The 56,453-nt window shown below is 71.7% G+C and carries 53 protein-coding genes and 1 pseudogene (1 of these 54 running past the window's edge); 34 read left to right on the top strand and 20 right to left on the bottom strand.

Annotated features, from left to right (window positions below; translation table 11 throughout):
* Positions 1–1,292, bottom strand: partial view of a phosphatidylglycerol lysyltransferase domain-containing protein gene (locus BT364_RS22740; protein ID WP_072487079.1) — the 5' portion only. The gene continues 550 nt to the left of window position 1, outside the view; the window shows 1,292 of its 1,842 coding nt (coding positions 1–1,292); the start codon lies at positions 1,290–1,292; its stop codon lies beyond the left edge, outside the window.
* 139 nt (positions 1,293–1,431) lie between these two features.
* Here BT364_RS22740 and BT364_RS22735 point away from each other — a divergent pair, with 139 nt between their 5' ends.
* Entirely contained in the window at positions 1,432–2,556 is a 1,125-nt protein-coding gene (locus BT364_RS22735; protein ID WP_072487078.1) for an alpha/beta hydrolase, read from the top strand.
* A gap of 72 nt (positions 2,557–2,628) precedes the next feature.
* Here the strand turns inward: BT364_RS22735 and BT364_RS22730 are convergent, their stop codons facing one another.
* Positions 2,629–3,828 (bottom strand): ABC transporter ATP-binding protein, encoded by a 1,200-nt coding sequence (locus tag BT364_RS22730; RefSeq protein ID WP_072487077.1) that lies wholly within the window; start codon positions 3,826–3,828, stop codon positions 2,629–2,631.
* A 129-nt stretch (positions 3,829–3,957) separates the two neighbouring features.
* Here BT364_RS22730 and BT364_RS22725 point away from each other — a divergent pair, with 129 nt between their 5' ends.
* The 4 genes from BT364_RS22725 (at position 3,958) to BT364_RS22710 (ending at position 7,553) form a co-directional block, all read left to right on the top strand.
* Positions 3,958–4,668, top strand: a complete 711-nt coding sequence (locus BT364_RS22725) for an ABC transporter permease (protein WP_072487076.1) — start codon at positions 3,958–3,960, stop codon at positions 4,666–4,668.
* 3 nt (positions 4,669–4,671) lie between these two features.
* A complete protein-coding gene (locus BT364_RS22720) occupies positions 4,672–5,346 on the top strand; it encodes an ABC transporter permease (protein WP_072487075.1) in 675 nt (224 codons plus the stop codon).
* 111 nt (positions 5,347–5,457) lie between these two features.
* On the top strand, positions 5,458–6,441 hold the full coding sequence (locus BT364_RS22715) for an ABC transporter substrate-binding protein (protein WP_072487074.1): 984 nt from the start codon (positions 5,458–5,460) through the stop codon (positions 6,439–6,441).
* A 95-nt stretch (positions 6,442–6,536) separates the two neighbouring features.
* On the top strand, positions 6,537–7,553 hold the full coding sequence (locus BT364_RS22710) for a hypothetical protein (protein WP_177328201.1): 1,017 nt from the start codon (positions 6,537–6,539) through the stop codon (positions 7,551–7,553).
* Between the two features lie 69 nt (positions 7,554–7,622).
* Here BT364_RS22710 and BT364_RS22705 read toward each other — a convergent pair whose 3' ends face one another.
* Both BT364_RS22705 and BT364_RS22700 read right to left on the bottom strand, forming a co-directional pair.
* Positions 7,623–8,765 carry an NADH-quinone oxidoreductase subunit D gene (locus tag BT364_RS22705; protein WP_072487073.1) on the bottom strand — a complete coding sequence of 381 codons (1,143 nt, stop codon included), beginning with the start codon at positions 8,763–8,765 and terminating at the stop codon, positions 7,623–7,625.
* Between the two features lie 52 nt (positions 8,766–8,817).
* A complete protein-coding gene (locus BT364_RS22700) occupies positions 8,818–9,798 on the bottom strand; it encodes an SAM-dependent methyltransferase (RefSeq protein ID WP_072487072.1) in 981 nt (326 codons plus the stop codon).
* 96 nt (positions 9,799–9,894) lie between these two features.
* Here BT364_RS22700 and BT364_RS22695 point away from each other — a divergent pair, with 96 nt between their 5' ends.
* Complete coding sequence (locus tag BT364_RS22695) at positions 9,895–11,097, top strand: sensor histidine kinase (protein ID WP_072487071.1); 1,203 nt, start codon at positions 9,895–9,897, stop codon at positions 11,095–11,097.
* Between the two features lie 43 nt (positions 11,098–11,140).
* Entirely contained in the window at positions 11,141–11,818 is a 678-nt protein-coding gene (locus BT364_RS22690; RefSeq protein WP_072487070.1) for a response regulator, read from the top strand.
* Between the two features lie 59 nt (positions 11,819–11,877).
* On the opposite strand, the gene BT364_RS22685 is transcribed toward BT364_RS22690, so the two are convergent.
* Positions 11,878–12,978, bottom strand: coding sequence for a DUF5937 family protein (locus BT364_RS22685; RefSeq protein WP_072487172.1), 1,101 nt, complete (start codon positions 12,976–12,978; stop codon positions 11,878–11,880).
* Between the two features lie 105 nt (positions 12,979–13,083).
* Between BT364_RS22685 and BT364_RS22680 the strand changes: the two genes are divergently transcribed.
* The gene (locus BT364_RS22680) at positions 13,084–13,344 is read left to right on the top strand and encodes a hypothetical protein (protein ID WP_072487171.1); all 261 of its coding nucleotides are present in this window, start codon (positions 13,084–13,086) and stop codon (positions 13,342–13,344) included.
* On the opposite strand, the gene BT364_RS22675 is transcribed toward BT364_RS22680, so the two are convergent.
* Positions 13,341–14,555 carry a threonine aldolase family protein gene (locus tag BT364_RS22675; protein WP_079179590.1) on the bottom strand — a complete coding sequence of 405 codons (1,215 nt, stop codon included), beginning with the start codon at positions 14,553–14,555 and terminating at the stop codon, positions 13,341–13,343. The genes BT364_RS22680 and BT364_RS22675 overlap by 4 nt on opposite strands.
* Positions 14,556–14,746: 191 nt before the next feature.
* Here BT364_RS22675 and BT364_RS22670 point away from each other — a divergent pair, with 191 nt between their 5' ends.
* From BT364_RS22670 to BT364_RS22625, 10 genes are all read left to right on the top strand, one after another.
* Positions 14,747–15,685, top strand: a complete 939-nt coding sequence (locus tag BT364_RS22670; protein WP_072487069.1) for a Rossmann-like and DUF2520 domain-containing protein — start codon at positions 14,747–14,749, stop codon at positions 15,683–15,685.
* Positions 15,682–16,728, top strand: coding sequence for a pantoate--beta-alanine ligase (gene panC / locus BT364_RS22665; RefSeq protein ID WP_072487068.1), 1,047 nt, complete (start codon positions 15,682–15,684; stop codon positions 16,726–16,728). Before BT364_RS22670 ends, panC begins: the two co-directional genes overlap by 4 nt.
* Positions 16,725–18,467, top strand: a complete 1,743-nt coding sequence (locus BT364_RS22660) for an L-aspartate oxidase (RefSeq protein WP_072487067.1) — start codon at positions 16,725–16,727, stop codon at positions 18,465–18,467. The genes panC and BT364_RS22660 overlap by 4 nt, the downstream gene beginning before the upstream one ends.
* A gap of 2 nt (positions 18,468–18,469) precedes the next feature.
* The gene (gene nadC, locus BT364_RS22655; protein WP_072487066.1) at positions 18,470–19,513 is read left to right on the top strand and encodes a carboxylating nicotinate-nucleotide diphosphorylase; all 1,044 of its coding nucleotides are present in this window, start codon (positions 18,470–18,472) and stop codon (positions 19,511–19,513) included.
* The gene (locus tag BT364_RS22650) at positions 19,513–20,310 is read left to right on the top strand and encodes a type III pantothenate kinase (protein WP_072487065.1); all 798 of its coding nucleotides are present in this window, start codon (positions 19,513–19,515) and stop codon (positions 20,308–20,310) included. The genes nadC and BT364_RS22650 overlap by 1 nt, the downstream gene beginning before the upstream one ends.
* A 138-nt stretch (positions 20,311–20,448) precedes the next feature.
* The gene (locus BT364_RS22645; RefSeq protein ID WP_072487064.1) at positions 20,449–21,030 is read left to right on the top strand and encodes a hypothetical protein; all 582 of its coding nucleotides are present in this window, start codon (positions 20,449–20,451) and stop codon (positions 21,028–21,030) included.
* A 102-nt stretch (positions 21,031–21,132) separates the two neighbouring features.
* Positions 21,133–21,312, top strand: a complete 180-nt coding sequence (locus BT364_RS22640; protein WP_072487063.1) for a hypothetical protein — start codon at positions 21,133–21,135, stop codon at positions 21,310–21,312.
* A gap of 117 nt (positions 21,313–21,429) precedes the next feature.
* On the top strand, positions 21,430–21,930 hold the full coding sequence (locus tag BT364_RS22635) for a BlaI/MecI/CopY family transcriptional regulator (RefSeq protein ID WP_072487062.1): 501 nt from the start codon (positions 21,430–21,432) through the stop codon (positions 21,928–21,930).
* 9 nt (positions 21,931–21,939) lie between these two features.
* A complete protein-coding gene (locus tag BT364_RS22630; protein ID WP_072487061.1) occupies positions 21,940–22,497 on the top strand; it encodes an amino-acid N-acetyltransferase in 558 nt (185 codons plus the stop codon).
* A gap of 158 nt (positions 22,498–22,655) precedes the next feature.
* On the top strand, positions 22,656–22,991 hold the full coding sequence (locus tag BT364_RS22625) for a histone-like nucleoid-structuring protein Lsr2 (protein WP_072487060.1): 336 nt from the start codon (positions 22,656–22,658) through the stop codon (positions 22,989–22,991).
* Here BT364_RS22625 and BT364_RS22620 read toward each other — a convergent pair.
* Positions 22,970–23,575, bottom strand: a complete 606-nt coding sequence (locus BT364_RS22620) for an SCO3374 family protein (protein WP_072487059.1) — start codon at positions 23,573–23,575, stop codon at positions 22,970–22,972. The two genes, BT364_RS22625 and BT364_RS22620, sit on opposite strands and share 22 nt — an antisense overlap.
* A gap of 428 nt (positions 23,576–24,003) precedes the next feature.
* Between BT364_RS22620 and BT364_RS22610 the strand changes: the two genes are divergently transcribed.
* The gene (locus BT364_RS22610) at positions 24,004–26,532 is read left to right on the top strand and encodes an ATP-dependent Clp protease ATP-binding subunit (protein ID WP_072487058.1); all 2,529 of its coding nucleotides are present in this window, start codon (positions 24,004–24,006) and stop codon (positions 26,530–26,532) included.
* 503 nt (positions 26,533–27,035) lie between these two features.
* Here the strand turns inward: BT364_RS22610 and BT364_RS43170 are convergent.
* Positions 27,036–27,307, bottom strand: a pseudogene (locus BT364_RS43170) (trypco2 family protein); the annotation flags it as partial.
* Positions 27,308–27,768: 461 nt separating this feature from the next.
* Between BT364_RS43170 and BT364_RS22600 the strand changes: the two are divergent.
* The gene (locus BT364_RS22600; RefSeq protein WP_072487057.1) at positions 27,769–28,479 is read left to right on the top strand and encodes a M23 family metallopeptidase; all 711 of its coding nucleotides are present in this window, start codon (positions 27,769–27,771) and stop codon (positions 28,477–28,479) included.
* A 34-nt stretch (positions 28,480–28,513) separates the two neighbouring features.
* Here the strand turns inward: BT364_RS22600 and BT364_RS22595 are convergent, their stop codons facing one another.
* Complete coding sequence (locus BT364_RS22595) at positions 28,514–29,098, bottom strand: TetR/AcrR family transcriptional regulator (RefSeq protein ID WP_072487056.1); 585 nt, start codon at positions 29,096–29,098, stop codon at positions 28,514–28,516.
* Positions 29,099–29,236: 138 nt separating this feature from the next.
* Here BT364_RS22595 and BT364_RS22590 point away from each other — a divergent pair, with 138 nt between their 5' ends.
* A complete protein-coding gene (locus tag BT364_RS22590) occupies positions 29,237–30,808 on the top strand; it encodes an MDR family MFS transporter (RefSeq protein ID WP_072487055.1) in 1,572 nt (523 codons plus the stop codon).
* A 91-nt stretch (positions 30,809–30,899) separates the two neighbouring features.
* Here the strand turns inward: BT364_RS22590 and cseC are convergent, their stop codons facing one another.
* The 6 genes from cseC to BT364_RS22560 form a co-directional block, all read right to left on the bottom strand.
* Positions 30,900–32,282: a two-component system sensor histidine kinase CseC gene (cseC, locus tag BT364_RS22585; RefSeq protein WP_072487054.1), complete on the bottom strand. Its 1,383-nt coding sequence runs from the start codon at positions 32,280–32,282 to the stop codon at positions 30,900–30,902.
* On the bottom strand, positions 32,279–32,983 hold the full coding sequence (gene cseB, locus BT364_RS22580; protein ID WP_072487053.1) for a two-component system response regulator CseB: 705 nt from the start codon (positions 32,981–32,983) through the stop codon (positions 32,279–32,281). Before cseB ends, cseC begins: the two co-directional genes overlap by 4 nt.
* Before the next feature lie 10 nt (positions 32,984–32,993).
* Entirely contained in the window at positions 32,994–33,734 is a 741-nt protein-coding gene (locus tag BT364_RS22575; RefSeq protein WP_371268635.1) for a hypothetical protein, read from the bottom strand.
* The gene (locus tag BT364_RS22570) at positions 33,722–34,336 is read right to left on the bottom strand and encodes a SigE family RNA polymerase sigma factor (RefSeq protein WP_072487052.1); all 615 of its coding nucleotides are present in this window, start codon (positions 34,334–34,336) and stop codon (positions 33,722–33,724) included. Before BT364_RS22570 ends, BT364_RS22575 begins: the two co-directional genes overlap by 13 nt.
* Positions 34,337–34,513: 177 nt before the next feature.
* On the bottom strand, positions 34,514–35,416 hold the full coding sequence (locus BT364_RS22565) for an HhH-GPD family protein (protein ID WP_072487051.1): 903 nt from the start codon (positions 35,414–35,416) through the stop codon (positions 34,514–34,516).
* A gap of 154 nt (positions 35,417–35,570) precedes the next feature.
* Positions 35,571–36,218: a phosphatase PAP2 family protein gene (locus tag BT364_RS22560; RefSeq protein WP_072487050.1), complete on the bottom strand. Its 648-nt coding sequence runs from the start codon at positions 36,216–36,218 to the stop codon at positions 35,571–35,573.
* 172 nt (positions 36,219–36,390) lie between these two features.
* Between BT364_RS22560 and BT364_RS22555 the strand changes: the two genes are divergently transcribed.
* Positions 36,391–37,188, top strand: coding sequence for a hypothetical protein (locus BT364_RS22555; protein ID WP_256260155.1), 798 nt, complete (start codon positions 36,391–36,393; stop codon positions 37,186–37,188).
* 110 nt (positions 37,189–37,298) lie between these two features.
* On the opposite strand, the gene disA is transcribed toward BT364_RS22555, so the two are convergent.
* Positions 37,299–38,423, bottom strand: coding sequence for a DNA integrity scanning diadenylate cyclase DisA (disA, locus tag BT364_RS22550; RefSeq protein ID WP_072487049.1), 1,125 nt, complete (start codon positions 38,421–38,423; stop codon positions 37,299–37,301).
* Between the two features lie 80 nt (positions 38,424–38,503).
* Positions 38,504–39,916, bottom strand: a complete 1,413-nt coding sequence (radA, locus tag BT364_RS22545) for a DNA repair protein RadA (RefSeq protein ID WP_072487048.1) — start codon at positions 39,914–39,916, stop codon at positions 38,504–38,506.
* A 267-nt stretch (positions 39,917–40,183) separates the two neighbouring features.
* Here radA and BT364_RS22540 point away from each other — a divergent pair, with 267 nt between their 5' ends.
* A complete protein-coding gene (locus BT364_RS22540) occupies positions 40,184–42,040 on the top strand; it encodes a BACON domain-containing protein (RefSeq protein WP_177328199.1) in 1,857 nt (618 codons plus the stop codon).
* A gap of 31 nt (positions 42,041–42,071) precedes the next feature.
* Here BT364_RS22540 and BT364_RS22535 read toward each other — a convergent pair whose 3' ends face one another.
* The gene (locus tag BT364_RS22535; RefSeq protein ID WP_072487047.1) at positions 42,072–42,923 is read right to left on the bottom strand and encodes a DUF3109 family protein; all 852 of its coding nucleotides are present in this window, start codon (positions 42,921–42,923) and stop codon (positions 42,072–42,074) included.
* A gap of 40 nt (positions 42,924–42,963) precedes the next feature.
* Here BT364_RS22535 and BT364_RS22530 point away from each other — a divergent pair, with 40 nt between their 5' ends.
* From BT364_RS22530 to ilvD, 4 genes are all read left to right on the top strand, one after another.
* The gene (locus BT364_RS22530; RefSeq protein ID WP_072487046.1) at positions 42,964–43,911 is read left to right on the top strand and encodes a Ppx/GppA family phosphatase; all 948 of its coding nucleotides are present in this window, start codon (positions 42,964–42,966) and stop codon (positions 43,909–43,911) included.
* Between the two features lie 106 nt (positions 43,912–44,017).
* Positions 44,018–44,845 (top strand): sugar phosphate isomerase/epimerase family protein, encoded by an 828-nt coding sequence (locus tag BT364_RS22525; protein ID WP_072487045.1) that lies wholly within the window; start codon positions 44,018–44,020, stop codon positions 44,843–44,845.
* Positions 44,842–45,486 carry a TetR/AcrR family transcriptional regulator gene (locus BT364_RS22520; protein ID WP_072487044.1) on the top strand — a complete coding sequence of 215 codons (645 nt, stop codon included), beginning with the start codon at positions 44,842–44,844 and terminating at the stop codon, positions 45,484–45,486. The genes BT364_RS22525 and BT364_RS22520 overlap by 4 nt, the downstream gene beginning before the upstream one ends.
* Positions 45,487–45,610: 124 nt before the next feature.
* Positions 45,611–47,461 carry a dihydroxy-acid dehydratase gene (gene ilvD, locus BT364_RS22515; RefSeq protein WP_072487043.1) on the top strand — a complete coding sequence of 617 codons (1,851 nt, stop codon included), beginning with the start codon at positions 45,611–45,613 and terminating at the stop codon, positions 47,459–47,461.
* A gap of 76 nt (positions 47,462–47,537) precedes the next feature.
* Here ilvD and BT364_RS22510 read toward each other — a convergent pair whose 3' ends face one another.
* Positions 47,538–49,733, bottom strand: coding sequence for a protein kinase domain-containing protein (locus BT364_RS22510; protein WP_072487042.1), 2,196 nt, complete (start codon positions 49,731–49,733; stop codon positions 47,538–47,540).
* Between the two features lie 132 nt (positions 49,734–49,865).
* Here BT364_RS22510 and BT364_RS22505 point away from each other — a divergent pair, with 132 nt between their 5' ends.
* The 6 genes from BT364_RS22505 to proC all read left to right on the top strand — a co-directional run bounded on the left by BT364_RS22505 (position 49,866) and on the right by proC (position 54,170).
* Positions 49,866–50,207 (top strand): SH3 domain-containing protein, encoded by a 342-nt coding sequence (locus BT364_RS22505; RefSeq protein ID WP_072487041.1) that lies wholly within the window; start codon positions 49,866–49,868, stop codon positions 50,205–50,207.
* A gap of 67 nt (positions 50,208–50,274) precedes the next feature.
* Positions 50,275–50,814 (top strand): hypothetical protein, encoded by a 540-nt coding sequence (locus BT364_RS22500; RefSeq protein WP_072487040.1) that lies wholly within the window; start codon positions 50,275–50,277, stop codon positions 50,812–50,814.
* 119 nt (positions 50,815–50,933) lie between these two features.
* On the top strand, positions 50,934–51,719 hold the full coding sequence (locus tag BT364_RS22495) for a class I SAM-dependent methyltransferase (RefSeq protein WP_072487039.1): 786 nt from the start codon (positions 50,934–50,936) through the stop codon (positions 51,717–51,719).
* A gap of 32 nt (positions 51,720–51,751) precedes the next feature.
* A complete protein-coding gene (locus BT364_RS22490) occupies positions 51,752–52,519 on the top strand; it encodes an ABC transporter ATP-binding protein (RefSeq protein ID WP_072487038.1) in 768 nt (255 codons plus the stop codon).
* Complete coding sequence (locus tag BT364_RS22485) at positions 52,516–53,286, top strand: ABC transporter permease (RefSeq protein ID WP_072487037.1); 771 nt, start codon at positions 52,516–52,518, stop codon at positions 53,284–53,286. The genes BT364_RS22490 and BT364_RS22485 overlap by 4 nt, the downstream gene beginning before the upstream one ends.
* A gap of 74 nt (positions 53,287–53,360) precedes the next feature.
* Complete coding sequence (proC, locus tag BT364_RS22480) at positions 53,361–54,170, top strand: pyrroline-5-carboxylate reductase (protein WP_072487036.1); 810 nt, start codon at positions 53,361–53,363, stop codon at positions 54,168–54,170.
* Position 54,171: 1 nt separating this feature from the next.
* Here the strand turns inward: proC and BT364_RS22475 are convergent, their stop codons facing one another.
* Positions 54,172–54,756 (bottom strand): cysteine hydrolase family protein, encoded by a 585-nt coding sequence (locus BT364_RS22475; RefSeq protein ID WP_072487035.1) that lies wholly within the window; start codon positions 54,754–54,756, stop codon positions 54,172–54,174.
* 74 nt (positions 54,757–54,830) lie between these two features.
* On the opposite strand from BT364_RS22475, the gene BT364_RS22470 reads away from it, so the two are divergent.
* On the top strand, positions 54,831–55,820 hold the full coding sequence (locus tag BT364_RS22470; RefSeq protein WP_072487034.1) for a GlxA family transcriptional regulator: 990 nt from the start codon (positions 54,831–54,833) through the stop codon (positions 55,818–55,820).
* Positions 55,821–56,453 lie beyond the last annotated feature (633 nt).

Raw genomic sequence — 56,453 nt, 5'->3', positions numbered from 1 at the left:
ATGACGCAGTCGCCGTCGGCCGGGTCGCCGATCCGGCCGAGCGCCATGGAGAAGCCGCGCTCGTTGTCGGTGCCGCGCCAGTCGTCGGCGGCGTGCCGGATGCGGGCCAGTTCGGCCTCGCCGATGTCGCTCACGCGCCGGACCCGGGTCTCGTAGCCGAGCCGTTCAATGCGCTTCACCATCTGGCGTACGTTGCGCATCGCGCGCCCGGCGAGCGAGAAATCCGCGACATCCACCACCGCCTCGTCGCCGAGTTCCAGGGCGTCGAGTCCGGTCTCGCGGGTCCAGACCTCGCCGCCGGTCTCGCTGCAGCCCATCACGGCCGGGGTCCAGGAGTGGGCCCTGGCCTCGTCCATGAACCGTTCGATGGCGCCGGGCCAGGCCTCCACGTCGCCGATCGGGTCGCCGCTGGCCAGCATCACTCCCGACACGACCCGGTAGCAGACGGCGGCCTTGCCGCTGGGGGAGAAGACGACGCCCTTGTCGCGGCGGAGCGCGAAGTGGCCGAGCGAGTCGCGGCCGCCGTGCTTCGCCAGCAGGGCGCGCAGCCGGGCCTCGTCGTCCTCGGTGAGGCGGGCGGCCGGGTGCTCGGGGCGGAAGGCGAAGTAGATGGTGGTGACGGCGGTCAGCAGGCCGAGGGCGCCGAGGGAGTACCCCACGGTCCAGGAGGTGTCGCCGACGTACTCGACGGGTCCCTCGAAGCCGAGCATTCCGTAGAGCACGTGCTGGAGCCGGTCGGCGATGCTGGGGCTGCCCAGGACCCGGCCGGGGTGTGCGTTGACGATGACCAGGCCGAGGGCCAGCGAACCCGCGCCGAGGAGTACGAAGTTGGCCAGGGCCCGCCAGCGGCTCCGGGGGTCGGGGAGCGCGGCGAACTCGCCGCGGTGGCGGACCAGCAGCAGGCAGAGCGCCAGCGAGACGAGCGTGCCGATGACCGAGTGCCGGTAGGTGAACTGGGCCAGCGCGCCGGCCGGCAGCAGCACGACGGCGGCCCGCCAGGCCCGCCGCTTGCGTCGCTTGAGTCCGTGGGCGAGCAGCAGCAGGAGGACGCCCGCGCTCAGCGAGAGGGCGGCGGCGAACGGTCCGAGGGCGCCGGGCAGCACCTCGGCGAGGGTGTGCATCCGGCTGTGCCGGAAGCGCGGGAAGACGCCCGCGGCGACATCGATCAGGCCGACGGCGGTGCAGGCGGTACCGACCAGCGTCGGTACGGATTCGGGGCGCGGGCCGCGTACGAACTTGCGTACGTGACTCGGAACCGATACCGGTTTATCCCCATCTAGCGTGACAGACATCGCTTCCCGTGGTTCCGCGAGAGATTCTTCAGTCCTTCGGCCGTGGCCCTCCGGACGATGTGCGACCTGTAGGACGAGGCTTCCGGGCCGCGGGTTCACCCGACAGCCGGAAATTTCCAGACAAGAAAGTTCACCCCCCATGGGTCTTACCAGTAAGACATTTCTGGTTCTGGCCATCGTGCTGGCCGTGGTGTTCTTCGCCGCCACGGTCTGGCTGTGGCCCCGGCTGGCCCGGCGCAGCGTGTCCGCGGTGCTCGGCAGGGTCGGCCTGCTGCTGGCGACCCAGGTGACGGTCTTCGTCTCGGTGGGCCTGGTGGCGAACAATTCCTTCCTCTTCTACGGGTCGTGGGCCGACCTGTTCGGCCAGAAGCAGGATCTGGGTGTGGTCACCGACCACGCGGCCGGAACGCTGGCCTCCAAGAACATCGTCCGGGTCGGGACCCAGCGGCCGGACGTGCCGGGCGCTTCGCGGCCCACGATGGCCGGGCGGATCGACAAGGTCGTGATCGCGGGCCGGCGGTCGAAGATCGAGAGCTCGGCGTACGTGTATCTGCCGCCCGAGTACTTCCAGCCGGCCTTCGCCCACCGCAAGTTCCCCGCGGTTGTCGTGCTCACCGGCTACCCGGGCGTCTCGGAGAACCTTCTGAAGAGCCTCCGGTACCCGCGGACCGCACACGAGCGGGTGAAGGCGGGCCGGGCCCAGCCGATGATCCTGGTGATGCTGCGGCCGACGGTCGCGCCGCCGCGGGACACCGAGTGCGTGGACATCAAGGACGGGCCGCAGACCGAGACCTATCTCGCCGAGGACCTGCCGCGGGTGATCTCGGAGTCGTACCGGGTCGGCGGGCTGGCCCGCAACTGGGGCATCATCGGCAACTCGACCGGCGGGTACTGCGCGTTGAAGATCGGGCTCCACCACCCGGACCGGTTCGCGGCGAGTGTCGGGCTCTCCGCGTACTACAAGGCGGCCGAGGACCCGACGACCGGCGATCTCTTCCACGGCGACCAGAGCGCGCGTGACCGCGCCGATCTGATGTGGAGTCTGGACCACATGCCGAAGCAGCCCGACTCGTCCTTCCTCGTCACGACCTCCAGGCGCGGCGAGGGGAACTACCGGGCCACACGGCAGTTCATGGCCAAGGTGAAGCCGCCCGCGCAGGTCTCGTCGATCGTGCTCGACAGCGGCGGGCACAACTTCAACACCTGGCGGCGTGAGATCCCCTCGGCGCTGGACTGGCTGAGCAGCCGGCTCAGCGAGAACTGAAGCGGGGGCCGGGGCGGGAGCCGAAGCGAGAACCGGCACGGGCCGCCGCGCGGTGCGCCGGGGACGCCCGGTTCACCGCGCGGCGGCCTTGGTGACGCTCTCCACCGTCTCGACCGCCACCTCGGCGCGCGGCACGTCCTGGGCGTCCGCGTCGATCGAGCGGCGCAGGGCCTCGTGCAGCCGGGCCGGGGTGAGCACGCCGAGGAACCGGCCGGTGCTCTCCTCGTCGATGACGGCGATCCAGCCCGCGTCGTGCTGGAGCATGGTGGCGAACGCCTGCTTGAGCGGGGCGCCGACGGGCAGCCACGCCTCCATCCTGCGGGCGTGCGCGCGCACCGTGTCCCCGGCCCCGGCCCCGGCCCCGGCGGCGGTGGCGTCGGCGGGGATCCAGCCGTGCAGATTGTCCTGGCCGTCCAGGACGACGGCCCAGCGCGCGCCCTCGGCCCGCAGCCGTTCGGTCGCCCGCGCCAGGGAGTCGTCGAGGTGGACGACCGGCGGCTGGTCGAGGTCGCCCTCCTCGACGGGGGTCACGGAGAGCCGCTTGAGGCCGCGGTCGGCGCCGACGAAGTCCGCGACATAGGCGGTGGCGGGTGCGCCGAGCACGGTGGCGGGGGAGTCGAACTGCTCGATGGTGCCCTGTCCGTAGACGGCGATACGGTCGCCGAGCCGGACCGCTTCCTCGATGTCGTGCGTGACGAACAGGACGGTTTTACGGACCTGTTCCTGAAGTTTCAGGAATTCGTTCTGCAGCCGTTCCCGTACGACCGGGTCGACCGCGCCGAAAGGCTCGTCCATCAGCAGGACCGGCGGGTCCGCGGCCAGCGCCCTTGCCACACCGACGCGTTGGCGCTGACCGCCGGAGAGCTGTTCCGGATAGCGGTCGCCATAAACGGAAGGGTCAAGTCCGACAAGGTCCAGGAGTTCGGCGGCGCGTTCCCGGCCCTTTCCCCGTTTCCAGCCCAGGAGATGGGGGACGGTCGCGGTGTTCTCCAGGATCGTGCGGTGCGGGAAGAGGCCCACCTGCTGGATCACATAACCGATACGGCGGCGCAGCCGGACGGGGTCGATGGCGGATATGTCGTCCCCGTCGACGAATATCCGGCCCTCGGTCGGTTCGATCAGCCGGTTCACCATCTTCATGGTGGTCGTCTTGCCGCACCCCGACGGTCCGACGAGCGTGACCAGTTCACCCTCGGCGATCTCGAAGGAAAGGCCGTCGACGGCGGTGGTGCCGTCCGCGTACCGCTTGGTGACGTGCTCGAAACGGATCATGGTTCCCCATTGTGGCGCGTGTTCTGTGAAGGACATGTTGCTGAAATACAACGGCTCCGGCGATTGTCAGTGGTCGAGGATAGGGTCGCCGGACATACGTACGAAGCGGTGACCGGGAGGTGGGGACGGATGGCCGCGGGACAGAACTGCCTGGTGACGAACGACTGGATCTGCGGGGAGTATCTCCGTTCCCGCAGCCAGGAGTTGACCGATGCGACGGTCCAGCACATCTGGATCACCGCGGTCTCGGTGGTGATCGGACTCCTGGTGGCTTTTCCGCTGGCGCTGCTCGCGCGCCGCAGTCGCCGTTTCGCCGGACCGGTGCTCGGTCTGACGACGGTGCTCTACACCGTGCCCTCGCTCGCCATGTTCTCGCTGCTGTTGCCGCTGTTCGGGCTCTCCGCCGCGCTGGTGGTCACCGGCCTGGTGCTGTATTCGCTGACCATTCTCGTGCGGAACATCCTGGCGGGCCTGGAAGCGGTGCCCCAGGAGGCGAAGGAGGCCGCGGAGGGGATGGGGTACGGACCGGCCCGGCTGCTGTGGGAGGTGGAACTCCCGCTGGCCGTGCCCGCGTTGATGGCCGGGGTGCGGATCGCCACGGTGTCGACGATCGCGCTGACGACGGTCGGGTCGATCATCGGCAGGGGCGGCCTCGGCAACCTCATAGGGGACGCGCTCCCCAGCTTCTTCAAGGCCCAGGTGCTCACCGCCTCGGTCCTGTGCGTACTGCTCGCGGTCGTCGCGGATCTGCTGCTGCTCGGTGTGCAGCGGCTGCTGACCCCCTGGACCCGAATACGCGCCGCGCACGCGGACGCGGACACCGTGGCAAAGGCGGTCTGACCCATGGGAGTTCTCGGCGAGGCCTGGACCTGGCTCACCACCGGCGCCAACTGGTCGGGGGAGAGCGGGGCGGCCCACCGGCTCGCCGAGCATCTGTACGTCAGCGGCGTCGCGCTCGCCCTGGCGTGCGCGGTGGCACTGCCGGTCGCGCTGTACCTGGGGCACATCGGGAAGGGGGGCGCGCTGGCCGTCAACCTCTCCAACACGGGGCGGGCGGTGCCGGTCTTCGCGGTGCTGGCGCTCTTCATGGTCTCGCCGCTGCGCAACGCCGGATATGTGCCGACGGTCATCGCGCTGGTGCTGTTCGCCGTGCCACCGCTGCTGACCAACGCCTACGTCGGGATGACGGAGGTCGACCGGTCGGTGAGGGAGGCGGCGCGCGGCATGGGGATGTCCGGGCGGCAGCTCTTCCTCCGGGTCGAACTCCCGCTGGCCTACCCGATGGTCATGACCGGGCTGCGCTCCGCCGCGGTCCAGGTGGTCGCCACGGCGACGATCGCCGCGATGGTCGGCCAGGGCGGCCTCGGCCGGATCATCACCGCCGGCTTCAACACGTACAACACACCGCAGGTGGTCGCGGGGGCGGTGCTGGTCGCCGTGCTCGCGCTGCTGGTGGAGGCGGTGCTGGTGGGCCTGGACCGGCTGCTGTCACCGCTGCGCCGCCGCCGGACGGCATGACGGCGGCATGAGCGCCCCATGGAACCCGGTCCGCGATTCCCCGATCGCATCACGTACAGACCTGTTGCTGTGAACTCGTACGGCCCCTGTGGCCGTGGACGGAGAACGACAATGAGCAAGACCTCGCGCACAGCCGGCGCGGTCATCGGCATGGTCGCGCTGGCCGGCTCGCTCGCCGCCTGCGGCGGCGACAGCCTGGAGAAGGACAAGGCGGGCTCGGCATCCGGCGGCGCCGCGGGCTCCGGCAAGAAGGGCTCGCTGGTCGTCGGCGCCGCCTCCTTCACCGAGTCCAAGGTGCTCGCGGAGTTGTACGCGCAGATCCTGGGCGACGCCGGATACAGCACCTCGGTCACCACCGTGGCGAACCGGGAACTGTACGAGCCGTCCCTGGAGAAGGGTGAGATCGATGTCGTCCCCGAATACGCCGCGACGATCGCCGAATTCCTCAATGCCAAGGTGAACGGCTCGAAGAAGGCCGAGAAGGCGCCGGTCGCCTCCGGTGACACGGCGGCCACGGTCGCCGCGCTGGAGAAGCTCGCCACCCCGCGCGGACTGAAGGTGCTTCCGGCCGGTGCGGCCGTCGACCAGAACGCCTTCGCGGTCACCAAGGAATTCGCCGGGAAGAACAAGCTCAAGACCCTTTCGGACCTCGGCAGGTCGAAGGCCGAAGTGAAGATCGCGGCGGGTGACGAGTGCGAGGTGCGGCCGTTCTGCGCACCCGGTCTGAAGAAGACGTACGGCATCAATGTCACCGGTATAGACCCCAAGGGAGTCGGTACGCCGCAGTCCAAGCAGGCGGTCAAGGACGGCAAGGACCAGTTGGTCCTCACCACCACCACGGACGCGGTGCTGGACAGCTACGGCCTGGTGTTCCTGGAGGACGACAAGAAGCTTCAGAACGCCGACAACGTGCTGCCGGTCCTCAATGCGAAGGACGCCGGTTCCCAGGACATCGCCGACGCACTCGGCAAGCTCACCAAGGCGCTCACCACCGAGGATCTCGCGGAACTGAACCGCAAGGTCGACGCCGAGCGCGCAAAGCCCGCCGATGTGGCCAAGGACTATCTGCGCTCGAAGCGCCTCGTCGAGAAGTAGGAATCGGGGCGGAAAGGGGGCCGTCAGGTAACCGGCAGGGAACAGATTGGCGGGCGGCCCCCCAAGTGCCCCGTACACACGGTAAATTTCAGGCCATGCCACGTGGACGTCATCGCCATTCGCCACCTCTGCACAGAATCCTTCCGCCGTCGGCAGTCGTCGGAGTCTCGGTCCTCTGTGCCGGGGGCGCCTGGCTGCTCGCCGAGCCCCTGGTCCTGCGCGGTCTGGTGGCCGCCTCGGCGGCTGCCGCCGTGACCGGCGCGTATCTGATGCGCAGCTGGGACCGGGAGGCCGGCCGCCGGGTCGCGGAGCTGACGCGGGCCCGCGCCGGTGACGAGTGGCGGGCCGAGGAGCGGCTCGCCGAGCTGGACGCCGACCTGGAGGAGTCGCGGGAGCTGCGCACCCGGCTGGAGACGAAGCTGCGCCGCAAGCGCGTGGAGCTCGCCAACCTCCGCGGGGAGCACGCCGCGCTGCTGCGCCGGTACGCCAACGCCGAGACCGAGCGCGCCAGTGCGCTGGAGGGCCGCAGGCAGCTCGCCATCGAGGCCGCCGCCGCACCCCGGGAGCTGCCTGCCGCGTGCAGCACGCCGACACCGGCCGCCTATCTGCGGGCCGCCCAGGCGCTGGAGGACCTCTCGCGCAACGGGGCGCTCCAGGAGGCACGCCGCACCGCCGAGCAGGCCAGGAAGCGCGATCTGGAGGAGCGGTCCCGGGAGGAGGAGGAACGGCAGGGCAAGCACGCCGCGGACGAGGACCGGACCGGCGCGCGGCATCTGCGCCCGCCGACCGCCCTGCCCGCACCCCGTCGGTCCGCCGCTCTGCCCCCGGCGCGCACCGCACCGGCCGCCACCGCCGTCGCCCCGTACGCGGCCTCCCGCCGCCATCCGGTGCCGCAGGGCAGCTTCGACTTCTTCGGTACGCAGAAGGCTGCGCGCGCCGCGATCGAGTCCGTGCAGGACGAGGACCTCGCCGACGTGGTGGGCGAGGAGGCGCTGGCCGCACACCGTACGGGCACGGCCCCGGAGCGCGTCGTGGGCGAGGTCATCGACCTGACCGCACACGACGAGACCGAGCAGCTGGACGTGGTGGAGCTGCGCAGCGCGATCTCGTAGCGCACGCGACCCGCACGACGAGCAGCGGCCGCCGCCCCGGGACCCGGGACGGCGGCCGCTGCTCGTCGGTCACTTGTCGATGTCGCCGACGACGAAGAAGAGCGAGCCCAGGATCGCCACCATGTCGGCGACCAGCGTGCCCGGCAGCAGCTCGGTGAGCGCCTGGATGTTGTTGTACGAGGCGGAGCGGAGCTTCAGCCGGTACGGGGTCTTCTCGCCCTTGGACACCAGGTAGTAGCCGTTGACGCCGAGCGGGTTCTCGGTCCAGGCGTAGGTGTGGCCCTCGGGGGCCTTCAGCACCTTGGGCAGCCGCTGGTTGATCGGTCCGGGGGCCAGGGCGGCCATCCGGTCCAGGCAGGCGTCCGCGAGGTCCAGGGCGTTGTGCGTCTGCTCCAGCAGGCACTCGAAGCGGGCCAGGCAGTCGCCCTCGGTGCGGGTGACCACCTTCAGGGTGTCCTGGAGCTCCCCGTACGCGAGATACGGCTCGTCGCGCCGCAGGTCGAAGTCGACGCCCGAGGCGCGGGCGATCGGCCCGGACACCCCGTACGCGTGCACGGTCCCGGCGGAGAGCACGCCCACGCCGCGGGTGCGGCCCCGGAAGATCTCGTTGCCGAGCACCAGGTCGTCGTAGACGTCCATCCGGGACCGGACCGAGGCGACGGCGTCCCGGGCGCGGCCGAGCCATCCGGCCGGGAGGTCCTCCTTGAGGCCGCCGACGCGGTTGAACATGTAGTGCATCCGGCCGCCGGAGACCTCCTCCATCACGGCCTGGAGCTCCTCGCGCTCGCGGAAGGCGTAGAACACCGGGGTGATCCCGCCGAGTTCGAGCGGGTACGAACCGAGGAACATCAGATGGTTCAGGACCCGGTTCAGCTCGGCGAGCAGGGTGCGGGTCCAGACCGCGCGCTCCGGGACCTCCATGCCGAGCATGCGCTCCACGGCCATCACGACGCCCAGCTCGTTGGAGAACGCCGACAGCCAGTCGTGGCGGTTGGCGAGCATCACGATCTGCCGGTAGTCGCGGGCCTCGAACAGCTTCTCGGCGCCCCGGTGCATGTAGCCGATGACCGGCTCGGCGTGCTGGATGCGCTCGCCGTCCAGGACGATGCGCAGTCGGAGCACGCCGTGGGTGGAGGGGTGCTGCGGGCCGATGTTGAGCACCATGTCGGTGCTCTCCGCCGCGCCGCCGATGCCGACTGTCGTCTCCGTCATGCGGCCAGTATCGCGTGGCCGGGCCGGGACTCCGAGCCCAGGGCGCCCGCTCTCAGCCCCTGCGCTGCATCAGCCAGCCGAAATCGCCGAGGCCGCCCCGGGCCGTCAGCTCCGCCGCCTCGCCCGCCGAGGCGAGCGCCCGTACGTAGCCGGCCGGGTCGGCCGACGCCAGGGCCAGGGGCGGGCGCTCGCCGCTGACGCCGAGGCGGCGCAGCGCCTCGCGCTGGCTCAGCAGCTCGGGCGGCGCACCGCCACCGGACCCGGCCACCGCGCACGCGTCCAGCGCCACGTGCGAGGTGAGGTCGCAGCTGCCGTCCGGCACCGGCCGGACCTCGCGGCCGGCCCGGAAGCCGGTCAGGGTGCCGAACGGGGGCCGCGCCTCGCGCACATGGGCGTAGTCCACCGCCACGGCGAGCCCCCCGGCCAGCGTGGTCACCGCCCGCGCCCAGGCCTCGTCGCGGGGGCGGCCGATCTCCGCCCGGCTGCCCGGGCCGGCCGACGGCCACCAGCGGCGCAGCCACTCGGCGTCCGCCCCGGTCACCGGCCCGCCCAGCCGTTCCGTACCGTCCCCGGGCCGGACGAGGACGTACCGGGCGACACCGTCCGCGTCGGTCTCGGCGACCTCGGTCGGGACGTTGTCCAGCCACTCGTTGGCGAACAGCAGGCCACGGGTCCCCGGCGGCGGTTCGGCGCACCACTCGATCCGGGGATCCAGTCCGGGCGGACGGCCGACCAGCTCCACGGCGTACGCCCGCACGGTCAGACCGTCGGCGCCGGCGGACGGCAGCGCCGCCAGCACCCCCGTCAGCAGCTCGCCCCGCCCGGCGCCCAGGTCCACCAGGTCGACCGAGCCGGTACCCAGCTCCCGTGCCGTTGCGACCAGCAGCCGGGCGACGGCGGAGGCGAAGAGCGGGGAGGCGTGGACGGAGGTACGGAAGTGGCCCGCCGGCCCTTCGGGGCTCCGGTAGAACCCCCCGTCCCCGTACAAAGCGGTCTCCGCCGCCTCCTGCCACCCACGCCACTCGTCCGTCACGTGTCCAAGTCTCCACCTTGGGGAGTACGGTCCCTGGAGCCGGATCGGCCCTTCGGCTGACCCGTCCGCCCCTTGCCTGTCCCTACGCTGGGTCACGTGCAGCGCCTCTACGAATTCCTCCGCAGACACCCGACGGGCGTCGACACCTTCTGGGCCGTCGTCCTCCTCGGGCTCTCCGGCCTGTCCATCGTGGGTATGGGAGGAAGCACGAGGGAGCGCGTCGCCGCCGTTCCGATCATCCTCGGCCTCTGCGTGGTCGTCGCCCTGCGCCGGCGCGCGCCGGAGAAGATGCTGCTGCTCGCCATCGCGATGGGGGTGACGCAGATGGTCACCGGGGTGGGGCCCGGTGTCATGAACTTCGCGATGCTGGTGATCGTCTTCACCGTGGCCACCGTCGGGGAGCGCTGGGCGTCCTGGCTCGCGCTGGTCTGCAGCCTGAGCGCGGCGTCGCTGTCCAAGCTGCGCTGGCCGGGCGAGGGGCCGCGGACCGGCTGGGCCGAGGAAGTCTTCATCGTCGTCGTGCTGACCGTTCCGTTCGTGCTCGCCTGGGTGCTCGGCGACTCGATGCGGACCAGGCGCGCCTACTTCAGCCAGCTGGAGGAGCGCGCCGCCCGGCTGGAGCGGGAGCGCGAGGCGCAGTCGAAGGTCGCGGTGGCGGCCGAGCGCGCCCGAATCGCCCGCGAACTCCACGACGTCGTCGCGCACAACGTGTCGGTGATGGTGGTGCAGGCCGACGGTGCGGCGTACGTCATGGACGCGGCCCCCGACCAGGCCAAGCAGGCTCTGGAGACCATCTCCAGCACCGGCAGGCAGGCACTGGCCGAGATGCGGCGGCTGCTCGGGGTGCTGCGGACGGGCGACGCGCAGGAGAGCGGGGAGTACGTCCCGCAGCCCGATGTGGACCAGATCGGGGATCTGATCGAACAGGTCAGACAGACCGGCCTGGCCGTCGACTTCAAGATCGAGGGAACCCCGCGCCCGCTGCCCAGCGGGGTCGAGCTGACCGCGTACCGCATCGTGCAGGAGGCCCTGACCAACACCCGCAAGCACGGCGGCCCGGACGCGGGGGCCAGTGTGCGTCTGGTCTACTTCGACGACGGGCTCGGGCTGCTGGTCGAGGACGACGGGCGGGGCGCGGCGCACGAACTGTACGAGGACGGCGGCGCCGACGGCGCGGGCCACGGGATGATCGGTATGCGCGAGCGGGTCGGCATGGTCGGCGGCACGCTGGACGCCGGGCCGAGGCCCGGTGGCGGCTTCCGGATCAGCGCGCTGCTGCCGCTCAAGCCGGCCCACTAGGCGTCGGAGCCGACGCCCTATCAGACAGGAGACAGGACCCCTCATGGCGATCCGCGTGATGCTCGTCGACGACCAGGTGCTGCTGCGCACCGGCTTCCGGATGGTGCTCGCCGCCCAGCCGGACATGGAGGTCGTGGCCGAGGCCGGCGACGGCGCGGAGGCGATCGAGAACCTTCGCTCCACCGCCGTCGATGTGGTGCTGATGGATGTGCGGATGCCGCGGCTGGACGGTGTCGAGGCCACCCGGCGCATCTGCGCGCAGCCGGACGCGCCCAAGGTGCTCATCCTGACCACGTTCGACCTCGACGAGTACGCCTTCTCCGGGCTGAAGGCCGGGGCCAGCGGCTTCATGCTCAAGGACGTGCCGCCCGCCGAGCTGCTGGCCGCGATCCGCTCCGTGCACAGCGGTGACGCGGTCGTCGCCCCGTCCACCACCCGCAGGCTGCTCGACCGCTTCTCGCCGATGCTGCCCAGCGGCGCCGGCGAGCCGCAGCACAAGGACATCGCCAAGCTCACCGAACGCGAGCGCGAGGTGATGCTGCTGGTCGCCCAGGGCATGTCGAACGGCGAGATCGCGGCGCGCCTGGTGCTCTCCGAGGCGACGGTGAAGACGCACGTGGGCCGCATCCTCACCAAGTTGAACCTGCGCGACCGGGTGCAGGTCGTGGTCCTCGCGTACGAGACGGGGCTGGTCCGGGCCGGTGGTGGCGGGACGGTCTGACCGGCGGGCCCGCCGGTCCGGGGCGGCGGGCCGTCGTCGGGGCCCGGGGCGCCTTCCGTTCAGCGCAGGATGCCTTCCAGGAAGTCGCTGCCGAGCCGTGCCACCGAGGTCAGGTCCAGCTGGTGCAGTACGTACCGGCCGCGCCGCCGGGTGGTGACCAGGCCCGCCTTCTTCAGCACCGAGAGATGCCGGGAGACCTCGGGGGCCGTGATGCCGTGCGTGTCGGCGAGCTGGCCGGTCGTGTGCGGGGAGCGGGCGAGGTGGCGGCAGAGCCGCATCCTCATCGGGTGGGCCAGCGCCTCCATGCGCAGCTGGAGCAGTTCCACGGAGGCGGGGGAGGGCAGCTCGGGCTGGTGCACCGGGTAGTGGATCACCGGGCGCCAGCCCGGGGCGTGCAGCAGATTGAGGTGCGGCCAGCCGAAGGTGGACGGGATGAGGGTGAGCCCGGGGCCGACGGCGCTGGTGCGGCCCTCGGTCAGCTTGTCGGCGCTGATCCGGGTCACGGCCTCGTCGACGGTCAGCGCCGTGGAGACCGCGCCCATCGCCTCGCCGATCCCCCTGCGCCGCAGCAGGTCGGTCTTGTGCCGGGCGTCGGCGACCAGCTGGACCCGCACCCGGCACCAGGTGTCCGCGAAGAACGCCCGGTCGCAGTCCTCGAACAGGCGCCGCACCCAGGCCCGCACCGGGGCCGGGTCGGCCAGCAGCTGCTGGGCGAACTCCACCTGCCGGGGGCCGCGCGCCGCCGCCATCTCCAGGGCGCGGGCGCGCATCGTCGGGTCGTCGAGCGGGGAGGGGGCGCCCTGCCCGTACAGGCTGGTGCAGGTGAACTCCAGGGCGGCGGCGACGAACCGCTCGTCGTCCAGCCGGTCGAGGATGTCGAGGTCCTCGGCGAGGTCGGCGCCCGTCCGGCCGTTGCCGCCGAGGATTCCGGCGAACGGCATGAAGACGTCCGAGAACGTGTGGCGCCACAGGAAGTCGGCCTCGTGCAGCCGGTCGGCGAGATCCGGGTCCAGCGCGCTGGAGGTCGCCGTCGCCCAGCCGTGCAGGCCCGGGTGGTGTCCCGGCTCGGAGAGGGCGTGCAGGGCCAGCCCCAGCTCGGCGAGGGGGGAGGTCTCGAAGACGATGCGGCCTGGCGCCAGCCCGGCGATGTCGATGTGCACGCTCACCCCTCCATGGTGCGGGGTGGCCGCGGAAGGCATCGCACCATTTGACGGTGGTCGTCAATCGGCGGGCCGAGCGGCCGGGGACCGGCCCACGCTGTGGCCATGGACGCCATTCAGCAGCACATGATCGACAGCTGTCGCGCGGCCCAGCGGGGCGAGCCGGCGCCGCCACTGCCGGGCCGGCACGACTGGGCCGTGGTGCGCGAGGCACGCGACCGGGCCCGCTTCGACGCGGTGATCGCGGGCCGCCCGGCGCGCGGCCTCCGATGGGCGGCCCTGCGTTCCCTGATCGCCCGGAGCCGCGGAACCGGCGGCTGTGGCGCTCCCGGCCATTCCCCCGCCGGCCCGGCGGAATCCCGCTAGGCCAGCCGCTCCACGAACTCCCGTACGGCGTTCCGCACATCCCCAGCCGTCCACTCCAGCCCCTCCCGTCCCACCGTCACCTCGGTGAACGACAGTCCGGGCGGCCCGGCGGCCGCCGGGTACCACTTGCGGAAGAGGGACACGCCCGTCTCCTCCGCCTGCCGCACCGCCGCCTCCGTCAGGACGTCCGCCCCGTACGGCAGCCACACCTGGAACTGGTGCGTGTGCGGCGGCTCCGGATGCACCCGGAACCACGGGGTGCCGGCCGCCGGGAAGCCCTCGGCCAGCGCCCCGGCCACCACCTTCGCCTGCGCCACGTACGAAGCCAGCTGCGGCAGCTCCCGGTCGAGGCCGATCAGGGCGGCGAGCGCCGCGGGGAACTGCTGGAAGAGCTGCCCGCCGTACCGGTGGCGCCAGGTGCGGGCCTCCTCGATCAGCGAGGCGGGACCGGCCAGCGCGGCCCCGGAGATCCCGCCGAGGGTCTTGTAGAACGACACGTACACGCTGTCCGCGAGTGCCGCGATCTCCGGCAGCTCCCGCCCGAAGCGGGGGGCGCACTCCCACAGCCGCGCGCCGTCGATGTGCACCACCGCATCGCGTTCCCGCGCGGCCGCCACCACGTCCTCCAGCTCCTCCCACGTCGGCAGGACGAAACCGGCGTCGCGCAACGGCAGCTCCAGCATCAGCGTGCCGAACGGCTCGTCGAAGTCGCGGATCTCCTGAGCCGTGGGCAGCCGGGGCTCGTACGTCGGATGGACCGTACGCAGCCCGCTCACCGCCCCCAGCGCGCCGCGCTCGTGCACCTCGGGGTGGGCGAGGGGATGCAGCGCCACCGTGGGGTTGCCGGTCCGCCCGGCCCAGCACCGCAGCGCGACCTGCTGCGCCATCGTCCCGGTCGGGAAGAACGCCGCGGCCTCCGTCCCCAGCAGGCCCGCGATCCGCTCCTCCAGCTCGGCGACGACGCCGTCGCCGTAGATGTCCGCGGGGCGGTCGAGATCGGTGACGGACCCGGCCCCGGCCGTCAGCGCGGCCAGCCGCTCACCGAGCGGGAGGTTCATGGCCGGCCGGATCAGGACCCGTTCGGCCGCGGCCCAGGCGTTGATCCTGCGCGACCGCTGCGCGTCCTGAGAGGATTCCTCCCGCAGCTCCTCCCGCGGGTCCTCCGGTGCCTCCGGCCGTGACTGCCCGCCCATGTCTGCTGTGTCTGTCATGGGACGATCATCACGCAGCCCGCAGCGCGGGCCCACACGGTTTTCCGGGCGTTCCCGGCTCCGGGCCGCGCCTCCCGCCCGGACTTTTCCCACAGGCTGTGGACGGCCAGGAGTCAGGACGAAACGCTGGCGTAGCATGCAGAGGAGTCGTCCGGTACCCCCTGCGGACTGGAACGGAAGGCCATCGCCGCGTGAATGCAACAGCCCCCCATGACCCCCTCGACGCGAGGGACCGCCCCGCCCGCCTCACGGTCGGCGTCGTGGGCGCGGGCCGTGTCGGCCCCGCTCTCGCCGCGTCCCTGCAGCTCGCCGGGCACCGGCCGGTCGCCGTGTCGGGCGTCTCCGACGCGTCCGTGCGCCGGGCAGCCGCCCTGCTGCCCGACGTGCCGCTGGTACCGCCCGCCGAGGTCCTCGCGCGCGCCGAGCTGGTGCTGCTGACCGTCCCCGACGACGCCCTGCCCGGCCTGGTCGAGGGCCTCGCCGGGACCGGCGCGGTGCGGCCGGGGCAGCTGATCGTCCACACCTCGGGGCGGTACGGGACCGGCGTCCTGGACCCGGCGCTGCGGGCCGGCGCCCTGCCGCTCGCCCTGCACCCCGCGATGACGTTCACCGGCACCTCCGTCGACGTCCAGCGGCTGGCCGGCTGCTCCTTCGGCGTGACCGCCCCCGAGGAGCTGCGGCTCGCCGCCGAGGCGCTGGTCATCGAGATGGGCGGCGAGCCCGAATGGATCGCGGAGGAGTCCCGTCCGCTCTACCACGCGGCGCTCGCCCTCGGTGCGAACCACCTGGTCACCCTGGTCGCCCAGTCGATGGAGCTGCTGCGCACGGCGGGGGTCACCGCCCCCGACCGGATGCTCGGCCCGCTGCTCGGCGCCGCGCTCGACAACGCCCTGCGCTCCGGCGACGCCGCGCTGACCGGCCCCGTGGCCCGCGGCGACGCCGGTACGGTCGCCGCGCACATCGGCGAGCTGCGCAGGCACGCCCCGCAGACCGTGGCCGGATACGTCGCGATGGCCCGCGCCACCGCCGACCGCGCCCTCGCCCACGGCATGCTCAAGCCGGAGCTGGCCGAGGACCTGCTCGGGGTCCTGGCCGACGGCACGGGCACCGGATCACAGGAGCCCCGATGACCGACACGACCGGCACCCCCCGCCCCGCCGCGCCCCACGGGCCCGCGGCCCCCCTGCTCCGCACCGCGGCCGAGCTCGGCGCGTTCGCCCCCTTCGAGGGACCGCGGGCCGTCGTCATGACCATGGGCGCCCTGCACGAGGGCCATGCCACCCTGATCCGCGCCGCCCGCGCGGCGGCGGGCCCCGACGGCCAGGTGGTCGTCACCGTGTTCGTCAACCCGCTCCAGTTCGGCGAGGCCGCCGACCTGGAGCGCTACCCCCGCACGCTCGACGCCGATCTCGCCGTGGCGGGCGCCGCCGGGGCGGACGCGGTCTTCGCGCCGTCCGTCGACGAGGTCTACCCCGGCGGCGAGCCGCAGGTCCGGATCTCGGCGGGCCCGATGGGTGAGCGGCTCGAAGGGGCCTCGCGCCCCGGGCACTTCGACGGCATGCTCACCGTCGTCGCCAAGCTCCTCCACCTGACCCGCCCCGACGTCGCGTTCTACGGGCAGAAGGACGCCCAGCAGCTGGCGCTGATCCGCCGGATGGTGCGCGATCTGAACTTCCCCGTGGAGATCGTCGGCGTGGAGACGGTCCGCGAGCCGGACGGCCTGGCGCTCTCCAGCCGCAACCGCTTCCTGGACGCGGAGGAGCGGCACACCGCCCTCGCCCTGTCCCGGGCCCTGTTCGCCGCCCGCGACCGGCTCGCCGCCCAGCAGGCGCTGCACGCCCGCGCCCAGACCACCTCGGCCACCACCGGCCGGGCCGCCGCGCTCACCGCGCTCGGCGAGGCCCGCGCCGCCGCCGACACCCAGGCGGTGGCCCTGGCCCGCCCGGTCGACGGCCCCTCGGCGGTACGGGCGGCCGCGCTCCTGATCCTCGACGACGCGGCGGCCGCACAGCCCCCGCTCGCCCTGGACTACCTGGCACTGGTGGACCCGGCCGACTTCACCGAGATTCCCGACGACCGCACCACCGGCGAGGCGACCCTCGCCGTCGCCGCGCGGGTCGGCAAGACCCGCCTCATCGACAACATCCCGCTGACCTTCGGAGCCACCACGTGACCGGAATACGGCTGACCGCCCCCGCCCCCGGCTGGTCCATCGACGCCGACGTCGTGGTGGTCGGCTCCGGCGTGGCCGGTCTCACCACCGCGCTGCGCTGCGCCGCCGCGGGCCTCGCCACCGTCGTCGTCACCAAGGCCCGCCTCGACGACGGCTCCACCCGCTGGGCGCAGGGCGGTATCGCGGCCGCGCTCGGCGAGGGCGACACCCCCGAGCAGCACCTCGACGACACCCTGGTCGCGGGCGCCGGCCTGTGCGACGGGGCGGCGGTGCGGATGCTGGTCACCGAGGGCCCGGACGCGGTGCGCCGGCTGATCGGGACCGGCGCCCACTTCGACACCACGGAGAGCGGCGACATCGCGCTGACCCGTGAGGGCGGCCACCACCGCCGCCGCATCGCCCACGCGGGCGGCGACGCCACGGGCGCCGAGATCTCCCGCGCCCTGGTCGAGGCGGTCCGCGAGGCCGCCCTGCATACCGTGGAGAACGCGCTCGTACTGGACCTCCTCACCGACGCCGGAGGACGTACGGCGGGCGTCACGCTGCACGTCATGGGCGAGGGCCAGCACGACGGCGTCGGCGCGGTCCACGCCCCCGCGGTGGTCCTCGCCACCGGCGGCATGGGCCAGGTCTTCTCCGCCACCACCAACCCGGCGGTCTCCACCGGCGACGGCGTGGCGCTGGCGCTGCGGGCCGGCGCGGAGATCTCCGACCTGGAGTTCGTCCAGTTCCACCCGACGGTCCTCTTCCTCGGCGCCGGCTCCGAGGGCCAGCAGCCGCTGGTCTCGGAAGCGGTACGGGGCGAGGGCGCCCATCTCGTCGACGCGTCCGGCACGCGCTTCATGCTCGGACAGCACGAGCTGGCGGAGCTGGCCCCGCGCGACATCGTCGCCAAGGCCATCACCCGCCGGATGGAGCTGCTCGGCACCGAGCACATGTACCTCGACGCCCGCCACTTCGGCGCCGAGATGTGGGAGCAGCGCTTCCCCACGATCCTGGCGGCCTGCCGCGCCCACGGCATCGACCCGGTCACCGAACCGATTCCCGTCGCCCCCGCCGCGCACTACGCCTCCGGCGGCATCCGCACCGACCTGCGGGGACGTACCACGGTGCCCGGTCTGTACGCCTGCGGCGAGGTCGCCTGCACCGGCGTGCACGGCGCGAACCGGCTGGCGTCCAACTCCCTGCTGGAGGGCCTCGTCTTCGCCGAGCGCATCGCGGCGGACATCGTCGAGGACCGGCCCCGCGCGGGCGCCGCGGAGACCGGCGACGACCACGGGCCCTCCCCGCTGATCGCCCCGGAGGCCCGGTCCACGATCCAGCGCATCATGACCCGGGGCGCCGGAGTCCTCCGCTCCGCGGAGAGCCTGGCCGCCGCCGCCGACGAGCTGGAGGCCCTCCACAACAGTGCCGCCCTGGCCGTGGAGGCCGACGAGCCCAAGGTCGCGGTGCCCGGCGTCGAGGCGTGGGAGGCCACCAACCTGCTGCTCGTCTCGCGCGTCCTGGTCGCCGCCGCCCGGCAGCGCGAGGAGACCCGCGGCTGCCACTGGCGCGAGGACCGGCCCGAGCGCGACGACGAGAACTGGCGCCGCCACCTCGTCGTACGGCTCACCCCGGAGCGCCGCCCGGTCCTCCGTCGGACGGAGACCCAGGCATTCGGGCCCGTACGCCCCACGCAGGCACCAGACTGCGCAGCAGCACCCCCCACCCACCCCGCCGACGTCACCGAGGAGCCGTAACCGTGAGCACGCCCGAAGAGAATCCGCGCCCCACACCCGTGGACGTACCGCTGATCCAGATCGGCGCGCCCGCACCGTCCGCGGGCGGCTGCGGGGACGGCTGCGGCTGCGGCGGGGACGAGCTCTACGAGCTCGACCCGCTGGAGTGCGGCCTCGACCCCGCCCTCGCCCAGCTCCTCGCCGACGCGGGCCTGGACCCGGTCCAGGTCGAGGACGTCGCGCACGTCGCGATCGAGGAGGACCTGGACGGCGGGGTGGACGTCACCACCGTCGCGACCGTCGCCGAGGACGCCGTGGCCACCGGTGACTTCACCGCCCGCGAGGCGGGCGTCGTGGCCGGTCTGCGCATCGCCGAGGCCGTCCTGTCCATCGTCTGCACCGAGGAGTTCGCGGTCGAGCGCCACGTCGAGGACGGCGACCGGGTCGCCCCCGGCCAGAAGCTGCTGACCGTCACCACCCGCACCCGCGACCTGCTCACCGGCGAGCGCAGCGCGCTCAACCTGCTGTGCAGGCTCTCCGGCATCGCGACCGCCACCCGCGCCTGGGCCGATGTGCTCGAAGGCACGAAGGCCAAGGTCCGCGACACCCGCAAGACCACCCCGGGCCTGCGCGCCATGGAGAAGTACGCGGTGCGCTGCGGCGGCGGCGTCAACCACCGGATGTCGCTGTCGGACGCGGCGCTGGTCAAGGACAACCACGTCATCGCGGCGGGCGGCGTCGCCGAGGCCTTCAAGCGCGTACGGGACGAGTTCCCGGACGTACCGATCGAGGTCGAGGTCGACACCCTCCAGCAGGTCCGCGAGGTGCTCGACGCGGGCGCCGACCTGATCCTGCTGGACAACTTCACCCCGCTGCAGACGGTCGAGGCGGTCGCCCTGACCGGCGGCCGTGCGGTCCTGGAGTCCTCCGGCAGGCTCTCCCTCGACACCGCCCGCGCCTACGCCGAGGCGGGCGTCGACTACCTGGCCGTCGGCGCGCTCACCCACTCCTCGCCGATCCTCGACATCGGCCTGGACTTCCGCGACACCGACGGGGCCGACGTCTGATGCTGCTCACCATCGACGTCGGCAACACCCACACCGTCCTCGGCCTGTTCGACGGCGAGGAGATCGTCGAGCACTGGCGGATCTCCACCGACGCCCGCCGCACCGCCGACGAGCTCGCCGTGCTGCTCCAGGGCCTGATGGGCATGCACCCGCTGCTCGGCATGGAGCTGGGCGACGGCATCGAGGGCATCGCGATCTGCTCCACGGTCCCGGCCGTCCTGCACGAGCTGCGCGAGGTGACCCGCCGCTACTACGGCGACGTCCCCGCCGTGCTGGTCGAGCCGGGCATCAAGACCGGCGTGCCGATCCTGATGGACAACCCGAAGGAGGTCGGCGCGGACCGCATCATCAACGCGGCCGCCGCCGCCGACCTGTACGGCGGTCCGGCGATCGTCGTCGACTTCGGCACGGCCACCACCTTCGACGCGGTGTCCGCCCGGGGCGAGTACACCGGCGGTGTCATCGCCCCCGGCATCGAGATCTCGGTCGAGGCGCTCGGCGTCAAGGGCGCCCAGCTCCGCAAGATCGAGCTGGCCCGGCCGCGCAGCGTGATCGGCAAGAACACGGTCGAGGCGATGCAGTCGGGCATCATCTACGGCTTCGCCGGCCAGGTCGACGGCGTCGTCGCGCGGATGAAGAAGGAGCTGGCGGCCGACCCCGACGACGTCACCGTCATCGCGACGGGCGGCCTTGCGCCGATGGTGTTGGGCGAATCCTCCGTCATCGACGAGCACGAGCCCTGGCTCACCCTCATCGGCCTGCGCCTGGTCTACGAGCGGAACGTGTCCCGGCTGTAGTGGACAGGCGGTGTACCTGCGGGAACGGCCCACGGGGGAGCGGGCCCGCCGCCGCGCCGCGACGGCCAGTTAAGCCGATTTTGTCCATTTAGCACGTATTGTCGCGTCATGCCCACGCCTTACGGATCACGCGGCGGCATGGCGTTCAGCGCGGACGAGCTGCGGGTGCTCCGACGTGCCCTCGCCATCGCCCTTCACCCCATGCCCCTGCCGGACGAGGACGTCCAGGACTGCCTGCGGCTGGCCAGCGCCGTGGACGAGGCGGTCGGCGAGGCGGGACGGCTGCGCACGTTCCTCCTCGCCGACCTCGTCCGCTACCGCAATGCCCTCCCCGGCTCCGTCAGCGGCTATCTGGAACTGCTCCAGGACGCCCTGGCGGGCGGATACGACCCCGGCCCCGACGACCTCGCCGCGCTGCGCGCCCTGCGCCACAGACCGCTGGCCGCGGCGCTCCTGGAGCGCTGTCAGGTGCTCGCGGAGCGGTCGGTGCGGGCCCGCCTCGCCGGGCGCGCCGTATCGGCGAAGGCCCCCGCGCCGCGCAGCCGGCTCCTCGCCCTGCCCGGCGGCCGGGCCGCCGAAGCCGAACCCGAACGGCCCAAGGCCCCGGCGGAGCCCGCCCGGCCCGGCCGGGTGCCCGGTCGCCCGGCGCCGAAGCCCTCGGAGGTCTTCCCGCCCCGCCGCCGCCCGGTCCCGCCGCCGCAGCAGCGCGCCGCGGGTTAGGGCCTCTCGTTCGGATCAGGCCGGTCCGGCCCCGATCCGCCGGAAAGGTCCCAGCGGAGGGGCGGCGCGGAAGTCCGTACCGGCCTCGCTACTCTGGACGCCATGGACTATGTATCCGCGCTCGTGCCCCCCGTGGTGATGGCCGTCTTCTTCATCGGCCTCGTCGTGACGATCGTCAAGAGCCAGGGCGGTCCCAACAAGGCCAAGGAGGACGCGGCCGTGGACCTGGCGATCGGCCGCGCCGAGTCGGTCCAGCAGGCCCCGCGGACCGACGGCGCCTGACCCCCGCCGCCCCGCAGCACGCGAAGGGCGCACGGCTCATCCCGAGCCGTGCGCCCTTTTGCCGCTTTGCCGCACGAATAACCGGTCATTTCAGGCATCTGGCACTAAAGTGACATTGTGCCCCGCCCATTGGGAGATCTGGAAGACGCCGTGATGACACGGGTCTGGCAATGGAACCGTCCGGTCACCGTGCGGGAAGTCCTTGAGGACCTTCAGCAGGAACGCTCCATCGCCTACACCACCGTCATGACGGTAATGGACAATCTCCATCAGAAGGGCTGGGTGCGCAGGGAAGTCGACGGTCGCGCATATAGATATACGGCGGTCTCCACCCGCGCCGCCTACTCGGCGGCACTGATGAACGAAGCATGGTCGCGCAGTGACAACCCCGCGGCCGCACTTGTCGCCTTCTTCGGCATGATGTCCGCCGAGCAGCGCGAGGCCCTCCAGGACGCCATGCGGATCGTCCAGCCCGGCCTGTCCGTAACCCCCGAGCCCCCGTCCGGCGAACCCGCCGGTGAGCCGCCCGGGACGACCACCGGTGAACCGGCCGGAGAAGCGGCCGGAGAAGCGGCCGGGGATCCGGCCGATGGGGCGGCCCCGGAGGCCGGGCGATAGCGTCGGGGTATGTCCTCAGAGCTTCCGTACGCCGATTCCTGTACCGAACCGCCGGCCATAAACACGGCCATCACAGTCCGACGTGCCAGGACCAGCGATGTGGCATCGGTCCGCCGTCTCCTCGACGGGTACGTACGTGAAGGCATCCTGCTCGACAAAGCGACCGTGACGCTTTACGAGGACATCCAGGAGTTCTGGATCGCGGAACGCGACGAGGACGCCCGGGTCATCGGCTGCGGCGCACTGCACGTGATGTGGGAAGACCTCGCCGAAGTGCGTACTCTCGCCGTCGACCACAGCATCAGGGGCGCCGGAGTCGGTCACCAAGTGCTGGACAAGTTGTTGCAGACCGCCCGTTGGCTCGGCGTGCGGCGGGTTTTCTGTCTCACCTTCGAAGTGGACTTCTTCGCGAAGCACGGCTTCGTGGAGATCGGAGAGACGCCGGTCGACGGAGATGTCTACAGCGAGCTGCTGCGTTCCTATGACGAGGGTGTAGCGGAGTTCCTGGGTCTCGAACGGGTGAAGCCGAACACCTTGGGCAACAGCCGGATGCTTCTGCATCTGTGACCGCCATCTGTGCTCGCCACAAGAAGCCGGAACCCCTATGTCCGAATCGCGCATGTTTCCCGTCTTCCCGTGATCCTGAACCTCTCCCGGGGGTTTGTGTTTTCCGGGGAAAAGCGGTTTCCTTTCCGCGTACTGCATTTTCGATGAAAGGGAATCCAGTGGCACAGAAGGTTCAGGTCCTTCTTGTCGATGACCTCGACGGCGGCGAGGCGGACGAGACGGTCACGTTCGCTCTCGATGGCAAGACGTACGAGATTGACCTCACGACGAGCAACGCGGACAAGCTCCGTGGTCTTCTTGAGCCGTACACCAAGGGTGGCCGGCGTACGGGTGGCCGCGCGGCGTCCGGCCGTGGCAAGGGTCGCGCCGTTACGGGTGGCAACAAGGACACCGCCGAGATCCGTAAGTGGGCCCGCGAGAACGGCCACAATGTGAATGACCGCGGCCGTGTTCCCGCGGAGATCCGCGAAGCTTACGAGAAGGCCAACGGCTGAGCTGTCGGCCCATCCGCCGACAGCCCCGTTCGGGCGCGCATCAACCGGGCCCGGTGGCATTCCGTCGCCACCGCGTCCACCAGCCGTACGAGATCGGGAGCACCCCCACCCCTGCTCCCGAGGCCGGCGAGGGCCGGGAGTTCCGACCCTTCCTCGTGTCGTGGCCCGGGGGGCCGCAGCCATGCGGCGGCCCCCGGCCGGCCCGCCATCCGTCCGGGCGGCACGGGTGCGGTGATCCGGCCGCCCGCGCCGATGGCGGTCAGGGAGAGGGCAACGCCTCCCCACTCCAGCCAGTCGAGCAGCCCGGGCAGCTCCTCGGCGCTCCCCACCGCGACCAGCAGGCTCATCCGCGCACCCGACAGCGCCACGGGCCCGGTGCGGTCCAGCCGCCGCAGCGCCGCGTGACCGGCGGCCGCGGGGACCTGGAGCACGTCGAACCGCACCCCGGTCAGCAGGCGCACCGGCGCGGTGCCCGCCGTCGCCCAGCCGAGCTCACGTTCGTACCACTGCGCCCACCGGGCACAGTCGCCGCTCTTGTACTCACCGGTGACCGACGGCGCAGGAGGCGGGACGGTGATGGCCATGCCGGAAGAACGGCCCGGAGACCTCCGGGGTTACGCAGAGTCCGCGATCGGATGCGTCATGTGTCCGCGATGGGGGCGTAGGGACGCATTCGGGAGCGCGAATGTGTTCGCCCGTAGCGGAGGGAACCGGCGCGCGCCGCATGGACTGTCTGTAATTGCGGGTAAGACATCCCTAGTGGGGAGGGGCGACACGCAGGTTCGGGCATCTCACGTTCGCCATCGGCGTACTGGCGAAAGGGGTATCTGCCTGGCCTGCGGGAACATCGTCTCGCACCATCGGGTTGGAGAAGTTGTCGGCGTTCGGGGCAGGAGGCCAAGGACGGTGTCGGCAGTTGGAATGAGCGGTCCCCGCTTGCGGGACTAAGCTGCGGAAGGACAGGGAGGGGACCGACCCCTTACTGCCTGACCGCTCTGAGGAGCGATTAACGATGTTCGAGAGGTTCACCGACCGCGCGCGGCGGGTTGTCGTCCTGGCTCAGGAAGAAGCCCGGATGCTCAACCACAACTACATCGGCACCGAGCACATCCTCCTGGGCCTTATCCACGAGGGTGAGGGTGTCGCCGCTAAGGCCCTGGAGAGCCTCGGGATTTCGCTCGAGGCGGTCCGCCAGCAGGTGGAGGAGATCATCGGCCAGGGCCAGCAGGCCCCGTCCGGGCACATCCCCTTCACGCCCCGGGCCAAGAAGGTCCTGGAGCTGTCGCTCCGGGAGGCCCTCCAGCTCGGCCACAACTACATCGGCACCGAGCACATCCTGCTCGGCCTGATCCGCGAGGGCGAGGGCGTCGCCGCCCAGGTCCTCGTGAAGCTGGGCGCCGACCTGAACCGGGTGCGGCAGCAGGTCATCCAGCTGCTCTCCGGGTACTCGGGCAGCAAGGAGGCGGCGACCGCGGGCGGCCCCGCGGAAGGCACGCCCTCCACGTCCCTGGTGCTCGACCAGTTCGGCCGGAATCTCACCCAGGCCGCTCGCGAATCCAAGCTCGACCCGGTCATCGGGCGCGAGAAGGAGATCGAGCGGGTCATGCAGGTGCTGTCCCGCCGGACCAAGAACAACCCGGTTCTCATCGGCGAGCCCGGCGTCGGCAAGACGGCGGTCGTCGAGGGCCTGGCGCAGGCCATCGTCAAGGGCGAGGTGCCCGAGACCCTCAAGGACAAGCACCTCTACACCCTGGACCTCGGCGCGCTGGTCGCCGGCTCCCGCTACCGCGGTGACTTCGAGGAGCGCCTGAAGAAGGTCCTCAAGGAGATCCGCACCCGCGGCGACATCATCCTGTTCATCGACGAGCTCCACACCCTGGTGGGTGCGGGTGCCGCCGAGGGCGCGATCGACGCCGCCAGCATCCTCAAGCCGATGCTGGCCCGTGGCGAGCTGCAGACCATCGGTGCCACCACGCTCGACGAGTACCGCAAGCACCTGGAGAAGGACGCCGCTCTCGAGCGCCGCTTCCAGCCCATCCAGGTCGCCGAGCCGTCGCTGCCGCACACCATCGAGATCCTCAAGGGTCTGCGCGACCGCTACGAGGCCCACCACCGCGTCTCCATCACGGACGAGGCGCTGGTCCAGGCCGCGACGCTGGCCGACCGGTACATCTCGGACCGCTTCCTCCCGGACAAGGCGATCGACCTGATCGACGAGGCCGGATCCCGGATGCGCATCCGCCGGATGACCGCGCCGCCGGACCTCCGCGAGTTCGACGAGAAGATCGCGGGCGTCCGCCGCGACAAGGAGTCGGCCATCGACTCCCAGGACTTCGAGAAGGCGGCTTCCCTCCGCGACAAGGAGAAGCAGCTGCTCGCCGCGAAGACCAAGCGCGAGAAGGAGTGGAAGGCCGGCGACATGGACGTCGTGGCCGAGGTCGACGGCGAGCTGATCGCCGAGGTCCTGGCCACCGCCACCGGCATCCCGGTCTTCAAGCTGACGGAGGAGGAGTCCTCCCGCCTGCTGCGCATGGAGGACGAGCTCCACAAGCGCGTCATCGGGCAGAAGGACGCCATCAAGGCCCTCTCGCAGGCGATCCGCCGTACGCGGGCCGGCCTGAAGGACCCGAAGCGCCCCGGTGGCTCGTTCATCTTCGCCGGCCCGTCCGGTGTCGGTAAGACGGAGCTCTCCAAGACGCTCGCCGAATTCCTCTTCGGCGACGAGGACGCGCTGATTTCCCTCGACATGTCGGAGTTCAGCGAGAAGCACACGGTTTCCCGCCTCTTCGGTTCTCCCCCCGGTTACGTGGGTTACGAAGAGGGTGGCCAGCTCACCGAGAAGGTGCGCCGCAAGCCGTTCTCCGTCGTTCTCTTCGACGAGGTCGAGAAGGCCCACCCCGATATCTTCAATTCCCTGCTCCAGATTCTGGAGGACGGTCGCCTGACCGACTCCCAGGGCCGGGTCGTGGACTTCAAGAACACGGTCATCATCATGACGACCAACCTCGGGACCCGGGACATCTCCAAGGGCTTCAACCTGGGCTTCGCCGCCCAGGGCGACGTCAAGACCGGCTACGAGCGGATGAAGAACAAGGTCAACGAGGAGCTCAAGCAGCACTTCCGGCCCGAGTTCCTCAACCGTGTCGACGACACGGTCGTCTTCCACCAGCTCAGCCAGGAAGACATCATCCAGATCGTCGACCTGATGATCGCCAAGGTGGACGAGCGCCTGAAGGACCGCGACATGGGCATCGAGCTCAGCGCGGACGCCAAGACGCTCCTCGCCAAGAAGGGCTACGACCCCGTGATGGGCGCCCGGCCACTGCGCCGGACGATCCAGCGCGAGATCGAGGACATCCTCTCCGAGAAGATCCTCTTCGGTGAGCTGCGCCCCGGTCACATCGTGGTCGTCGGCACCGAGGGCGAGGGTGAGGAGAAGACCTTCACCTTCCGCGGCGAGGAGAAGTCGGCGCTGCCCGACGTCCCCCCGATCGAGCAGGCGGCAGGCGGCGCGGGCCCGAACATGTCGAAGGACGTGTGAGGACGCCCCCGAGCGCCTGAGCAGAAGCAGAAGGGGCTGTCCCGGAACCGTGCGAAACGGTCCGGGGCAGCCCCTCTGGCGTGCGTGCCGTGGTCACCGGCCCACGTCGAGGCCCTCGCCGCCCGTGGTTCCTGAGCTCTTCGGCGCAGTCCTCCAGGAGCGAAAGGTCCGTCATACAGGGGTTCCGCTGGACATGGCCTCCGCCCCGCCGATCTCGTTGATCAGGTCGATGAAGGGGCGGGCCTGTTCCTTGGTGGGTACGTGTGCCGGGTCGGGCAGATGGTCCAGAGCGGCCGGGCCGAGGCGGGCGAGCAGCCGTACGTCCGTGTCGTTCCTCGGCGGGAACAGCGCCCCGACGGCCGTGCGGACCCTGGCCCGTGTCGTCTCGTCCAGCCAGGTCGCGTGCTGCGCGCAGAGCGCGGCCAGGACGACGATCTCGTCCCGGGTGACGGTGTCGCCGGGGCCGGGCTCCAGGTCCAGTAAGCCATTGACCAGTACGGGGTGGCGTCGCGCGGTTTCAGGGTGAAGGCGACCTTGTGGGTGCGGCCGGTCGCGCGGGAGGCGTCGGCGCCCGCCTCGACCACCCAGGCCTTGACCTTGCTCCCGCCCTTGATCTCCTTGCGGAGTTCGAGGGCGAACTCCATCTGGATGTCGCCGACCTCGAAGGCCACGGGGCGGCCGGTGGCGCGCCCGCGGCTTCGACGAGCTGGTTGCGGATCGACTCGACGGCATCGGCGAGCTCGATGCCGTCCATGTCGCCGGTGTCGCTGGCCATGGCCTGTCCCCCCGGGGTCGAGCTGGCGGTCGTCGCGTCAGCCTAGTCGGCGCACAGGCCGAAGGTCCTGAAACGGACAGCCTTGGGGCCCGTCGGCGGTGACAAGGCGCACAGCCCGTTCCGGGCCTACTAGGTGCGGTAGGAGAGGGTGCCGTGATCGCTGCGGGGGCCTTCGGCCTTGCGGTGGAGGGGGCATTCGGGGGCGGCGAGGCCGGAGCCCGAATCGCTGGGATCTGTCCGTTTCGAGCGGTTTGGAGCTGGGGTTAAACCTGTCCGGAACCAGAGTTTCGACAGGTGCGGGCGTGGCTCGTTTCAAACCCGCGGCGGCGAATTCCCGGGGCTCCGGCTACGGCTTTTGTTCGTAGATGGGGTATTTGAGCAATCGCCGGAGTGCGGGTTACCAAGGAATGGCCAGCCCGGCCGGAGCGCCGGGTCCAGTCATCTCCGGAGGTTCTCCGCCTATGTCGAAGCGCGTTTCGTTCCAGCACTCCCGCCGCCCTTCCCTGTCCCGTGTCCGTGGCGCCGTCGTGGCAGCCGGCCTGGGGACGTCGATGGTTCTCGGCGTGGGCGCTGCGTTCGCGGCCGGCTCGGCGGGTGCCCCGGATTCCGTGAACCTGATCAACAGCGGCGCGGCCGAATCGGTCGCCCAGCAGGCGGTCGCGCAGGGCAAGGCCGCCGAGAAGGCCGCGACCAAGAAGGCGGCAGCGATCAAGAAGGCGGCCGCGGCGAAGAAGGCCGCGCTGAAGAAGGCCCACGGCTGGGAGGCCCCGGTGAGCCGCTACGAGCTGAGCGCGAGCTTCGGCAACGACGGCAGCCGCTGGGCCCACAAGCACTCCGGCCAGGACTTCGCCGTGCCGGTCGGCACCAAGGTCGAGGCCGCGCACACCGGCGTCGTCGTGAAGGCCGGCCCCAACGGCGGCGGAGACGGTCCCGCGTACGGCAACGCCGTCGTGATCAAGCACGCCAACGGCACGTACTCGCAGTACGCCCACCTGTCGGAGATCGACGTACGGATCGGTGAGACCGTGCGGACGGGCGAGAAGATCGCGCTCTCCGGCAACACCGGAAACTCCAGCGGCCCGCACCTGCACTTCGAGATCCGGCACACCGCCAACTACGGCTCTGCGGTCAACCCGGTCGGCTTCCTGCACAAGCAGGGCGTCACGGTCTGACCCGACCGGGACGGCTCCGACCGGGACGGCTCCGCTACTTTGCGGACTCCTGGCCGTGGGCCCGGGTGACCAGTTCGAAGGCGACTTCGAGGACGGCCTTGCGCTTCTCCTCGGGGTCGCCTTCGAGGTCCTTGAGGGCGAACATGCCCGCGTGCGTCGCGAAGAGCGCGGTGGAGCAGCGCACATGGTCGGCCAGTGAGGCGCCGGGCTCCTGGAGCAGGTCGACCAGGGCGACGACGCGCTCCTTGATGGTCACCCCGATGCTCAGATCCCGTACGGCCGCCTGGTTCTCCTGCATGAAGCGGAACAGCGGGGCGGCGGCGGTCAGGGCCTCGCTGTAGCGGCTGAGGATCTCCTTCTTCGTCTCCAGGGTGCGCGGCTGCTCCTTGCCCCAGGCCAGCAGTTCCTCGACCGGGCGGTTGAGGTCGTCGAAGATGCTGACCAGGATGTCTTCCTTGGTCTTGAAGTGGTAGTACAGCGCGGCCTTGGTGACATCCAGCCGCTCGGAGATCTCGCGGAGCGAGGTCTTCTCGTAGCCCTGTTCGGCGAAGAGCTCCAGAGCGACGTCCTGAATGCGCTGGCGCGTGTTGCCACGGCGCTGCTGCGGCGTGCTCCCCATGAAGCTCTCCTTTGCTGGAAACTTACTTGACGCCCGGCTAGTTAGGGGTCTACTTTCCCCAGTGTAGTTACTAGCCGGGCGTCAAGTAAGTGCCCGGCCGCGCAGGGGACCAACAGGGGATCAGGGGAGTGGGGACCAATGTCCGATCCGAAGAAGACAGGCGGCGGGACGGCGGCCGTCGCCGACCGGCCGGCCGGCATACCCGAGACGCCGCAGCGCAGCGTCCGGGTGGTGATGCTCGCTCTGATGATCACGATGCTGCTCGCCATGCTGGACAACCTGATCGTCGGCACGGCCATGCCGACCATCGTCGGTGACCTCGGCGGCCTGGAGCACCTGTCCTGGGTCGTCACCGCGTACACCCTGGCCACCGCCGCCTCCACCCCCATCTGGGGCAAGCTCGGCGACATGTACGGGCGCAAGGGCATCTTCCTCACGTCCATCGTGATCTTCCTGATCGGCTCGGTGCTGAGCGGAATGGCCCAGGACATGGGCCAGCTGATCGGCTTCCGCGCGGTCCAGGGACTCGGCGCGGGCGGCCTGATGGTCGGCGTCATGGCGATCATCGGCGACCTCGTCCCGCCCCGCGAACGCGGCAAGTACCAGGGCATGATGGCCGGGGTCATGGCCGTCGCCATGATCGGCGGACCGCTGGTCGGCGGCACCATCACCGACCACCTCGGCTGGCGCTGGAGCTTCTACATCAACCTGCCGCTGGGTGCGGTCGCCCTCGCCATGGTCACCATCGTGCTGCACCTGCCGAAGCGGAAGGGCACCCAGGCCGAGGTCGACTACCTCGGCGCGGGGCTGCTGACCCTCGGCATCACCGCGATCGTGCTGGTGACCACCTGGGGCGGTACGGAGTACGACTGGAACTCCGCCGTGATCATGGAGCTCATCGCGATCGGTGTCGCCTCGCTCGTCGGCTTCGTCTTCGTCGAGACGAAGGCGGCAGAGCCGATCATCCCGCTGCACATCTTCCGCAACCGCAACTTCACCCTGATGTCCGTCGTCGGCTTCATGTCGGGCTTCGTGATGTTCGGCGCGGTGCTCTTCCTGCCGCTGTACCAGCAGTCCGTCCAGGGTGCGTCGGCGACCAACTCGGGTCTGCTGCTCCTGCCGATGCTGCTGTCGATGATAGTCGTCTCGCTGGTCGCCGGACGGGTCACCACCAGCACCGGCAAGTACAAGATCTTCCCCGTGGTGGGCTCCGCACTGATGGTGACCGGTCTCTTCCTGCTCTCGCGGATGGACGTCGACACCACGCGGTTCACCTCCGGCGTCTACATGGCGGTGCTCGGCGCGGGCATGGGCTTCCTGATGCAGATCACGATGCTCGTCGCGCAGAACAGCGTCGAGATGAAGGACATGGGTGTCGCCTCCTCCGCGACGACCCTCTTCCGTACGCTCGGCAGCTCCTTCGGCGTCGCGATCATGGGCGCGCTGTTCACCGGACGGGTGCAGGACGAGATGGTCGCCCGCGGCGGCGGGGCGGCCACCGCCAAGTCCGCCCAGCTGGACGCGGCGAGCCTGGCGAAGCTGCCGGAGGCGGCCCGCGAGGCCTACCAGTTCGCGGTGTCGTCCGGCACGCACATCGCGTTCCTGGTCGGCGCCTCGGTCGGCCTGATCGCCCTGGCCGCCTCGGTCTTCGTCAAGGAGGTGCCGCTGCGCGGGGCGGGCCCGGTCACCCAGCAGGCCGAGGCCGTCTGATCCGGAGCGGTGTACGAAGGAGGCTCCCGGGGCACGCCCCGGGAGCCTCCCGTCGTATCCGGCCCCCTCGGAGCCTCCTGCCGCGTCCGGTTCAGGCGCCGGTCCGCCCGTGGCCGGCCTCCGCGCCCTGTGCCTCGTCGTTGTCCGGGCCATGCTGCTCGGACACCTGGAGCATCGGGAAGCTGCCGGTGTCCGTCGGCGCGTGCTCGGGCAGCCACAGCACCGCGATCGCCCCGCCCGCGCCCTGCGCCGCCCCTTCCGGCGCCGCGTTGCGGAAGGTCAGCCGGGCCCCGAGGACCCGCGCCTGACCGGCCGCGATCGTCAGCCCGAGACCGTGCCCGCGTCCGGCCCGGTCACTGCTTCCGGTACGGAACCGGCTCGGCCCCTCGCGCAGCAGCGCCGCCGGGAAACCGGAACCGTGATCGCGGATCCGGACCACCCGGCCCTCGACCGTGACCTCCACCGGGGTCGCGCCGTGCTTGGCGGCGTTGCCCAGCAGATTGCCGAGGATGCGCTCCAGCCGGCGCGGATCGGTGTTGACCCAGGACTCGTGCACCACCCGCACCCGCACGTCCGGGTCCAGCAGCGCGATCCGCCGGCTGACGAACTCCCCCAGCGCGATCTCCTGGAGCTCGGCCCGCTCCGACGCGCTGTCCAGCCGGGCCACCTCCAGCACGTCCTCGACGAGCGTGCGCATCGCCTGCGCCCGGTCCCGTACCAGCTCGGTGGGGCGGCCGGGCGGCAGCAGTTCGGCCGCCGTCAGCAGACCGGTCACCGGCGTACGCAGCTCGTGCGCGATGTCCGCGGTGACCCGGCGCTCCGCCTCGATCCGCGCGTTCAACGCGTCCGTCAGCGCGTCCACCGCACCGGCCAGCTCATCGGTCTCGTCCTGGACGACACCGCCGACGGCCTCCCTGACCCGTACATCCGTATTGCCCTGCGCGACCCGGCCCGCCGCGGCCGCCGCCTTGCGCAGCCGGCGCGACAGCTGCCCGCCGATCAGCACGCCCAGCGCACAGCCGCCGAACACCACCGAGACCGAGCCGATGATCAGTGCCCGGTCGAGATCGCGCATGATCGTGGAGTTGCGGCCCGCGAACCGGGTGTGCAGCGAGAGCACGTCGCCGTGGCCGACCGGCACGGCCGCCCACACATCGGGCACCCCCTTGCTGGACACCTCGACATGGGTGGCGCGCCGGTTCCTGGCGGTCTCCGCGCGCAGGCTGCGCGGCATGGTCGGGTCGTTGAGCTTGGCGCCGAACCGGGGGTCGGCCTTCTTCGTCTTCGTCGCCTCGTACAGCAGCTGTGCGTACGTCAGCCGCTCCAGCTGGACCTCGCGGGCGTTCTCCAGCATCGAGACCCGGGCCGCGTTGTGGACGACGAAGCTGAGCGCGACCGCGGTCAGCGCGCCGACCGCGGCGATCGCGATACTGATCTTCCAGCGGACTCCGGTCCGCAGGGCCGGCCGCTTCATGGCCTGAGTTTGTAGCCGAAGCCGCGGACCGTCTCGATCCGGTCCTGGCCGATCTTGGTGCGCAGCCGCTGCACATGGACATCCACGACCCGGGTGTCACCGCCCCATCCGTAGTCCCAGACCCGCTCCAGGAGCTTGTCGCGGGAGAGCACCGTGCCGGGCGCCGCGGAGAACTCCAGCAGCAGCCGCATCTCGGTCGGGGTCAGCGCCACCTGCTCGCCGCCGCGGTGGACCGCCATGCCCTCGGTGTCGACCTCCAGATCACCGAAGACCAGCACCCCGCCGGCGGGCTGCGGCTCCGGCTCCCCGTTGCCCGGCTGCCCGCCCGAGGCATGGCCGAAACGGCGCAGCACGGCACGGATCCGGGCGACCAGGACCGCCCCGTCGAAGGGCTTGGTCACGTAGTCGTCCGCGCCGGCCTCCAGGCCGAGCACCACGTCGATCGAGTCCGCGCGCGCCGACAGCATGATCACGGGCACCGTCGACTCGTCGCGGATACGACGGCAGAGGCTGACCCCGTCGAGCCCCGGCACCATCACGTCGAGCAGGGCGATGTCGGGGCGGTCGGCCCGGAAGGCGTCGAGGCCCGACATGCCGTCGGGCATGGCAGTGACCACGAAGCCGGCGCGCTCCAGCGCCAGCTGGGTGGCCTCGCGGATGACGTCGTCGTCCTCGACGAACAGGACGTGGGTCTCGGCCATCGGAATGCTCTCAGTTCCCCGGCGGCTCGGCGTCCGGAGCCGGAAGGGCCGCTCCGCCGCTGCCGACGGCTCGGTTGAAGTCGTTGTGCACCCGGTCGTGCTCGTTGAACCGGTTGCCCGCCCAGCGGTAGGTGATCACTTCCTCGCCGGAGGGGTACGCGACCGAGTCCTTCTTCTCGTACACCTGGGTCGTCACCACCAGATCACCGCGGTCGATGGTGCCGTAGACCGCGGGCTGCTCGATGGCGAAGACGTTCTTGTACGTCCCGTTGGTCCGCGGACGGTACACATAGGTGCCGACGCCCACCGAGTCGCCGCAGGTCATCACGTTCACCACGACATCGGGCGAGGGTCCGCCGGTCATGGTGCCGTAGGAGGTGTCCACCGGGTACTCGGAGCCGGTGCAGGGCTTCAGATCCGTTCTGACCCGCTCGCTGACCTCGGGGTCGTGCTTGAGCAGTGTCACGGGATCGATCCGCGCGGCGGGCTTCGCGGAGGAGGACGGCTCGTCGCCGGGCGTGGCCTGGGCCACCGGCTGGGTGCCGGCCGGGCCCTCGTCCCGGGTGCCGGTACCGCCGGTCGAGCAGCCGACGGTGAACAGCCCGAAGGCGGCGAGGCCGACCAGGGTCGTGGCGCTCGCCGCCCAGCCGGTCAGGACCCGGCCACGTCCGACGGCGGCCGCACGGCCACCGTTCTCTCTGCCACCGCCACGGTCCCCGCCGTCGCCGTCGCTGGCTCTCAGGCCGCGCAACGCTCCCGCCCCCGTTCGTCCATATGCCTGCCCGCCCGCACCCGAGCGGCTACCGGAGCAGGGCCGGCCGCCAGGTCCTGCTCCTCGCGGAGCCGGGCCTCCCTGCTCGCCGCCTCACGGCTCTCCAGCTCCTGGCGCAGCCGCGCCAGCGCACGGTGCAGCGTGCTCTTCACCGTACCGGCCGACATGCCGAGCGCCGCAGCAGTCTCCTCCGTGCTCATCTGCTCCCAGTGTCGCAGCACGACGACGCTGCGCTGCTTGGGAGCCAGTACGCCCAGCACATCCATCAGCAGGGCGCGGTCGGCGCGCTGCTCGGTGCCGTCCTCGACGCTCGCGTCGGGCAGCTGCTCGGTGGGGACCTCGTCCAGCTTGCGGGCCCGCCACCACTCGGTACGGGTGTTGATCATGACGCGGCGCAGATAGGCGTCGGCCAGGGACTTGTCGGCGATGCCGTCCCAGCGGCCGTACGTACGGGCCAGTGCGGTCTGGAGCAGGTCCTGCGCGTCCACGGGATCGGGGACCAGCCGTCGCGCGCTGCGCAGCAGCGCGTCGTGCCGAGTGCGTACGTAGTCCTCGAATTCGAGCACCTCGCCGTGCGCCATTCCAACCGCCTCCGTCCCCGTGGATCCCCGTGGTTCCGCCGTCAGCCATCGTTCGGTCGGGCTGACGGAGAAGACGCTACGGAGCTGTTGTCACGGGGTTGTGCGGAGCAGCCATACACCGACGCACGGCTGTCCATCGGTTGTGTAACAGCGGGGGAGCGGCGCCGGTTACGGAGCTCAGCTCAGCGGCAGCCGGTACTGCCCGCCGGCCAGCGGTTCGACCAGGCCGTCGGCGACCAGGCCGTCCAGCGCACGGGCGCGTTGCACCGGCTCGTCCCACACCGCGTCCAGGGCCGACTGCGGCACCGGCGTCATCGCCTCGCGCAGCACGGCGAGCAGCCGGCCGCGCACCTGCCGGTCGGTGCCGGCATAGGTCTGACCGCGTCGCGGCGGCCCCTGGTGGGCGGGCTTCCCGGCCAGCCGCCAGGCGCACTGCCCGGCGATCGGGCAGCGGTCGCAGTCCTCGTTCTTCGCGGTGCAGACGAGGGCTCCGAGCTCCATCGTCGCGGCGGCCCAGCGGGCCGCCCGCTCGTCCTCCTCGGGGAGCAGCGCGCGGGCGAGCTTGCGCTCGGCGGCGGTGGTCGCGTTCGGCGGGTACTGGATCCCGGTCGCGGCGCGGGCGAACACCCGGCGGACGTTCGTGTCGAGCACGGCATGCCGCTGCCCGTACGCGAACGAGGCCACGGCCGCCGCGGTGTACTCGCCGATCCCGGGCAGGGCGAGCAGCTGGGCGTGCTCGCTCGGTACGTCGCCGCCGTGCCGTTCCGTTATGGCCTGAGCGGCCCCGTGCAGGCGGAGCGCCCGGCGGGGGTAACCGAGTCGGCCCCAGGCGCGGACCGCCTCGCCTGGCGGTTCGGCGGCCAGGTCGGCGGGGCGGGGCCAGCGGGCGAGCCACTGCTCGTACACCGGCAGGACCCGGCTCACGGGGGTCTGCTGCAGCATGAACTCGCTCACCATCACACCCCAGGCGCCCGCTTCGGGGCGGCGCCAGGGCAGATCGCGGGCGTGCTGGTCGAACCACCCGATGACGGGAGAGTGGAGGGAGGCGGGGGGCGTCTGTGTCGCAGTCATGGCAGTCATCGCACCGTCGATCCTGGCACGGAAGGACAGACGACGGTTCCGTGCACGGTGGTGTCGCTCCTCCTGAGGGCCCTTGGGGTGATAATGCCACCCGTCCGCGCCCCGGCGGTCCGGCAACCGGCCCAAGGGGGCCGGCCGGGCTCCCTCGGGGCCGTCAGCGCCGCCTGGCCCTTCGCCGGGAGCGGCCGACCGGGGGCGCGCCCGGCCCAGAGGCCCAGGCCGCCACCGGCGCCCCGCTGCTCCGCACGGTCCGGGCGAGCGACTGTGCCGGGCGGCGCAGTACGGCGACCACCAGGGCCGAGACCGCGGCGCCGAGCAGCAGCCCGACCGCCACGTCATGCGGATAGTGCACGCCGACGAAGACCCGGGAGAAGGCCATCAGCAGCGCCAGCGGCACCGTGAGCCAGGCCAGCCGGGGCCGGGCGATCGCCAGGGCGACGGCCGCCGCGCCGGCGATCGCGGAGTGGTTGCTGGGGAAGGACCAGTCGCCGGTCGGCGGGCAGGTCACCAGCGAGGCCGCGGCGCCGGCGACCGACCTGCACGGGCGCTCCTCGTCCACCACCGACTTGAGCACCTCGCTGGCCACATAGCCGAAGGCCGTCGCGACGGGCGCGAGCACCGCCAGCGCCAGGGCGCCGTCGCTCTGGCTCCGGGCCCGCCACCATCCGGTGATGAACAGGACACCGAAGACCAGGAGCCCGAGCTCCGTCCATATCTCGGCCAGATGTTGCACCCATGACGGCATGTCATGTGCGAAGTCGGTGATGTCCCGGTAGAGCGGGGCCGTAACTGAACTATCCATGTGACAGAGGGTAGTCAATGAATCCGGGACTTCATCCGGGCGATGCCCGATGGCCAACTCGGCGGCGGTACGGGGCCGGAACGGGCCGCCCGGGATGATGATCCGTAAAACTTGTGGCCCGGGGCGGCGGGTGGGGCAGGAGTCGGCGCCGATCTCTCGTAGAGTTTGAGCCGTGGGATCTTTGCGTAATCCGATCGGTCCGCTTCCCTCCACCATCTACTGGCGCCGGAGGGCCGTAGCGGCGACGCTCGTTGCGCTGCTCGCGCTGCTGATCGTGTGGGTCGTCACCTCGGGCGGGGACAAGAAGACCAAGGACGACTCCCGGCCCGCCGGGTCCGGCCCCGTACGCGAGATCACCCCGGGCCCCGGGGGTTCGGGCCCGGCCATCAGCCAACAGCCCGGCGGGCGCGACGAGTCGGGCGACTCGGGCGGTGACGGCGGGGACAGCGACGGTACGGGCGCGGGCTCCGGCGGCGCCTCGGGCGACGGCGGTACGGACACCGGAGCAGGTGGCGCGAGCGGCGACGGCTGGACGGCCGGCCAGCAGGTCCCGGCATCCTCCCCGCTCCCCGACTGCACCCCCGCGGCACTGCGCTTGAACCTGAGCACCGAGCTCAGCTACAGCCCCGGCGAGAAGCCGGGGTTCAAGCTGGTCGTCAAGAACACCTCGGCCACCACCTGCAAGGCCGACCTCGGGGCGAAGAGCGCGGTGCTCACCATCACCGAGGCCGGCGGTGACGACAACCAGGTGTGGTCCTCAAAGGACTGCCCGCGCGACGCGGCCGTCCTGCTGCTGAAGGTCCCGGCGGGCGAGACCGTCGTGCACACCGTGGAGTGGGACCGCAGGAAGAGCTCCCCGCAGTGCGCGACGCCGCCCGCGGGGACGGCGGGGCCCGGTACGTATCTGGTCGAGGCGAAGGCGCCGGGCGAGCCGGTGCAGCGCGCCTCGTTCGTCCTCGCGAAGGACTGAGCGCGCGGGCGCCGGGGCGGGCAGGGGGCCGCCGGGGCAGGCCCGGGACATGCGACGGGGCCCGGTCTCCCGGGCCCCGATCACGCTGCGCGCCGCTGCTCGTACCGGCTCTACACGTACCGTTCGAGGATCGACGACTCGGCCAGCCGTGACAGGCCCTCGCGCACGCTGCGGGCGCGCGCCTCGCCGACGCCGTCCACCGTCTGGAGGTCGTCCACGCTGGCGGCGAGCAGCTTCTGCAGACCGCCGAAGTGCTCCACCAGCCGGTCGATGATGGCCCCGGGCAGCCGCGGCACCTTCGCCAGCAGCCGGAAGCCGCGCGGCGAGACCGCCGAGTCGAGCGTCTCGGGCGAGCCGCTGTAGCCCAGGGCCCGTGCCACGACCGGGAGTTCGAGCAGCTCGGTGTGGGAGAGCGCGTCGAGCTCGGTCAGCGCCTCGCTGACCGTACGGGACCGCTTCGCGGTCGGCTCCGGCACATAGTCGCGCACGACCAGCTCGCGCTCCGGCTCGACGCCCGCGATCAACTCGTCGAGCTGGAGCGAGAGAAGCCGGCCGTCGGTGCCGAGCTCGACCACGTACTCCGCGATCTCGGTCGCGATCCGGCGGACCATCTCCAGCCGCTGGGCGACGGCCGTGACATCCCGGACCGTCACCAGGTCCTCGATCTCCAGCGCGGAGAGCGTGCCCGCGACCTCGTCGAGCCGGAGCTTGTACCGCTCCAGGGTGGCGAGGGCCTGATTGGCACGGGAGAGGATCGCGGCGGACTCCTCCAGGACCCGGCGCTCCCCGTCCACGTAGAGCGCGATCAGGCGCATCGACTGCGAGACCGAGACGACCGGGAAATTGCACTGCTTGGAGACCCGGTCCGCCGTGCGGTGGCGGGTGCCGGTCTCCTCGGTGGGGATGGAGGCGTCCGGCACCAGCTGCACGCCGGCGCGCAGGATCTTGGTCATGTCCTTGTCGAGGATCAGCGCGCCGTCGAGCTTAGCCAGCTCGCGCAGGCGCGTCGCGGTGAACTCCACGTCCAGCACGAATCCGCCGGTGCACATCGACTCGACGGTCTTGTCCATGCCGAGCACGATCAGCCCGCCGGTGTTGCCGCGGAGGATGCGCTCCAGGCCGTCCCGCAGCGCCATTCCGGGCGCCACGGCGCTCAGCGAGGCGCGCATGAGCGCCTCAATACCGGTGCCTTGGCCGGACTTTCCGGGCGATGCTGCCCGGTCGTTGGCTGCCACTGCACTCCTCCGGTCACAGGTTTGCGGTGCCCTTACGTCCCTCGTACCGTTCGTACGGACGGGCGAGACCAGGGCAAAGTCTACCGGCGTGCGCTCTCCTCCTGGGGGGCCTGTGCGCGAGACCGGCGCGGGAGGACTCTCAGCGCATCGCCCATGTTGGCGACTTCTGTGACCTTCATACCGGCCGGGACCTTCCCCGGGTCGGTCGGGACCAGCGCGTGCGTGAAGCCCAGACGGTGCGCCTCGGCCAGCCTGCGCTGGACCCCCGTGACCCTTCTGACCTCGCCCGCGAGGCCCACCTCGCCGATCGCCACCAGGTTCTTGGGCAGGGGGGTGTCGCTCGCGGCACTGGCCAGGGCCAGCGCGACCGCGAGGTCCGCGGCGGGCTCGGAGAGCTTCACGCCGCCGACCGTCGCGCTGTAGATGTCCCGCTTGCCCAGCGAGCTGATCCGGCCGCGCTGCTCCAGGACCGCGAGCATCATCGACACCCGGGACGTCTCCAGGCCGGAGGTGGTGCGCCGGGGCGAAGGGATCTGGGAATCGACCGTCAGCGCCTGCACTTCGGCGACGAGCGGCCGCTTGCCCTCCAGGGTGACGGTCAGGCAGGTGCCGGGCACGGGCTCGTCGCGCCGGGTGAGGAAGAGGCCGGAGGGGTCGGCGAGGCCGGTGATGCCCTCGTCGTGCAGCTCGAAGCAGCCGACCTCGTCGGTCGCGCCGTATCTGTTCTTGACGCCCCGTACGAGCCGCAGGCGGGCGTGGCGGTCGCCTTCGAAGGACAGCACCACGTCGACGAGATGCTCCAGCAGCCGCGGCCCGGCGATCGCCCCCTCCTTGGTGACATGGCCGACCAGGAGCGTGGACATGCCGCGCTCCTTGGAGGCCCGGATGAGGGCCCCGGCGACCTCCCGGACCTGCGCCATGCCGCCCGGCGCCCCGTCGATCTCGGGCGAGGCGACGGTCTGTACGGAGTCGAGGATGAGGAGCGAGGGCTTGACGGCGTCCAGATGGCCGAGGACCGCGGACAGGTCGGTCTCGGCGGCGAGGTACAGGTGGTCGTTGATCGCCCGGATCCGGTCGGCGCGCAGCCGCACCTGGCTCGCGGACTCCTCGGCGGTGACATAGAGCGTGCGGTGGTCGTCGCTCGCCGCCTTGGCGGCGACGTCCAGCAGCAGCGTCGACTTGCCGACGCCCGGCTCGCCCGCGAGGAGCACGACGGCGCCCGGGACGAGACCGCCGCCGAGCACCCGGTCCAGCTCACCGACGCCGGTCGTCCGGGCGGTGGCCTGCCGGCTGTCGACCTGGCCGATGGGGAGCGCGGCGGCACTGACCCGGCCGGCCGCGGTGGTCCGCACGGCGGGGGCGCCGCCGAATTCCTCGACCGTCCCCCACGCCTGGCATTCGGGGCAGCGGCCGAGCCACTTGGCGGTCGTCCAGCCGCACTCGGTGCAGCGGTAGGACGGCCGGTCCTTCGCGGTTTTCGTACGGGCAGCCATGGCGCAACCGTATAGGTGGGGTACGACAACGCCACCGGGCGCGGTCCGGCGGCGGGGGCGTGCGCCCTCCGGGGGCTGCCGCGCACCCGGGACGGAACGGTGGGCGCACCCGGGACGGAACGGCGCGCGCTTGCGGCGGAGAAGCGAGCGCTTGCGGTGGAAATAGGGAATTCCTGTCCCCTTTTGAGGGATACGTTCACCCGTAAGGATTAAAAGTGCTGAAGAGGCGCTAAATGTGTGCCCTGTGCTGCCTACGGTCGCAAGGTGATGAGCAGCGGTCTGGAGCCCCCCACGCACACCACCGGCGCACACCGGGCGCGGCGCAGTGCGCCCCGTCTCCCGACACACTCTTCGCCGCGTCGGCCGCCCGCCCGTTACGACCCCCATCTCGACGGCCTGTTCACCTACTGCCTCTCCGTGCTCTGCGACCACGACGCCGCCACCGAGGCGCTCGGCGGTGTGCTCGCGATCGCGGAACGGCAGGGTGGCCGGTGCCCGGCGGGCGAGGAGGAACGTAAATCCTGGCTGTACGCGCTGGCCAGGTGGATGTGTCTGCGCAAGCTCGCCGAGCAGAAGCAGGGCCGCCAGGCGCACCGGCACAAGGCCGGGAAGCAGCCGCGGAGGCTCTCCTCGCAGCAGGAGACGAAGCGGGCGGGCGGGCCTCCGGGCAAGCAGCCGGGTGCAGCGGCCACTCAGGGGGCGCGCACAGGACGGCGCACGCCCCCGGCCGTCGCCGCGAAGACCCCCGCCACCGCCACGTTCACGCCGGGCGGCGCCCCCACAGGCCCCGTCCGCGCCCCCGAGACCGAGGCCGCCGCCGAGGCACACCGCCGTGAACTCGCCCAGCTGGCCTGGCCCGAGGCCGCCGGCACCACCCCCGAGCAGCGCGAAGCGCTCGAACTCGCCGTGCGCCACCACCTCCCCCCACGCGCCGTCGCCTCCGTCCTGGGCCTCGAACCGGCTGCCGCCCGTGAGCTCCTGGCCGCCGCGGCCTGCGAGGTGGAACGCACCCGCGCCGCGCTCGCCGTCGTCGAGACCGGCAACTGCTCCACCGTGGCCCGGCTCACCGGCGAGCACCGCGTCCTGCTCTCCGCCGCCCTGCGCCGCGAACTCGTCCGCCACGTCGACGACTGCCCCCGCTGCCGCCGGGCCGCCGAACGGGCCGGTGCCGAGGGCCCGTGGCCCGGTGCCGCGGTCACCCCGGCCGCCGCACTGCCGGTCGTCGAGGCGCCCCGGCCCTCGGCGTACGTCGCGATGGTCCACGCCCAGCGCAACCGCTCCGGCGGCCCGCGCTTCGACCGGGCGGGCTTCCCCGTGGACCCGAAGGACCACGCCGCGCGCCGGGACCGGCTGCGGGCCAGGGTCGTCACGACGACAGTGGTGGCGACGGTCGTCGCCGCCCCGGTGATCGCGCTGTGGACCGCCTACCGCGGCGCGCCGCAGACCGGCGAGGGCCACGAGGGCTCGTCGGTCACCGCCACCGAGAGCGATGCCCGGCACGGCCCCGACGACACCGCGGACGGCCACTACGAGAACGCGGGCAACGCCCGCCCCCAGCCCGGCGCCCGCTTCGAGGACGGCCGCGCCCCGGACGTCTCGGCGGAGGTGATCAGCTCGGGACCCGGCCGGGGCGGCGCCGGCGGACTCACCGTCGAGGCCCGCTCCTCCGGCGGCAGGACCCTGATCCGGCTGACCGCGTCCGGCCGCGCACCCGTCGCCTGGTCGGCCCGCTCGGACGCGTCCTGGGTGGGCCTGAGCCGCTACTCGGGCACGCTCGCCGCGGGCGAGAGCGTCACGCTCCACGTCCTGGTGGATCACCGGCGGCAGCCGGCCGGACCGTGGAGCGTGCGCATCGCCCTCGCCCCGTCGGGTTCGGCGGTGGTGATCCGGGGGCACGGGGCGACGCCGCCCGTGCCCGGCGGCCCGTGGCAGCCGGCGGACCCCTCCGCCACCCCCGGCCCTTCGGGGCCGCCCACCTCCTCGCCGGACCCCACACCGTCCACCGGCCCGACACCGAGCGAGCCGACGCCGACGGACCCCGACCCGACCGGTCACCCGTCACCGGACCCGCCCGACTCCACGACCCCCACCGACCCGGGGCCGGGCACGACCCCGACGGGCTGAAGCGGGCCGGCCGGGGCTCACCTTCCGGCCGTCACGCCGGATCGACCGGGTCCGCCGGGTGCGGTGCCATCGGCAGCAGCGAGGACAGCCGCTGCTCGCACAGCTCGACGAGCCGCTCGTACGCCTCCTTGCCCATCATCTCGGTGAGCTCGGGCCGGTACGAGACGTACACCGGCTCCCCGGCCCCGTGCGCCGAGGTCGCCGAGGTGCACCACCAGTGCAGATCGTGACCGCCGGGGCCCCAGCCCCTGCGGTCGTACTCGCCGATCGACACCTGGAGCACCCGTGTGTCGTCGGGCCGGTCGATCCAGTCGTAGGTACGCCGGACCGGCAGCTGCCAGCAGACGTCCGGCTTGGTCTCCAGGGGCTCCCGGCCCTCCCGCAGCGCCAGGATGTGCAGGGAGCAGCCCGCGCCCGCCGCGAATCCGGGCCGGTTCTGGAAGATGCACGAACCCTTCCAGCGCCGTGTCTGACGCTCCCCGTCGTCGTCGACCTCGACCCAGCCCGTCTCGGTGCCGACATCGTGGAACTGCCACAGCTCGGGGGTCAGCCGCTCGACATGGTCCGCCACCCGCTTCTCGTCGTCCTCGTCCGAGAAGTGCGCGCCCAGGGTGCAGCACCCGTCGTCCGCGCGGCCCGCCTGGATGCCCTGGCAGCCGCTGCCGAAGATGCAGGTCCATCTGGAGGTCAGCCAGGTCAGGTCGCAGCGGAAGATCTGCTCGTCGTCCGCGGGGTCCGGGAACTCGACCCAGGCGCGCGCGAAGTCGATCCCCGTCTCGTCTTCGGACCGGTTCGGTCCGTTCACTTCCTGTCGCCGCATCTCCTGCTTCGTTCTCTGCTTCTTCGTGTTTTTGCCCGGCTTCGCCTTTTTCGTCTTTGGCACGCGCCAAGAGTAAGGCTGAGGTCCCGGTAGCGTTCCTGCCATGAGACTCGGAGTCCTCGACGTGGGTTCGAACACGGTGCATCTGCTGGTGGTGGACGCGCACCCCGGCGCGCGCCCGCTGCCTGCGCATTCACACAAGGCGGAGCTGCGCCTGGCCGAACTGCTCGACGAGGACGGGGCGATCGGCCCCGACGGTGTGAACCGGCTCGTGGCGACGATCACCGACGCGCTCCAGGCCGCCGAGGACAAGGGGTGCGAGGACGTTCTGCCGTTCGCCACGTCCGCGGTGCGGGAGGCGAGCAACGCCGATCAGGTGCTGGCCCGGGTGCGGGACGAGACGGGCATCGATCTCGCCGTCCTCAGCGGTGCGGAGGAGGCCCGGCTCACCTTCCTCGCCGCCCGCCGCTGGTTCGGCTGGTCGGCGGGGCGGCTGCTGGTCCTGGACATCGGGGGCGGCTCGCTGGAGATCGCGTACGGGATGGACGAGGAGCCGGACGCCGCGGTGTCGCTGCCGCTCGGGGCCGGCCGGCTCACCGCGGGCTGGCTGCCGGGCGACCTGCCGGACCCGGCGGAGGTGAGGGCGCTGCGCCGCCATGTCCGGGCCAGGATCGCCCGCAGCGTCGGCGAGTTCACCCGCCTCGGGCGCCCCGACCACGTCGTGGCCACGTCCAAGACCTTCAAGCAGCTCGCCAGGATCGCGGGCGCCGCGCGCTCCACCGACGGCCTCTACGTGCAGCGCGGCCTCACCCGCAAGGCGCTGGAGGAGTGGGTGCCGAAGCTGGCGACGATGACCACCGAGCAGCGGTGCGGTCTGCCCGGCGTCTCCGAGGGCCGGGCCCAGCAGCTGCTCGCCGGGGCGCTGGTCGCGGAGGGGGCGATGGATCTGTTCGGGGTGGACGAGCTGGAGATCTGTCCCTGGGCGCTGCGCGAGGGCGTCATCCTGCGCCGCCTGGACCACCTGCCGGCGGAGCGGGCCGCGCTGGGCTGAGCGCGGGGCACGGAGTGCCGCCGGGCGGCCGGCGACTCGTCATGGCCCTGCTCACTTTCCGTCGGGACCCCTCGGCGCGGCGTACCACTGCCCGTACGCTGTCCCAGTGGCAGAACCAGTGGTGCGCATCCCGGATGCGAAGGTCGCCCTGTCGACGGCTTCCGTCTACCCGGAATCGACGGCGACGGCCTTCGAGATCGCCGCGCGCCTCGGCTACGACGGTGTCGAGGTCATGGTGTGGACCGACCCCGTCAGCCAGGACATCGAGGCACTGCGGCGGCTCTCCGACTACCACCAGGTGCCGGTCCTGGCCGTCCACGCGCCCTGTCTGCTGATCACGCAGCGGGTCTGGTCCACCGATCCGTGGGTGAAGCTCCAGCGGGCCCGTGCCGCGGCGGAGAAGCTCGGGGCGACGACCGTGGTCGTCCACCCGCCGTTCCGTTGGCAGCGCAATTACGCCCGCGACTTCGTCACCGGGATCTGGCGCATGGCGGACGAGACCGATGTGCGGTTCGCCGTCGAGAACATGTACCCCTGGCGCTACCGGGACCGCGAGATGCTCGCGTACGCCCCCGACTGGGACGTCACCCACGACGACTACCGCCACTTCACCGTGGACCTCTCGCACACCGCGACGGCCCGCACCGACGGCATGGCGATGGTCGAGCGGATGGGCGACCGGCTCGCCCACATCCACCTCGCCGACGGCAAGGGCTCCAACAAGGACGAGCACCTGGTGCCCGGCCGGGGCGACCAGCCCTGTGCCGAACTGCTGGAGCACCTGGCCCGTACCGGCTTCGACGGCCATGTCGTCATCGAGGTCAACACCCGCCGTGCCATGTCCACCGCCGAACGCGAGGCCGACCTGGCGGAGGCGCTGGCCTTCACCCGGCTCCACCTGGCGTCGTCCCCGACCCGGGCACCCCGCCCATGACGGACGACCCCACGGGCCACGGCGATCCCACCGGCCCCACAGGCCCCAAGCGCCGCGGCCGCCCCTCCCGTACCGCCGCCCCCACCGGCCCCGATGCGCGCACTCGCATCCTGGAGGCGGCCCGCACCGAATTCGCGGAGCGCGGCTACGACAAGACCTCGGTCCGGGGCATCGCCAAGGCGGCGGGCGTCGACTCCGCCCTGGTCCACCACTACTTCGGTACGAAGGACGAGGTCTTCGCGGCCGCGATCGAGCTTTCCTTCGAGCCGGCCCTGGTGATCCCGGCCGTCCTCGGCGACGGCACGGACGGCCTGGGGGAGCGGCTGGCCCGCTACTTCATCGGCGTATGGGAGAACCCGGCGTCCAGGGCCCCTCTGCTGGCGGTCATGCGGTCCGCCCTGACGCACGAGGCGGCGGCGAAGGTCCTCAGGGGCTTCGTCCTGCGCCGGCTCCTGGAACGCGTCGCGGAGGCACTCGACGTACCGGACGCCACGTTCCGCGCGGAACTGGCGGCCTCGCACATGCTCGGGATCGCGATGCTCCGCTATGTGATCCGGGCGGAACCACTTGCTTCGGCCGACCCCGAGAAGATCATCGAGATGGTCGCACCGACGCTTCAGCGCTACCTCACGGAATCCTGAGACCTCGCCGGTACCCCGCTCACCCACCGAGCAATTCATCCCGCATTTCGGACACTCTGTCCAGATCTTGGAGCCGGAGGCGTACGCTCGGAGACAGTCTTTAACGTCGAAGGAGCGAGAGACGATGCCCCAGCTGAGGTCCCGCACTGTCACTCACGGCCGCAACATGGCGGGCGCCCGCGCCCTCATGCGGGCCTCGGGCGTAGCGAGCGAGGACATCGGCAAGCCGATCATCGCGGTCGCCAACTCCTTCACCGAGTTCGTCCCCGGCCACACCCACCTGGCCCCGGTCGGCCGGATCGTCTCCGAGGCCATCAAGGCCGCGGGCGCCGTGCCCCGCGAGTTCAACACCATCGCCGTCGACGACGGCATCGCGATGGGCCACGGCGGGATGCTCTACAGCCTTCCCTCCCGCGACCTGATCGCCGACTCCGTCGAGTACATGGCCGAGGCGCACTGCGCGGACGCGCTGATCTGCATCTCCAACTGCGACAAGATCACCCCCGGCATGCTGATGGCCGCGATGCGCCTCAACATCCCGACGGTCTTCGTCTCCGGCGGCCCGATGGAGGCCGGCAAGGCCACCCTCGTCGACGGCACGGTCCGCAAGCTCGACCTGGTCAACGCGATCAGCGACGCGGTCGACGAGAGCATCTCCGACGAGGACATCCTCCGCATCGAGGAGAACGCCTGCCCCACCTGCGGCAGCTGTTCCGGCATGTTCACCGCCAACTCGATGAACTGCCTGACCGAGGCGCTCGGCCTCTCCCTCCCCGGCAACGGCACGGTCCTCGCCACGCACACCGCCCGCAAGGCGCTGTACGAGGAGGCCGGCCGCACGATCGTCGAGATCACCAGGCGCTACTACGAGCAGGACGACGCGTCGGTCCTGCCCCGCTCCATCGGCACCCGCGCCGCGTTCGACAACGCCATGGCGCTCGACATCGCGATGGGCGGCTCCACCAACACGATCCTGCACCTGCTGGCCGCCGCCCAGGAGGCCGAGCTCGCCTACGACCTCGGCGACATCGACGCGGTCTCGCGCCGCGTCCCCTGCCTGTCGAAGGTCGCGCCCAACGTCGCCCCCGGCGGCACGTACTACATGGAAGACGTCCACCGGGCCGGCGGCATCCCCGCCATCCTCGGTGAGCTGCACCGCGGCGGCCTGCTCGACGAGGACGTGCACTCGGTCCACTCCGACTCCCTCGCCGAGTGGCTGAAGAACTGGGACGTCCGCGGCGGCTCCCCGTCCCCGGAGGCCGTCGAGCTGTGGCACGCGGCGCCCGGCTGCGTCCGTTCCGCGACCGCCTTCTCGCAGTCCGAGCGCTGGGACACCCTCGACCTGGACGCGGCGGGCGGCTGCATCCGCGACCTGGCGCACGCCTACTCCAAGGACGGCGGCCTCGCGGTCCTCAAGGGGAACCTCGCCGTGGACGGCTGTGTCGTGAAGACGGCGGGCGTCGACGAGTCGATCTGGACCTTCGAGGGCCCGGCGGTCGTCTGCGAGTCGCAGGAGGCGGCCGTCGACAAGATCCTCCGCAAGGAGATCAAGGAGGGCGACGTCGTCGTCATCCGTTACGAGGGCCCGCGCGGCGGCCCCGGCATGCAGGAGATGCTCTACCCGACCTCCTTCCTCAAGGGCCGCGGCCTCGGCAAGAGCTGCGCCCTGGTGACCGACGGCCGCTTCTCCGGCGGTACGTCGGGCCTGTCCATCGGCCACGCGTCGCCGGAGGCCGCGTCGGGCGGCGCGATCGCGCTGGTCGAGGACGGCGACCGGATCAGGATCGACATCCCGAACCGTTCGATCGAGCTCCTCGTCCCCGAGGCCGAGCTGGCCACCCGCCGCGAGGCGCTGAACGGCGTCTACGCCCCGAAGGACCGCGAGCGCAAGGTCTCGGCGGCGCTGCGCGCCTACGCGGCGATGGCGACGAGCGCGGACCGGGGCGCGGTGCGCGACGTGTCCAAGCTGGGCTGAGACGTGTCCGAGCCGAGCTGAGACGTCTCCGATCCGGGCCGACCGGTCCGCTGACCGACGAGGACCCCGCCCGCTCTCACCAGTGGGCGGGGTCCTGTCCGTCCACGGCGAACACGGACCCGTCGGGCGCGGTCCCGAAGACGGTCCGGCCGGCGGCCACGGGGGCGGGCAGCGCCGAGGAGTACGTGAGCCTTCCGTTCCGCAGCCGTGGGCCCGTCTGCCCCAGCAGCTTCCCGTGCTCGGTGTCCACGGCCAGCAGCCGTCCGTCCGCCGTCGAGAAGTACAGCCGGTTCCCGGCGCCGAGGACGGGGGCGGAGGTCCGCCCGGCGGCGGTCTCCAGCTGCCAGCGGACCGTTTCGCCGCCCTCGGCGGGGCGGGTGTCGACGGCGACCAGCGTCCCGCCGTGCGCCAGCAGATAGGCGGTGTCCCCGCCCAGCACGACCTCCGGTTCGTTCATCCGGAACGGCAGCGTCATCCGTACGACGTTCCGCTCCTCCGGCTCGTAGTGGACCAGCCCGACGGTCTGGGCGTCCCCGTTCATGGCCGTCATCACGAGCGCACCGCCCGAGGTCCCCACCGGAGTCAGCATCCCGTCCAGCCGCCGCTGCCACGCCGTGCGCCCCGTCGTGGCACGGACGGCCGTGACCAGCGTGGTGGACCCGTAGGCGGAGTGCTCGAACGCGTAGGCCAGCCCGGTGCCGGCGTCGTACAGCGCGTAGTCCGGGCGCCGGTGCCCGGCGAGCGAATGCCGCCAGAGGGAGACACCGGTCGCGGAGTCGAGCGCCTCGGTGGTGCCGTCCTCGGCGACCAGCAGCAGCGCGTCACCCGCGTCGAAGGGCGTGCCCAGATACGGGGAGAGGTCCGCGTCCCAGACCTGCTCGCCCTTGGCGGGGTCGTACGCCCGGAGCTTCCCGCCCGGCACCGCCGTGTGCACCAGACCGCCGGAGACCGACACCACGCCGACCGACGGGCTGTCCTTCGCGGCGCGCCGGGACCACCGCACCCGGCCGTCCGCGGGATCCAGCCGGGTGACACCGATGCCGTCCGCCGCGCAGTACAGACCCGCGGCCCGGCCGGACGCCTCCTGCCCGGTGCCGTCCGCCGGGGAACAGACCGGCGTCGCCTTGCCGGTGGTCCGCAAGGCCGTCCGCCACGGGGCGAACTCCTCCGCCGAACCCTTCGCCCCGCCCGACTCACCGGCCCCGCCGAAATCGACTCCTGTGCCGACGGCCCACACCCCGCCGGCCCCCATGACCAGCAGCGCCGCGGTGGCCGCCAGCCACCGCCGCTTGCCGCCGCCGTCCGGGGCCATCTTCCTGGCCCGCGCCGCCGCGCCCGCGCCCACGTGCGTGTCCGCGTCGGAAGAAGCATCGGCCCCGGTCTCCGGGACGGGCGCCGAGCCGGTGACCGGCCGCCGCTGCGACGGTATGAACGCGGCGGCGTCGTACGACGGCGGGCGCAGCGTCGTCATGATCTCGTCCGGGGTGGGCCGCCCGGCCGGGTCCTTCGTCAGGCACTGCCCGATCAGCGGAGCCAGGTCCGACGGCACGCCCGCCAGATCGGCCTCGTCGTGCACCACCTGGTAGGCCACGATGTACGGGCTGTCCGAGTCGAAGGGCCCCCGGCCGGTCGCCGCGTGGACGAGCACGGCCCCCAGGGCGAACACATCGGCGGCGGGCCCGACTTCGCGCGGCCGCTGGAACTGCTCGGGCGCCATGTACGGCGGCGAGCCGATCAACTTGCCGGTCTCGGTGCGCAGATCGCTGTCGTACGGCCGGGAGATCCCGAAGTCGATGACCTTGGGCCCGGAGTCGGAGAGCAGCACATTGCTCGGCTTGAGGTCGCGGTGGATCACCCCGGCCCGGTGGATGTCGCGCAGCGCCTCGGCCAGTCCCGCCGTCAGCCTGCGCAGTTCGGCGGGGGCCATCGGCCCGTTCCGCTTCACCTGGTCGGCGAGCGTGGGGCCGGGTACGTACAGGGTGGCCATCCACGGCCGCTCGGCATCCGGGTCGGCGTCGACGACCGGCGCGGTGAAGGCGCCGCTGACCCGCCGGGCCGCCCCGACCTCCTGCCGGAAACGTGCCCTGAACTCGGAGTCCGAGGCGTACTGCTGGTGCACCACCTTGACGGCGAGCTGCAGCCCGGAGGCGGAGCGCGCCAGGTGCACGACGCCCATGCCGCCCGCGCCGAGACGTGCCTCAAGACGGTACTGCCCGGCGTACTCCGGATGCTCCGCTTCCGGATTGGCTCCGGTACCTCGCAGCGGCGGCATCGCCCACCCCCGTGTGTTCGTCCGCAAGCGCGACGCACGGAGCCTAGTCGATGGTGCGTGCGATCCGGACGGGGCTTGTAGCCTGCGCGTCGTACACGTCGTACACACCATCTCTCAACGGGGGAGGGCCTCATGGCCATGGACGAGCACACCGACGGCACGACCGCCGCGGCCGATGCCATCGACGTCACCGAGGACGTGGAGACGCTCGCCGGGACCGACGACGTCACCAGGTACCCGATCGCGCCCGGCTACCGCGTCAACGTCCGCACGGGACCGGGCACCCAGTACGGGATCGTCAGGACACTCCCGTACGGAATGAAGGTTCCGGTCTACTGCCAGAAGCCGGGGGAGCGGGTCACCGGCCCGTACGGCACCTCCAACCTCTGGGACAACATCGCCAACGGCCAGTTCGTGGCGGACGCCTACGTCCACACGGGCAGCGACGGCTACATCGCGCCGCGCTGCGACTGACCGGGACGGCGGCCGGGATCGCGACCGGCGCGTCCGGGCCCGCGACCGTCCGGGGATAATCGACTTCGTGAGCGAGAACAGCGAAGCCCCCGGCGCCGGTGCCCCGCCCGGTTCCACCACGCCCGGCCCGCAGCCCGAGCCCCTGCGCTTCTTCGGTACGACCTGGGTCGACCACAGCGGGGGCTACGGGCTGCGCCGCGCCGGTGCCGCGGTCGGCTCCCTGGCCGCCGCGGTCGCCGCCTGCTTCGTGCTCCGCTTCGCCTACCAGGGACTGCAGATCGCCGACGTCGGCAGCTTCGTCGGCATCCTGATCGTCCTGATGTTCGCCATCTGCAGCGCCATCGCCTTCCGCAAGACCTGGGAAGGGTTCAGCCGCCGCCCCGTCGATCCGGCGCGCGAGGCCAATCTGCGCGGCCTCAAGACGATCGGCTTCGTCGGCTCGCTGATCGCGTACTTCCTCCGTACGTTCCGGGAGGCACCGGGCGAGCAGTTGCACCGCACGGAGTACGAGACGGCCCTGGCCCGCTACGAGAAGCGCCGCTCGGCCCGCACCGGGAACCCGGCGGCCCGCAAGAACACCAAGGGCAAGCGCCCCAGGCGCAAGTAGGACGGCCCCGGGCGGAAGCCACGTACACACCGGCGCGCGAAGCCACGTACACACCGGCGCGGGCACGCGCAGGGCGAAAACACCGGCGCGGGCCCCGGCGCACGCGCCACGATGAACCCATGCTTCCCGCCGATTCCGACGCGCCCGCCACCGCACCCCGCGCGCTCTCCTTCGACCGCGCCGCCGCCCAGTACGCCGCGGCGCGCCCCGGCTACCCGCCCGCACTCCTCGACGCCGTCGAGGAGCTGGCCCGCCGCCCCCTCGAAGGCGCCCGCGCCGTCGACGTCGGCGCCGGCACGGGCATCGCCACCCGCCTCCTCCACGAGCGCGGCGCCCGGGTCGTCGCCGTGGAACCGGGCGCCGGCATGGCGGCGGAACTCCACCGCTCGCTCCCGCACCTGCCGGTCGTGCGCGGCGACGGCAACCACCTCCCCCTCGCCACCGCGTCGGCCGACCTGATCACGTACGCCCAGGCCTGGCACTGGACGGACCCGGCGCTCGCCGCCCCCGAGGCGCTGCGCGTCCTGCGCCCCGGAGGCGCACTCGCCCTCTGGTGGAACGTCGCCGACCACTCCGTCCCCTGGATCGCCGAGCAGGACGCCCGGCTCCGCCGCTTCTTCGGCGCCGGCGACTCCGCCCACGGCTCGGCCGTCCGCTCCCGCGATCTGCCGTCCGGGCTCGACTTCGCGCACCGCCAGGTGCCCTGGACCCGACGGGTGTCCGTCGACACCCACCTCGCCAACCTCGGCAGCCACTCCGCCTTCCTCGTCCTCGGTGAGGAAGGCACGCGGCGCTTCCTCACCGAGGAGCGCGACCGGCTCGCGGAACTCTTCCCGGACGGCACGGTCGAGGAGAGCTACACGGTCGACCTGAACGTGGCGGTGAGCCCCGGCCCCGCCTCTTGACGGGCGGACACCCCGGGATCAATATTCATCACATGATGAATTCCCGGGGTGCCGCCGTCGAGGCCCATGGCCTCACGGTCGTACGAGGCGCCCGCACCGTCCTGCACGGCCTCGGCTTCACTGTCGAACCCGGCAGGATCACCGGCCTCCTGGGCCCCTCGGGCTGCGGCAAATCCACCCTGATGCGTGCCGTCGTGGGCACCCAGGCCAAGGTCACCGGCACCCTCGACGTGCTCGGCAGCCCCGCGGGCCACCCCGCCCTCCGGCCGCGCATCGGGTACGTCACCCAGGACCCGTCCGTCTACACCGACCTGACCGTCCGGCAGAACCTCGACTACTTCGCGGCGATCCTCCGGCCGGGCCGCCGGCAGCGCGACGCCCGCCGGGCCGCCGTCGCCCGCGCCATCACCGAGGTCGACCTCACCGGCCGCGCCGACGCCCTCGCCGGCACCCTCTCCGGCGGCGAGCTCGCCCGCGCCTCCCTCGCCGTGGCCCTGCTCGGCACCCCGGAACTCCTGGTCCTCGACGAACCCACGGTGGGCCTGGACCCCGTGCTCCGCCGCGACCTGTGGAACCTCTTCCACCGCCTCGCCGCCGACCACGGCACCACGCTCCTCGTCTCCTCCCACGTCATGGACGAGGCCGAGCGCTGCCACCGCCTGCTCCTCATGCGCGAGGGCGAGATCCTCGCCGACGGCACCCCCGAGACACTGCGCTCCGCCGCCCGCGCGGACACCGTCGAAGAGGCCTTCCTCCACCTGGTCGACCAGGCCGCCACCCGTCAGGAGCCATCCCGATGAGCACGCACCCGTCCCCGACGCCCGCACTCCTGAGCCCGGCCCGCACCCTCGCCACCGCCGCCCGGGTCCTGCGCCAGATCGGCCACGACGCCCGCACCGTCGCACTGCTGCTCCTGGTCCCGGTCGTGCTGATCACGCTGCTCCGGTACGTGTTCGACGGCAGCCCCCGCGTCTTCGACGCCATCGGCGCCTCGCTCCTCGGCATCTTCCCGCTGATCACGATGTTCCTGGTGACCTCGATCGCCACCCTGCGCGAACGCACCTCGGGCACCCTCGAACGCCTCCTCGCGATGCCGCTCGGCAAGGGCGACCTGATCGCCGGCTACGCCCTCGCGTTCGGCGCCGTGGCGATCGTCCAGTCCCTCCTGGCCACCGCGGTCTCGGTCTGGGCACTGGGCCTGGACGTCATCGGCTCCCCGTGGCTGCTGCTCCTCGTCGCCCTGCTCGACGCCCTGCTCGGCACGGCACTGGGACTGTTCGTCTCCGCCTTCGCCGCATCCGAGTTCCAGGCCGTCCAGTTCATGCCCGCCGTGATCTTCCCGCAGCTCCTGCTCTGCGGACTGTTCGTCGCGCGCGACCACATGGCACCCGTCCTCGAAGCGCTCTCGAACGTCCTGCCCATGTCGTACGCCGTCGACGGCATGAACGAGGTCCTGCGCCACACCGACATCACCGGCGACTTCGTCCGCGACGTCCTGATCGTGGCGGGCTGCGCCCTCCTCGTCCTAGCCCTCGGCGCCGCCACCCTCCGCCGCCGCACCGCCTGACGGGCCGGTGCGAGGATGGCGCACACGAGCACCGAGCACCGAGAACCGTCAGCACCGCCCGGAGGGTGAACCACATGACCCAGACAGTCGCAGTCCTCGGCACCGGCAAGATCGGCGAGGCCCTGCTCAGCGGCATGATCCGGGCGGGCTGGCGCCCGGCGAACCTACTGGTCACCACCCGCCGCTCCGAGCGCGCCGAGGAACTCCGCAACCGCTACGGCGTCGACTCCGTCAGCAACGCCGAGGCCGCCAAGCGCGCCGACATCCTCATCCTCGCGGTCAAGCCCCAGGACATGGGCCGGCTCCTGGACGAGCTCGCCCAGCACGTCACCCCCGACCGCCTGGTCATCAGCGCGGCCGCGGGCATCACGACCGCCACCATCGAGGACCGCCTCGCCACGAACACCCCGGTCGTACGGGTCATGCCGAACACCCCCGTCCTCGTCGACGAGGGCATGTCCGTCATCTCGGCCGGCAGCCACGCCACCCCCGACCACCTCGCCGCCGCGGAGGCGATCTTCGGCGGCGTCGGCAAGACCCTCCGGGTCCCCGAGTCCCAGCAGGACGCGGCAACCGCCCTGTCCGGATCGGGCCCGGCGTACTTCTACTTCCTCGTCGAGGCGATGACCGACGCGGGCATCCTTCTCGGCCTGCCCCGCGCCCAGGCCCACGAGCTGATCGTCCAGGCCGCCATCGGCGCCGCCGTGATGCTCCGCGACAGCGGCGAACACCCCGTCAAGCTGCGCGAAGCCGTCACCAGCCCGGCCGGCACCACCATCAGCGCCATCCGCGAGCTGGAGAACCACGGCGTACGAGCCGCCCTCATCGCCGCCCTCGAAGCCGCCCGCGACCGCAGCCGCGAACTCGCCTCCGGCAACGGCTGACCTACTCCGCGGCAGCGATCAGCTCCGCGCTGCTGACCACCTTCGCGAACCCACCGCCGTGCAACGACACGGCGGTGGCCCGCGCCAACTCGTCCGCGCTCTGCGTCCAGCCCCACGGTCCGGTCAGGTCGAAGGTGTGCGTCGCGTCCAGCGGGACGAACACCTCGTACCCGAGGTTCCCGCCCATCCGCGCCGTCGTCTCGACGCACATATTGGTCTGGATCCCGACCACCACGAACTGCCGGATTCCGCTCCGCTCCAGCCACTCCTCGAGATCCGGCGTCCCGTAGAAGGCGGAGTTCACGCTTTTCGTCAGCAACAGCTCGGGCCCCCTGCCCTTCCCGCGCCGCTCCTCCACATACCCCTTGAAGCCGTTCCCCGGCTGCCCCACCCGCAACGGCGAATCGGGCTTGGCCGAGTCGTGCCGTACGAACACCACGGGCCGCCCGCTCGCCTGCCAGGCATCGATCAGCCCCGCGATGTTCCGATCGGCCCCGGGATTGTTCCGCGGCCCCCAGTACGCCTCCTCCTCGAAGCCCTGCTGCACGTCCACCACGATCAGCGCTGCGTTCTCTGCGATCTCCATGCGAACGATCCTGCCGCCCGGCGCCCCCACGCCCCAGAGGTCAAAAAGCCATCGATCGATGTTTTACTGCCACGATGGCGACCTCCTCCGAGCCCACCCGCATCGCACTCGTCTGCTTCCCCGGCGTCCGCGCCTTCGACGTCTCGGTCATCACGGAGGTCTGGGGCGTCGACCGCACCGACCGCGGCGTCCCGCCCTTCGACCTGCGCCGCACCGCCGCCGAACCGACCCCCATCGCCCTGCGCGGAGGCCTCTGCCTCACCCCCGACCGCACCCTCGCCTGGCTCGCCCGCGCCGACCTGATCGTCGTCCCCGGCCTCGACGACTACGTGACACCGGCCCCCGCACCCGTCCTCGAAGCCCTCCGACGCGCCCACGCCGGAGCCACCCCGATCGCCTCCCTGTGCGGCGGAGCCTTCACACTGGCCCAGGCCGGACTCCTGGACGGCCGCCAGGCGGTCACCCACTGGAACCTCACCGACCTCCTGAGCACCCGCCATCCCCAGGTGAAGGTCACCCAGGACGCCCTCTTCCTCCACGACGACAACATCTGGACGTCAGCGGGCACCGCGGCCGGCATCGACCTCTGCCTCCACCTCGTACGCATCACCCACGGGGCCGAGACCGCGGCGACGATCGCCCGCTCGATGGTCACCGCCCCGTTCCGCACCGGCACCCAGGCCCAGTTCATCGAGCACCCCACCCCCCGCGCGTACCGCGACGCGGACACCCTCGCCGCGGTACGCGCCCACGCCCTGGCCCATCTGGCCGAACCCCACACGGTCGCCGGCCTCGCCGCCCACGCCGGAATGTCCCCCCGCTCCTTCGCCCGCCACTTCCAGGCCACCACCGGTACGACCCCGCTGCGCTGGCTGATCACCCAACGCATCGCCGCAGCCCAGAAGCTCCTGGAACGCACCGACCTCCCCCTCCCCGAGGTGGCCCGCCGCACCGGCTTCGGCAGCGAGGTCACCATGCGCCAGCACTTCGCCACCCACCTCTCCACCAGCCCCCGCGACTACCGCCTGGCCTTCCACCAGGGCCCGTCCCCGGCCCGAGGTTGACACGCCCTGCCCGGATCCGTAATGTGCTCCGAGTTGTCCGACGTGAGCGCCGACTCCGGTCGGTCCCCGGACAGCCATTCCGCAGTAACCACATCTGGTCAGTGACATCTGTCGCCGGACCTTCTGTGCGTATTTGCGAAATGAGGAATCCGCGTTCGAAGGAACGCAACCCCGATTAGCGTCGGGGCCCGGGATTCCGCTAAAGTCTCACTCGTCGGAACGGCCCAACGGCCAGGAAGACGAGCCCCGCTGACTGGGAATCAGGCCCGAAAGGATCTGATAGAGTCGGACTCGCCGGAAAGGGAAGCGCGAAAGCGAAGAACTGGAAAGCGGAGCAGGACCCGCTTCGACCGGGAATCGGACACGAAAGAGTCTGATAGAGTCGGAAACGCAAGACCGAAGGGAAAAGCCCGGAGGAAAGCCCGAGAGGGTGAGTACAAAGGAAGCGTCCGTTCCTTGAGAACTCAACAGCGTGCCAAAAGTCAACGCCAGATATGTTGATACCCCGGCCTGCTTCGGCAGGTTGGAGGTTCCTTTGAAAGTCCCATGGGGTCACTGACCCGGTGGGCAATTACACAGCGAGGATGCTGTGAACGACCGGTCTTATTCCGTCCGGTCGTTCCGCTCTCGTGT

This window comes from Streptomyces atratus, assembly GCF_900119365.1.
GTDB classification, from domain to species: Bacteria; Actinomycetota; Actinomycetes; order Streptomycetales; family Streptomycetaceae; genus Streptomyces; species Streptomyces atratus_B.
Note: the sequence above shows the minus strand (reverse complement) of the source record. Positions and strands in the feature narration are given on the sequence as shown.

Bases quoted from the DNA above. Each gene is read 5' to 3' on its own strand.
- BT364_RS22490 (WP_072487038.1), top strand. From the start codon at position 51,752: ATGATGAATTCCCGGGGTGCCGCCGTCGAGGCCCATGGCCTCACGGTC.
- BT364_RS22640 (WP_072487063.1), top strand. From the start codon at position 21,133: ATGGACTATGTATCCGCGCTCGTGCCCCCCGTGGTGATGGCCGTCTTC.
- panC (WP_072487068.1), top strand. From the start codon at position 15,682: ATGACCGACACGACCGGCACCCCCCGCCCCGCCGCGCCCCACGGGCCC.
- BT364_RS22680 (WP_072487171.1), top strand. From the start codon at position 13,084: ATGGACGCCATTCAGCAGCACATGATCGACAGCTGTCGCGCGGCCCAG.
- BT364_RS22720 (WP_072487075.1), top strand. From the start codon at position 4,672: ATGGGAGTTCTCGGCGAGGCCTGGACCTGGCTCACCACCGGCGCCAAC.
- cseC (WP_072487054.1), bottom strand. From the start codon at position 32,282: ATGAAGCGGCCGGCCCTGCGGACCGGAGTCCGCTGGAAGATCAGTATC.
- BT364_RS22590 (WP_072487055.1), top strand. From the start codon at position 29,237: ATGTCCGATCCGAAGAAGACAGGCGGCGGGACGGCGGCCGTCGCCGAC.
- ilvD (WP_072487043.1), top strand. From the start codon at position 45,611: ATGCCCCAGCTGAGGTCCCGCACTGTCACTCACGGCCGCAACATGGCG.
- BT364_RS22565 (WP_072487051.1), bottom strand. From the start codon at position 35,416: ATGACTGCCATGACTGCGACACAGACGCCCCCCGCCTCCCTCCACTCT.
- BT364_RS22530 (WP_072487046.1), top strand. From the start codon at position 42,964: ATGAGACTCGGAGTCCTCGACGTGGGTTCGAACACGGTGCATCTGCTG.
- BT364_RS22650 (WP_072487065.1), top strand. From the start codon at position 19,513: ATGCTGCTCACCATCGACGTCGGCAACACCCACACCGTCCTCGGCCTG.
- BT364_RS22645 (WP_072487064.1), top strand. From the start codon at position 20,449: ATGGCGTTCAGCGCGGACGAGCTGCGGGTGCTCCGACGTGCCCTCGCC.
- BT364_RS22475 (WP_072487035.1), bottom strand. From the start codon at position 54,756: ATGGAGATCGCAGAGAACGCAGCGCTGATCGTGGTGGACGTGCAGCAG.
- BT364_RS22470 (WP_072487034.1), top strand. From the start codon at position 54,831: ATGGCGACCTCCTCCGAGCCCACCCGCATCGCACTCGTCTGCTTCCCC.
- BT364_RS22495 (WP_072487039.1), top strand. From the start codon at position 50,934: ATGCTTCCCGCCGATTCCGACGCGCCCGCCACCGCACCCCGCGCGCTC.
- BT364_RS22730 (WP_072487077.1), bottom strand. From the start codon at position 3,828: ATGATCCGTTTCGAGCACGTCACCAAGCGGTACGCGGACGGCACCACC.
- BT364_RS22520 (WP_072487044.1), top strand. From the start codon at position 44,842: ATGACGGACGACCCCACGGGCCACGGCGATCCCACCGGCCCCACAGGC.
- BT364_RS22595 (WP_072487056.1), bottom strand. From the start codon at position 29,098: ATGGGGAGCACGCCGCAGCAGCGCCGTGGCAACACGCGCCAGCGCATT.
- BT364_RS22570 (WP_072487052.1), bottom strand. From the start codon at position 34,336: ATGGCGCACGGCGAGGTGCTCGAATTCGAGGACTACGTACGCACTCGG.
- BT364_RS22725 (WP_072487076.1), top strand. From the start codon at position 3,958: ATGGCCGCGGGACAGAACTGCCTGGTGACGAACGACTGGATCTGCGGG.
- BT364_RS22485 (WP_072487037.1), top strand. From the start codon at position 52,516: ATGAGCACGCACCCGTCCCCGACGCCCGCACTCCTGAGCCCGGCCCGC.
- BT364_RS22675 (WP_079179590.1), bottom strand. From the start codon at position 14,555: ATGACAGACACAGCAGACATGGGCGGGCAGTCACGGCCGGAGGCACCG.
- BT364_RS22610 (WP_072487058.1), top strand. From the start codon at position 24,004: ATGTTCGAGAGGTTCACCGACCGCGCGCGGCGGGTTGTCGTCCTGGCT.
- BT364_RS22505 (WP_072487041.1), top strand. From the start codon at position 49,866: ATGGCCATGGACGAGCACACCGACGGCACGACCGCCGCGGCCGATGCC.
- radA (WP_072487048.1), bottom strand. From the start codon at position 39,916: ATGGCTGCCCGTACGAAAACCGCGAAGGACCGGCCGTCCTACCGCTGC.
- BT364_RS22510 (WP_072487042.1), bottom strand. From the start codon at position 49,733: ATGCCGCCGCTGCGAGGTACCGGAGCCAATCCGGAAGCGGAGCATCCG.
- BT364_RS22710 (WP_177328201.1), top strand. From the start codon at position 6,537: ATGCCACGTGGACGTCATCGCCATTCGCCACCTCTGCACAGAATCCTT.
- BT364_RS22715 (WP_072487074.1), top strand. From the start codon at position 5,458: ATGAGCAAGACCTCGCGCACAGCCGGCGCGGTCATCGGCATGGTCGCG.
- BT364_RS22600 (WP_072487057.1), top strand. From the start codon at position 27,769: ATGTCGAAGCGCGTTTCGTTCCAGCACTCCCGCCGCCCTTCCCTGTCC.
- BT364_RS22620 (WP_072487059.1), bottom strand. From the start codon at position 23,575: ATGGCCATCACCGTCCCGCCTCCTGCGCCGTCGGTCACCGGTGAGTAC.
- BT364_RS22560 (WP_072487050.1), bottom strand. From the start codon at position 36,218: ATGGATAGTTCAGTTACGGCCCCGCTCTACCGGGACATCACCGACTTC.
- BT364_RS22540 (WP_177328199.1), top strand. From the start codon at position 40,184: ATGAGCAGCGGTCTGGAGCCCCCCACGCACACCACCGGCGCACACCGG.
- BT364_RS22690 (WP_072487070.1), top strand. From the start codon at position 11,141: ATGGCGATCCGCGTGATGCTCGTCGACGACCAGGTGCTGCTGCGCACC.
- cseB (WP_072487053.1), bottom strand. From the start codon at position 32,983: ATGGCCGAGACCCACGTCCTGTTCGTCGAGGACGACGACGTCATCCGC.
- proC (WP_072487036.1), top strand. From the start codon at position 53,361: ATGACCCAGACAGTCGCAGTCCTCGGCACCGGCAAGATCGGCGAGGCC.
- BT364_RS22735 (WP_072487078.1), top strand. From the start codon at position 1,432: ATGGGTCTTACCAGTAAGACATTTCTGGTTCTGGCCATCGTGCTGGCC.
- BT364_RS22705 (WP_072487073.1), bottom strand. From the start codon at position 8,765: ATGACGGAGACGACAGTCGGCATCGGCGGCGCGGCGGAGAGCACCGAC.
- BT364_RS22630 (WP_072487061.1), top strand. From the start codon at position 21,940: ATGTCCTCAGAGCTTCCGTACGCCGATTCCTGTACCGAACCGCCGGCC.